The sequence below is a fragment of the Streptomyces roseolus genome, assembly GCF_014649855.1.
Classification (GTDB): domain Bacteria; phylum Actinomycetota; class Actinomycetes; order Streptomycetales; family Streptomycetaceae; genus Streptomyces; species Streptomyces roseolus.
In genome coordinates, this window is record NZ_BMTV01000002.1 from 54,003 (window position 1) to 109,277 (window position 55,275).

A 55,275-nucleotide genomic window follows, 5' to 3' on the forward strand; every position below is an offset into this window, starting at 1 on the left:
TCGTGAGTCACGTCACGCCCATCAAGACCCTCGTCCGGCTGGCGCTCGGCGCCCCGCCCCCGTCCCTGTTCAAGTTCGAACTGTCGGCCGCGTCCCTCTCCGCCGTCGCCTACTACGCCGACGGCAACGCCTCCGTACGCCTCCTCAACGACACCTCCCACCTCCGCCGGTAGCGGCCGGCGCGCAATTCCCTGGCGCCGTCGGCCGTCCCCCCGTCACCATCCGGGTATGAGCTGGCACTTCACCACCGACCCCGCCGCGTTCCTGGCCGCCGCGGGCCCGCACCTCGCCGCCGAACCGGCCCGCAACACCGCCGTGCTGACCACGATGGACACGGCGGGACTCCTCGGCTGGTGGACCGGCCCCGACGGCACCACCGCGACCGGCGTCCTCGTCGCCTCCCCGTCCGCCGAGCTCACCTTCGGCGTGCTGCCCGTGGCGGCGGCCACCGCGCTGGTCCTGCCGGACGGCGCGGGACCGGCCACGCTGCGCGGGGAGACGGCGCCGGTGGAGGCGTACGCCGCCGCCACCGGCCGTCCCTGGGAGCCCGTCATGGGCATCCGGCTCTTCCGCCTCGGCGAGCTCACCCCGCGGGACCCGGCACCGGCCGGCCGCGGCCGGCCCGCCCGCACGGCGGACCTTCCGCTGCTCGGCGACTGGACCGCCGACTTCGCCGCCGTCCACGGCTACGCGCCCCAGGACGACTACACGGACTTCCTCACCGAGCGGATCACCGAGGGCCGCCTGCACGTCTGGGAGGCCCCCGACGGCCGTCCCGTGGCGATGGCCGCCCGCTCGCGCACGGTCGCGGGCCAGTCGCGCGTCCACCTCGTCTACACCGCGCCCGCCGAGCGCGGCCGCGGCTACGCCGCCGGCGTCACCGCCGCCGTCAGCCGCGCGGCGGCCGCCTCCGGCGCGGCGGAGGTCGTCCTCTTCACGGACCTCGCCAACCCCACCAGCAACGCCCTGTACCGGCGCCTCGGCTACCGCCCGGTCGCCGACCACCTGGGCATCCGCTTCACGAACGGCTAGGCCGCCTCACGAACGGCCGGAGAGCCCCGCCGCCTCCCGCGCCAGGGCCTCCACCCGGTCCCAGTCGCGGGCGGCGAGGGCGTCCGGCGGCAGCATCCAGGTGCCGCCGACGCAGGCGACGTTGGGGAGGGCGAGGTAGCCGGGCGCCGAGGCGGCCGAGACGCCGCCGGTCGGGCAGAAACGGGCCTGCGGCAGCGGGCCCGCGAGGGACTTCAGGTACGGGACGCCGCCCGCCGCCTCCGCCGGGAAGAACTTCAGCTCCGTGACGCCCTCCTCCAGGAGCGCCAGCACCTCGGAGGCGGTCGAGACGCCCGGCAGGAACGGCACGCCCGACTCCCGCAGCGCCCCGAGCAGCCGCCCCGAGCACCCCGGGCTCACCAGGAACCGCGCCCCGGCCCGTACCGCCCCGGCCGCGCCGGCCGCCGAGACCACCGTCCCCGCGCCGACCACCGCGCCCGGCACCTCGGCCGCGACCGCCCGCACCGCGTCGAGCGCGGCGGGGGTGCGCAGGGTGATCTCGATCAGCGGCAGCCCGCCGGCCACCAGGGCCCGCGCCAGCGGTACGGCGTCGGCGGCGTCCTCCACGACGACGACCGGGACGACGGGGGCGTGCGGGGCGAGCGCGAAGAGACCGGGGGTGCGGGACATGGCCTCATCCTGACCGGCGGCGTCACCCCGCGCAACGGTCGTTGCGGAGAATGCAACGACCTCAGTGGATCTCGTCCACCAGCACGTCCAGGGTCCCCGCCTTGGCCCCCGTCTCCACCACGTACCCCAGCTCCCGCAGCGCCTCCACCAGCTCGTCCGGCGTGCCCGGCGCCGCGCCCGACTCCAGCAGGCCGCGGACGATCCGGCCCTTGGTCGCCTTGTTGAAGTGGCTGACGACCTTCCGGGTCGGCGCGTGCAGCACCCGTACCGTCGCGGTCCGCGCCGCCACCTCGCCCTTCGGCTTCCACGCCGACGCGTACGCCGACGAGCGCAGGTCGAGCACGAGACCGTCCCCGGCCGCCTCCGGCAGCACCGAGGCCATCGCGCCCCGCCAGTGCGCCCCCAGCGCGCCGAGCCCCGGCAGCTTCACCCCCATCGAGCAGCGGTACGACGGGATCCGGTCCGTCACCCGCACCGCGCCCCACAGCCCGGAGAAGACGAGCAGCGCGTCCCCGGCCCGCTTCCGGGCCGCCGCGTCCAGCGTCGCCAGGCCCAGCGCGTCGTACAGGACGCCGGTGTACACCTCCCCGGCCGGACGGGCGCCCGCCGTGCGCAGCTCGACGTTCTTCGCGACCTCGCCCCGCAGCCCCTCGCTCAGGCCGAGCACCTCGCGCGCCTTCTCCTCGTCGGCGGCGCACAGCTCGACCAGCTCGTCCAGGACCGCCGCCCGCGCCTCCGCGAGTCCCGGCAGGGACAGCGACTCCGGCTTGAGCGGCGCCCCGGACCCGGAGGGTGCCTTGCCTTCGGAAGGCGGCAGCAGCACGAGCACGGTGGTTCTCCTTCACGTACGACACGAACGGGGATGCGGCCCCGACAAGCCAGCGTACGAGGTGCCGGGCCCCCTCCCGCCCCCTACGCTCGGTGGCATGCCCCGACGCCACATCCACGTGACCGGCGCGGCGGAGGCTCCGCTGCGGGCCGCGCTGCGCGCCCTCCGCACCGAGCTCGGGGTGCCGGCGGGGTTCCCGGCCGACGTGCTCGCCGAGGCCGAGGCCGCCGCGAAGGCCCCCCGCCTCCCCGCGTACGACGCCACCGACCTGCCGTTCCTCACCATCGACCCGCCCGCCTCCACCGACCTCGACCAGGCCATGCACCTGGCGCGGCGGGCCGACGGCGGCTACCGCGTGCACTACGCGATCGCCGACGTCGCCGCCTTCGTCGCCCCCGGCGGGGCGATCGACGCCGAGGCGCACCGGCGGGTCCTCACCCTCTACTTCCCCGACGGCAAGGTCCCCCTCCACCCGCCGGTCCTCTCCGAGGGCGCCGCCAGCCTGCTGCCCGGCGAACCCCGGCCCGCGCTCCTCTGGCGCATCGACCTCGACGCCGAGGGCCGCCGGGTCGCCACCGACCTCCGCCGGGCCCTCGTCCGCAGCCGCGCCAAGCTCGACTACGCCACCGCGCAGCGGCGGATCGACTCCGGCACCGCCGAGGAACCCCTCGCCCTGCTCCGCGACATCGGCCGGCTCCGCGAGGAGCGCGAGATCGAGCGCGGCGGGATCTCCCTCGACGTCCCCGAACAGGAGATCGTCGAGCTCCCCGGCGACCACGCCTACACGCTCGCCTACCGGGCGCCGCTGCCGGCCGAGAGCTGGAACGCGCAGATCTCCCTGCTCACCGGCATGGCCGCCGCCGACCTGATGACCGCCGCCGGCACCGGCGTCCTGCGCACCCTGCCGGTCGCCCCCGACGGGGCCGTCGCCCGGCTGCGCCGCTCCGCCGAGGCGCTCGGCGTCGACTGGCCGCACCACGTGCCGTACGCGGAGGTGGTCAGGAACGCCGATCCCACCGATCCCCGCCAGGCCGCCTTCCTCCAGGAGTGCACCACCCTGCTGCGCGGCGCCGGCTACACCGTCTTCACCGACGGCCGGCTGCCCGACCCGGCCGTGCACGCGGCCGTCGCCGACGAGTACACCCACTGCACCGCCCCGCTGCGCCGGCTCGTCGACCGGTACGCCTCCGAACTGTGCGTCGCCGCGGTCGCCGGCACCGAGCCGCCCGCGTGGGTGCGGGCCGCGCTGCCCGGCCTGCCCGACACCATGGCCGCCGGCTCGCGCCGCGCCAACACGGTGGAGCGGGAGTCGGTCGACATCGTGGAGGCGGCGCTGCTCGGCGACCGGGTCGGCGAGCTCTTCGACGCGTACGTGATCGACGTCAAGGAGCGCGAGCCGTCCGTCGGCACCGTCCACCTCGACGACCCGGCCGTCGTGGCCCGCGTCGAGGGCGGCGCGGCCCCGCTGCCGCTGGGCCGGTGGCTGCGGGTCAGACTGTCGGAAGCGGATCCCGGCCGGGCGAAGGTCCTGTTCGCCCCGGCGTGACGGCGTCGCGGACGGCCTCGTACAGCGCCCCGGGGTCGTCGGCGTGCAGCCGGACGACGGAGACCTGCCGGACCCCGCCGAGCAGCCCGACCACGTCCACCGGCGCGCTCAGCTCCAGGGTCACGGAGGTCTGCGAGCCGACCGCGAGGTTCAGCTCGCCGTCCGCCTTCTCGTGGGTGAAGCGGTTCTCCCGGCGGACGGCCGCGATCCGCTCCAGCGGCACGTCCACGTCCACGTGGGCCGCCTGCCGGACCCGCAGCCGCCCGCCGCCCAGCACGTGCGGCCGGGTCACGGAGGCGGCGTGCAGACCGAGCACGAAGAGGACCGTGTAGACGTCGAGGACGAGCACGACCGCGTGCACCACCGGCAGCCCGGCCAGCAGCCACGACATGCCGACGGTCTCCACGAGGCAGACGAAGGCGAAGCCGTACATGAGCGCGGCCTGGTCCCGCGCGTGCGGGAAGACGCCCTCCGCGCCCGCCGTCCCGTGCGGCCGCCGCGCCACCCACCGCCCCAGGGCCGCCATCAGCGCCAGCTCGTGCCCGATCAGCCGCAGCACCCGCTCCGGTACGAGCTCCGCCAGCGCCTCCCGCCGCGTCAGCCCCCGCCGCCGCAGCCGCACCCACACGACCGCCTCGGCGGCGAGCAGCACGACCATCACCAGCTCCGCCCCGCCGAGCACGGCCCCCGGCATCCGCACCCCGCCGAGCAGCAGCACGAAGACCACCAGCTCGGCGGGGAGCGCGGCGTACGCGACCGCGCGCAGCACCCGCAGCACGGGCCCCCGCTCACTCCCCGCCATGCTCGCCACCTCCCTCGAAACGTTCCGCCACCAGGGCGATCCCCCGGCGCACGGCGGCCGCCTGCGCGGGCGCCAGATCGGCGAAGAAGACGTCGGCGAGCCCGCCGGACCCCTCCGCCGGCAGCTCGAAGCGGCCGATCCCGTCCGGCAGCGCCCCGGCGAGCGCCCGCGCGGCCTCCTCGACCCGCGGATCGTCCACGGCGGCGTCCGCCAGCGCGTCGAGCAGCCCGTACACCTCCGCGGCGCTCCCGGAGACCTCGTGCATCAGCCCCATCAGCCGCGCCCGCTCCTCCGCCGGCACGACCGTGTCGAGCAGGGCGAGGATCTCCCGGTCCTTCACCGCCATCGGCGACTCCGGCAGCTCGCCGACCCCGGCGAGCAGCGCGGCCAGTTCCGGCGACACCGGCCCCTCGGCGGTCAGCCGCCCGGCCCGCGCCTGCGCGAGGAGCCCGGCGAGCCGCGCCCGCCGCTCCCGGATGACGTCCTCCTGCCGGGCGAGGTCGGCGTCGAGCTCCTCCAGGACCTCCACGACCTCCCGGCCCGCGTCGTCGGCGAGCACGTCCCGCACCTCGTCGAGCCCGAGCCCCAGCTCGGTCAGCCGCCGCACCCGCGCCAGCAGCACGGCGTCCCGGACGCCGTACTCCCGGTAGCCGTTCGGCAGCCGGGCGGGCTCGGGCAGCAGCCCCAGACGGTGGTAGTGCCGCACCGCCCGGGGCGTGACCCCGACGAGCGCGGCGAGTTCGCCGATACGCATGCCCCCCAGTAGAAACCCTGACGCTACGACAAGGTCAAGCGCCGTCCGTTCCGGCGGGTAGCATGGTCGGCACGGCAGACGAGCCGGGCGGGCGGCCGCGTGGAGATCCCTGGATCTCCCCGAGGAACGTCCGGGCTCCACAGAGCAGGGTGGTGGCTAACGGCCACCCGGGGTGACCCGCGGGACAGTGCCACAGAGAACAGACCGCCGGGAGCTTCGGCCCTCGGTAAGGGTGAAACGGTGGTGTAAGAGACCACCAGCGCCTGAGGTGACTCAGGCGGCTAGGTAAACCCCACCCGGAGCAAGGTCAAGAGGGGACACCCCGGTGTCCCTGCGCGAATGATCGAGGGCTGCTCGCCCGAGTTCGCGGGTAGACCGCACGAGGCCGGTGGCGACGCCGGCCCTAGATGGATGGCCGTCGCCCCGACGACCGCGAGGTTCCGGGGTACAGAACCCGGCGTACAGCCCGACTCGTCTGCCCCTTCCCAGGGCCCCCGCGGGGCCCTCCTCCCTGTCGCGGGTCCCCTCCCTGTCGCGGGTCCTCAGAGCAGGACCTCCACCGTCCAGTGCGGGGCGCGGTCGTCGGTGCGGATGACGATGGGCTTCGGAGCCGGGGAGGGGTCCTCGAAGAGGTCGCGGCCGAGGGCGAGGCCGCCCCTGGAGAGGACGTACGTGCCCGTGACGAGGGTGGCGAGGCCGGTGACCGTGACCGCGCCCTCGGGGGTGACGCGCTGGAGGCGGAGGACCGAGGCGGGGGAGTCGTCGGGGCGGACCAGGACGGGGGCGCGGTCGGTGCCGGGGGCGGTCACGCGGTCCTCGGTGCCCTTGACGGTGAGGCGGAAGCCGCCGTCGGCCTCGCCGAGCGCCCACTCGGCGGTGCGGTGCTCGTCGACCGGGAAGGCGACCAGCCTCCCGTCCAGGACCCCGACCGGGGCCCCCTTCGCGTACAGCTTGACGATCCGGTCGTGCTCCGACATCGCTCCTCCAGCGGGAAGGCGGGCTTGGGGTCCCCCCGATACTGCCCGGGGCGCGCCCCCGGCCGCCGGAGGCTGCCGGGGGGCTCGCCCGACTGGCCCATCCCCGGCGCGGGAGCGGGGCGCGTCGCCGTCCGGCGGGTACGGGTGGGGCATGGACATTCCCGTGGACCGGCTCACCGAGCCCGCCGTGCGCGCCTTCGTCACCGCGCTGAACGCCAACGACCGTGCCGCCTTCGACGCCGCCCTCGTGCCCGGCGCGACCATGGCCGACGACGGGACCGAGCGGGACCTGCGGGAGTGGACCGAGCGGGAGGTGTTCTCCTCGAACGGCCGCATGGTGGTGGAGAGCGAGGACGACGACGGCCTCTTCCTCGTCGCCACCTACAGCAACGACACCTGGGGCGCCATGCGCACCGCCTGGCGGTTCACCGTCGAGGACGGGAAGGTGGCCCGCTTCGAGACCGGTCAGGTCCCCGTGGAGTGAGCCGTCAGCCGCGGCCGATGTAGGGCATCGTGGTGGCCATGACCGTGGCGAACTGGACGTTCGCCTCCAGCGGCAGGGCCGCCATGTGGACGACCGTCGCGGCCACGTCCGCCGCGTCCATGACCGGTTCCACCGCCAGTTCGCCGTCGGCCTGGAGGATGCCGGTCCGCATGCGGGCCGTCATCTCCGTGGCCGCGTTGCCGATGTCGATCTGGCCGCAGGCGATCCGGTACGGGCGGCCGTCGAGCGACAGCGACTTCGTCAGGCCCGTCATCGCGTGCTTCGTCGCCGTGTACGCGATCGAGTGCGGGCGCGGCACGTGCGCGGAGATCGAACCGTTGTTGATGATGCGGCCGCCCTGCGGGGACTGCTCCTTCATCGCCCGGAAGGCGGCCTGCGCGCAGAGGAACGCGCCCGTCAGGTTGACGTCGACCACCGACCGCCAGGTGTCGTAGGACAGCTCCTCCACCGGCGTGCCGCCGCCCGCGAACGTCCCCGCGTTGTTGAAGAGCAGGTCGACGCGGCCGAAGCGGTCCCGCACCGCGTCGAAGAGCTCCGCCACCGCCTCCGGTGAGGTCACGTCCGTCGGGACGACGAGGGTACGGCCCTCCGCGAGCCCCCGCGCCGTCTCCTCCAGGGGCGCGGCCCGGCGGCCCGCCAGCGCCACCGACCAGCCCGCCTCCGCGAGGGCCCGCGCCACTTCCCGGCCGATGCCCGAACCCGCTCCCGTCACCACCGCGACGCCCATGCCGAACCGCCTTCCCAGCCTCGTGTCGCTCCCGGCCGGGCAGCGTACGCCAGACGCGTGCCCCATGAACTCATCCGTCCGACACGTGGATGACCTGTCCCCGACAAGGGGATGTCGCCCCGCCCCCCTCGAATACCGACGGACACCAACCGTCAGGGGAGGGGCACATGACACCCGCACCGAGCAGCACACCGGCCCACGGCGAGGAACTCCGCGCCGCCGCGCGCCACTTCGGCCGCCGCCGGTTCCTCACCACGGCCGGCGCCGCCGCCGCGCTCGCCTTCGCCACCCAGCTGCCCGCCGCCGGCACGGCCGCCGCCGCCGAGCTGGACGGGCGCCGGATCACCGAGGACCCGTTCACCCTCGGCGTCGCCTCCGGCGACCCCCTGCCCGGCTCCGTCCTGCTGTGGACCCGGCTCGCCCCGCGCCCCTTCGAGCCCGGCGGCGGCCTCCCGGCCGAACGCGTCTCCGTCCACTGGGAGCTCGCCCGCGACGAGCGCTTCACCCGCACCGTCCGGCGCGGACGCGCCACCGCGCACCCGGAGTTCTCCCACACGGTGCACGTCGAGGTCGAACACCTGGAGCCGGGCCGGGAGTTCTTCTACCGCTTCCGCGCCGGGGAGTGGGTGAGCCCGGCCGGGCGGACCCGCACCGCGCCCGCGCCCTGGGCCCGGCCCGCGGAGCTGCGGCTCGGCGCCGTCTCCTGCCAGGCGTACCACGACGGCTACTTCACGGCCCACCGGCACCTGGCAGAGGAGGACCTCGACGTCGTCCTCCACCTCGGCGACTACCTCTACGAGTACGCCGTCAACGCCACCGGCGGGGCCCGCGCCCACACCGACCGCACCCTCCCCGCCGTCTTCAACCGCGAGACGGTCACCCTGGAGGACTACCGGCTCCGCTACGGCCTCTACAAGACCGACCCGGACCTGAGGGCCGCGCACGCCGCGCACCCCTTCGTCGTCACCTGGGACGACCACGAGACCGAGAACAACTACGCGGGCGGCACCCCCGAGAACTCCGTCCCGCCGGAGGAGTTCCTGCTCCGCCGCGCCGCCGCCTACCGCGCCTACTGGGAGCACCAGCCGCTGCGCCGCCCCCAGCTCCCCGAGGGCCCGGACATGAGGCTGTACCGGCGCCTGGACTTCGGACGGCTCGCGCGGTTCGACATCCTCGACACCCGCCAGTACCGCTCCGACCAGGCGTACGGCGACGGCTGGCAGGTCCCTGGCCCGCTCTCCGAGGACCCGGCCCGCACCATGACCGGCGCCGCCCAGGAGCGGTGGCTCCTGGACGGCTGGCGCGCCTCCGACGCCCGCTGGAACGTCCTGCCCCAGCAGGTCGTCTTCGCCGAGCGCCGCGACCGCCCCACCGCCGACTTCAAGGTGTCCATGGACTCCTGGGACGGTTACCCGGCCTCCCGGCGGCGGATCCTCGCGGGCGCCGAGTCCGCCGGGGTGGAGAACCTGATGGTCCTCACCGGCGACGTCCACGTCGGCTACGGCTTCGACCTCAAGGCCGACTTCCGCGACCCCGGCTCGCGGACCGTCGGCACCGAGATCGTCGCCACCTCGATCTCCAGCGGCAAGGACGGCGCCGACCGCCCCGCCAACTACGACAAGCTCATGCAGGCCAACCCGCACCTGAAGTTCTTCAACGGCCGGCGCGGCTACGTCACCGTGACCCTCGGGGAGGAGAGCGCCCGCGCCGACTTCCGTACGGTCCCGTACGTGACGACGCCGGGCGCCCCGGTCACCACCGCCGCCTCCTTCGTCACGGAGGCCGGCCGGCCGGGCCTCACACCCGCGTGAGCTCGGCCTCCTGCGGATAGCGGACGCCGACGCGGTCCCGCACCGCGTCGAGCGTCCGCATCACGGCGAGCGTGCCGTCCAGCGGGACGAGCGGCGACTCGGTCTCCCCGGCCCGCAGGCAGCGCATCACCTCGGCGGCCTCGTGCCGCAGCGAGTGCGGGTCGTCGGCGTTGGTGAACTCCTCGGGCTCGGCGCCCTCCCGGTACAGGGTGAACCGCTCGGGGAAGAAGAAGCCGCGCGGCACCTCGATGCGGCCCTTCGTGCCGGTCACGGCGGCGGTCAGCGGGGTGTCCGCCTCCAGCGAGCAGGACAGCAGCGCCGAGGCGCCCGAGTCCGACCAGCCGAGCAGCATGCCCGTGTTCAGGTCCACGCCCTCCGGGGAGATCCGCGCGTGCGCCTGCACCGCGTCCGGCTCGCCGAGCAGCAGCTGGGCGAAGGAGACCGGGTAGACGCCGAGGTCGAGCAGGGCGCCGCCGCCGACGGCCGGGTCCCGCAGCCGGTGGCCGGGGCCGAAGGAGCCCGCGAGGCCGAAGTCCGCCTGCACGGTCCGCACGTCCCCGATCGCGCCGTCCCGGACCAGCCCGGCGAGCCGCCGGATCAGCGGGTTGCAGTACATCCACATGGCCTCCATGAGGAAGAGGCCCCGGTCCCGGGCGAGGGCGACCAGCTCCTCCGCCTCCCGGGCGTTCAGCGTGAAGGCCTTCTCGCACAGGACCGCCTTGCCCGCCTCCAGGGCGCGGCCGGCCGCCTCCCGGTGGGCGTGGTGCGGGGTCGCCACGTACACCACGTCCACCTCGGGATCGGCGAAGAGGCCGTCCCAGTCGCCGTACGCCCGCCCGATCCCGAACCGGTCGGCGAAGGCCCGAGCCGACGCCTCCGTGCGGGACGCCACCGCCACCACCTCGGCGCCTTCGAGCTCCGCCAGGTCCGTCACGAACCGTTCGGCTATGCCGCCGGTCGCGAGCACGCCCCACCGCACCACGTCGTTCACGTCGTCCACGTCCGTCCACCCCATGGGTCTCGATCGGCCCCGCCGAGCTGAGAGCATAGGCAAGGTTTCAACGAAAGGGAGCAGTCGATGCCGGAGAGCGGCCAGAAGGCAACACGAGAGCACATAACCGGAACCCCGGTGGCCGTTCCCGCAGCCCGGCGGGCGAGCCTGCTCGTCACCCTCGTCCTCGGCGGGCTCACCGCGCTCCCGCCGCTCTCCATGGACATGTACCTGCCGGCCCTGCCGGAGGTCACCCGCTCGCTGACCGCCCCCGCCGCCACCGTCCAGCTCACCCTCACCGCCTGCCTCGCCGGCATGGCCCTCGGGCAGCTCGTCGTCGGCCCCATGAGCGACAAGTGGGGCCGCCGCCGGCCGCTGCTCGCCGGCATGGTCGTCTACGTCCTCGCCACCGCCGTCTGCGCCTTCGCGCCCAGCGCCGAGCTCCTCATCGCCTTCCGGCTCCTCCAGGGCCTCGCCGGCGCCGCCGGCATCGTCATCGCCCGGGCCGTCGTCCGCGACCTCTACGACGGCGTCGAGATGGCCCGCTTCTTCTCCACCCTCATGCTGATCTCCGGCGTCGCGCCGGTCATCGCGCCGGTCATCGGCGGACAGATCCTGCGGATCACCGACTGGCGGGGCGTCTTCCACGTCCTCGCCGTCATCGGCGTCCTCCTCACCCTCGTCGTCTGGCGCTTCCTCCACGAGACGCTGCCGCCGGAACGGCGCCAGGAGGGCGGCGTCGGCCAGGCCCTGCGCACCATGCGCGGCCTTCTCGCCGACCGCGTCTTCACCGGCTACATGCTGGCCGGCGGCCTCGCCTTCGCCGCCCTCTTCGCCTACATCTCCGCCTCCCCGTTCGTCGTCCAGGAGATCTACGGCGCCTCCCCGCAGACCTTCAGCCTCCTCTTCGGACTCAACTCCATCGGCCTCGTCGCCGTCGGCCAGATCAACGGCAAGCTCCTCGTCGGCCGGGTCAGCCTCGACAAGGCCCTCGGCTTCGGCCTCTCCGTCATCCTGCTCGCCGCGACGGCGCTGCTCCTGATGACCACCGGCGTCTTCGGCGAGGTCGGCCTCGTCCCGGTCGCCGCCGGCCTCTTCGTCCTCATGTCCGCGATGGGCCTGGCGATGCCGAACACCAACGCGCAGGCGCTGATGCGGACGCCGCACGCCGCCGGGTCCGCGTCCGCGCTCCTCGGCACCTCCTCGTTCCTGATCGGCGCGATCGCGTCCCCCCTCGTCGGCATCGCGGGCGAGCGGACGGCCGTCCCCATGGCCGTCGTCCAGCTCGCCTGCGCGGCCGCGTCCCTCACCTGCTTCCTCCTCCTCTGCCGCCCCTGGCGCCCCACGCCCTGACGCCGCGGCGCCCCGGCGGAGACCGGGCCGCCGCGGCGGCGCCTAGACTGGGTCGGTGAATGTGTCTGTCGCTTCCGCCGAGTCCCTGCGTACCGCCCTCGCCGGGGTGCTGGGCGGACTCCCGCCCTCGCAGGCCGCGAAGTCCGTCGAGCGGCTGATCGCCCACTACCGGGGGACGACCCCGACCGACGCCCCCGTGCTCCGGGACCGTGCGGACGTCGTCGCGTACGCCGCGTACCGGATGCCCGCGACGTTCGAGGCCGCCCGGGGAGCCCTCGACGCGCTGCGGGACGCCGCGCCGGAGTGGGTGCCGGGCACGCACACCGACATCGGCGGCGGGACGGGCGCCGCGAGCTGGGCCGTCGCCGACGCGTGGGACGGGCGGCCGCCGCGCAGCACCGTCCTCGACTGGGCCGAGCCCGCCCTCGCCCTCGGCCGCGAGCTGGCCGGCGGCGTCCTCGACGCCGAGTGGCGGCGCGAGCGGATCGGCACCGCGCTGCGCCTCGACGAGACCGACCTGGTCACCGTCTCGTACGTGCTCAAGGAGCTCACCGAGGGGGACAGGGCCGCGCTCGTCGCCGAGGCGGCCCGGGCCGCGACCGGCGCCGTCGTCATCGTGGAGCCCGGCACCCCGGACGGCTACGAGCGGATCATCGCCGCCCGCTCCGTCCTGATCGACGCCGGCCTCACCGTCGCCGCGCCCTGCCCGCACAGCGGTGCCTGCCCGATCGAGCCGGGCACCGACTGGTGCCACTTCTCGGCGCGGGTCAGCCGCTCCTCGCTGCACCGGCAGGTGAAGGGCGGTTCGCTGCCGTACGAGGACGAGAAGTACGCGTACGTCGCCGCCACCAGGTTCCCGGCGACCCCCGCGCCCGCCCGCGTCATCCGCAGGCCGCAGACCCGCAAGGGGCTCGTGCTGCTGGACCTCTGCGCCCCCGGGGGGCTGGAGCGGGCGACCGTCACCAAGCGTCACGGGCCCCTGTACAAGCAGGCCCGCGACGCCGAGTGGGGCGACCCCTGGCCCCCGGCCGAGGAAGCCTAGGGACGCAGCTCCTGGGTGCAGCACTTCACGCTGCCGCCGCCCTTGAGGAGTTCGCTCAGGTCCATGCCGACGGGGTGGAAGCCCCGGGCCCTGAGCGGTTCGAAGAGTCCGGTCGCCGTCTGCGGGAGCAGCACGTGCCGGCCGTCGCTGACCGCGTTGAGCCCGAACGCCGCCGCGTCCTCGGCGCCGACCCTCAGCGCGTCGGGGAAGAGGCGGGCGAGGACGGCCCGGCTGCCGGGGGAGAAGGCCTCGGGGTGGTACATGACCTCGTCGGCGGCCTCGTCGAGGACGCAGAGCGCGGTGTCCAGGTGGTAGTAGCGGGGGTCCACCAGTTCCAGGCCGATCACCGGCCGGCCGAAGAACTCCTGGGCCTCGCCGTGGGAGAGCGGGCTGGAGCGGAAGCCGGTGCCGGCGAGGATCCAGGAGGCGGTGACGGCGAAGTCGCCCTCGCCCTCGTTGATGTGCTCCGGCTCGCGCAGGTCGGTCTCGGCCCAGCCGTTGCGGCGGAACCAGGCGAGGTGCGCCTCGGCCTCGGCGGTCCGCTCGGGGTGGGCGAAGCGGGCGCCGAGCACCCGGCCGCCGACGACGGTCGCGCCGTTCGCCGCGAAGACCATGTCCGGCAGCCCGGGGTCGGGGTCGAGGAGTTCGACGGTGTGTCCGAGGGCGAGGTAGCGGTCCCGGAGGTCCTCCCACTGGGCGAGGGCGAGCGGCAGGTCGACGGGCTTCGTCGGGTCCATCCACGGGTTGATGGAGTACGTCACCTTGAAGTGCGCGGGTGGGCACATCAGGTAGCGGCGGGGCGAGGACTCGCGCGGAGTGGAGCGCAATCGGGCCTCCTCACGGACGGTCGGCCCGCCGGTGGCGGGCCGTGGATCGGTGGAGCCATGGTCCGCTCTCGGGGCCCCGTGCGCAGTGGACCGTTCGGGTGGTTCGCTGTCCGTACACGGGATCGACATCCGGTCGGCGGCGGCCGGACGGCCTCCCCTCGCGCCACGCCACCCGGCGAGACGAGTCGTCTCGTCGGGTGGTAGATTCGGCGCATGCCCGAGACCAAGGCCCCCGACGCCTCCCGCCGCAGCGAGCGCTCCCGGCGCGCCATCTTCGACGCCGCCCTCGCCCTCGTCTCCGAGACCGGCTACGCGAAGACCACCGTCGAGGGCATCGCCGCCCGCGCAGGCGTCGGCAAGCAGACCATCTACCGGTGGTGGCCCTCCAAGGCGGCCGTGCTCCTCGACGCCTTCCTCGACCTCGCCGCGCGCGCCGCCGAGGAGGCCGGCGCCGACCCCGGGCAGACCGAGCTGCCCGACACCGGCGACCTCGCCGCCGACCTCCGGCTCGTGCTGCGGGCCACCGTCGACGAGCTCAACGACCCCCGGTACGACGCCCCCACCCGGGCCCTCGCCGCCGAGGGCTCCACCGACCCCGCGCTCGGCGCCCGCTTCACCGAAGTGCTCCTCGAACCCCAGCTCCAGGTCTTCGCCCGGCGCATCGAGGCCGCCCGGGCCGCCGGGCAGATCGACCCGGCCGTCGACGCCCGGCTCGCCACCGAACTCCTCGTCGGCCCGCTCCACCACCGCTGGCTGCACCGCACCGGCCCCCTCACCCACGCCTACGCCGACGCCCTCGTCGACCACGCGCTGCGCGGCCTCACGCCCCGGCCGTGACGAGCGTGAGCGTCGTCACCGGCCCCTGGTTCCCCACTCCGGTCACCCGGGGAGCAGGATGGTGGGACCATGGGCAGAGCCGAACGGGCGAGCATGAGGTGTGAGGGGATAGATGGGCGACGGCATCGGCCGCTACCGCGGCACGGAGAGCAAACTCGCACAGTGGCTGCGCAGGCGCCCCAAACGGGCCGCGGCCGACGACGGGAACACCCGCGAGACGCAGCTCCTGGCCATCGCCGCCGCCGGCCTTCCCCTGGCCCCCGCCGCCTACCCCGTCGGCTACAGCTGTTCCTGTGAGCGGATCGGCTGTCCCACCCCCGCCCGCCACCCGGTCTCCTTCGCCTGGCAGACCCAGTCGACCACCGACCGCGCGCAGATCGAGCGCTGGGTACGGAACGAGCCCGCGGCGAACTTCGTCACCGCCACCGGCATGGTCCACGACGTCCTCGACGTGCCGCTGGCCGCCGGCCGGGCCGCCCTCGACCGGCTCCTCGCCGATGGCGTCGAGGTGGGACCGGTCGCCGAGTCCCCCGACAGCGCGGGCGACGGCGGCCGGATGCTCTTCTTCACCGCCACCCGCGGCACCCCCGAGGACGAGGACGAGTGGTGGCCCTGCGAGCTGGACTGCCATCCCGAGACCATGGACGAGCATCCGGGCCTGCGCTGGCATTGCCGCGGCAGCTACGTCCTCGTCCCGCCCGCCCGCCTCCCCGGCGACGAGGCCGACCACCCCGTCGTCGGCTGGGTCCGCGGCCCCGAGCACGCGCTGCCCGACCCGCTGAACCTCCTGGAGGCCCTCACCGACGCCTGCGCCCGGCACGCCGCCGCGCGGGAGGCCGAGGGCGAGGATCACCACCCCCACGACGTCGCCTGGCCCCTCACCCGCTGACCCGCCGACGGGGCCGCGTCACGAGCCCTCGACCGCGACCACGCCCTGGAGCCGGCCCGCGAAGACGACCGCGTCCTTCGCCGTGCCCGCCGGCTTCACCAGGACGACCTGGCTCGACACCCACTCCTTCGTCACCGTGTTCACGATCTCGCCCTTCATCAGGGCCTTCAGCTCCGGGCCCACCTTCGGACGGTAGCCCTTCGCGGTCGTCTGGCGCTCGAAGTGACGGCTGGCGAAGAAGACCAGCGCCCCGCCGTCCTCCGTCGCGAGCGCCAGCGGCGCGAAGTCGCCCGAGTCGGCGGCGCGGTCGATCCACTGGGTCGCCACGCCCGGCCGCGAGGCCGTACGGGCCCGCCGCTCACGCCACTCGGTGGTGTGCGCGCCCGCCGCGAAGGGACTCGTACCGCCGTCCTTGAGGTACGCGGCGTACCGCTCGCTCAGCTCGCCGGGGGCGACCGCCACGGCGTCCGAGCCGGCGGCGACCGCCACCTCGTCGCCCTCCTCCTCGGCGAACCCGGGCACCTCGTCCCGGCCGAGGATCACCAGGTGGGCGGCCTTCCACGGCTGCTCGGGGCCGTTCTTGACGAAGGCCACCAGCCAGCGGTTGTCCGCCTGCTTCGTGCCGTCGTCGCGGTTGGAGTCGGTGTCGGCGACGAACCAGCGCGGCCAGCCCGCCTTCCTGGGGACCAGGAAGCGGGGGTCGCGCAGCTCCAGCGGCTCGTGGTCCGGATTGCCCTCCGGCCGGGTCACCGACTTCGACTTCAGGCCGGCCTGGTTGATCGCGCCCAGCGCACCGGTCACCTGACCGGCGTCGAGCGCCGGGTCGTTGGCCTTGTCGGCACGGTTGAACGCGGTGACGAAACCGGCGAGCGCCGCCGAGGCCTCCTCGGGCGTCGCCCCCGGCACGACCGCGGTCTCGCCGTGGACGGTCACACAGCCGCTCGCGGCCAGCGCCACGACGGTCGCCGCGGCGACGGACGCCAGGGCCCGGGAGGGCCGCCGTCCCCGCCGCACCTCGGACCGCCGGGTCCCCCGCTCCAGCCTCAGCCTTCTCATCGGTCGCCTTCTGCTTCTCCACGCGCACGGACGGACCCGACCCTATCGGGGCGGGGAAGAGCGCGAGCGCCGGGACCGGATACAGCGCCCACACCGTGACCTGAGGGGCCGTCGGGCCGGGCGGGCCGTCGAGGACGCCCCGGAGGAGGGTGCCGTACCGGCCGTCGGGCGGGGCCGCGGGGAGGGACACGCCGAGGTACGGCCCTGCCGCACGCCCCTGGATGGTTCAATTCCGCCATGAACACGACTGGCGAGGCCGGCACCGGAACCGGCACCGAGATCGACGTCCTGCGGGTCTTCTGCGCGGGCGACGGGAGCCACGGCAACGCCCTCGGGGTCGTCCGCGAAGGACGCGTCCACCCCGACGAGGCGTCCCGGCAGGCGCTCGCCAAGGAACTCGGCTTCAGCGAGACCGTGTTCGTCGACGACCCCGAGCGCGGCATCGTCGACATCTACGCCCCGGGGCTGCGGCTCCCCTTCGCCGGGCACCCGCTCGTCGGCGCCGCCTGGCTGCTCGACCTGGAGGTGATCTGCCCGCCCGCCGGAGAGGTGTGGGTGCGCGGCGACGGCGAGTTCACCTGGATCGAGGCCCGCGCCGCGTGGGTCCCGCCGCGCACCCTGCGGCAGTACGCCTCCGCCGCCGAGGTGGACGCCCTGGAGGTGCCCGAGCCCGGAGAGTGGATCTACGCCTGGGCGTGGGAGGAGGAGGCCGCGGGACGGATCCGGGCGCGCGCCTTCCCCGGCCGCGGGGACGGCATCGACGAGGACGAGGCCACCGGTGCGGCGGCCCTGCTGCTCACCGAACGCCTCGGCCGGGCCCTGAACATCAGGCAGGGCCGGGGGTCGCAGCTGCTGACCGCCCCCGGCCCCGACGGCATCGTGGAGTTGGGCGGACGGGTCCGCCTGGAAAGAACGCTGATGCGCTAGAAGCGCGGCGCTTACGCGCTGAGCGGGAACTCGCCGCCCAGCTCGCGGAAGACGGCCGTGTTGAAGGCGAAGGCCCGCTTGCACTCGTCCACGATCCGCTGCTTCTCCAGGTCGTCCGCGTTCACCCCGTCGAGGAGTTCGCGGTAGGAGCGCTTGAACGCGGCCGGGTTCCCGATCGCGTCGAAGACGTAGAACCGCACGCCGTCGCCCTTGCGGTCGAAGCCCCAGGTCCGCTCGGCCTTGTCGCGGATGATCTGACCGCCCGACAGATCGCCCAGGTAACGGGTGTAGTGGTGGGCGACGTAGCCGGCCGGCCAGCTGCGGGCGCACTCGGCGACCCGCGCCGCGTACGCCTCGGTGGCCGGCAGCGCGGAGAGCCCGGCACGCCAGTCCGGGCCGCGCAGATGGGCGAGGTCCGCCTCCAGGGCCTCCGTGCGGAAGAGCTCGGGCTGTATGAAGGGCCCGGCGACCGGGTCCTCGCGCAGCGCCTCCGCACCCTCCTCCAGGGCCCGGTACACGAACCAGAGCTGCTCCGTGTAACGGGCGTACGCGTCCACGCCCAGCCGTCCGCCCAGGAGGTCGCCCATGAAGGACGAGGTCTCCGCCTCCGTGTGCTGCTCGTGCGAGGCCGTGCGGATGAGGGTGGAGAAGGGCGTGTCCAAGGCGTGCCTCCGAGACCGATGGGGCGGGAACCAGTCGACCCGATTTTGTAAAGTTAGGCTTACCTTAGTCAACTGGTTTCCCGACGACCTGTCGGTAAAGGTTGTACCCCCGAGGGGGGTCAGGGCAACGTAAGGATGTCCGCTCCCGTCTCGGTCACCACGAGGGTGTGCTCGAACTGCGCGGTCCGCTTGCGGTCCTTGGTCACCACGGTCCACCCGTCGTCCCACATGTCGTACTCGTGGGTGCCCAGCGTCAGCATCGGCTCGATCGTGAAGGTCATGCCGGGCTGGATGACGGTGGTGTGGTGGGGCGAGTCGTAGTGCGGCACGATCAGGCCGGAGTGGAACGACGTGTTGATGCCGTGACCGGTGAAGTCCCGCACCACGCCGTAGCCGAAGCGCTTGGCGTACGACTCGATGACCCGGCCGATGATGTTGATCTGCCGGCCCGGCTTCACCGCCTTGATCGCGCGGTTCAGCGACTCCCGGGTGCGCTCGACCAGCAGCCGCGACTCCTCGTCGACGTCGCCGCACAGGTAGGTCGCGTTGTTGTCGCCGTGGACGCCGCCGATGTACGCCGTGACGTCCAGGTTCACGATGTCGCCGTCGCGCAGCACCGTGGAGTCCGGGATGCCGTGGCAGATGACCTCGTTGACCGAGGCGCACAGCGACTTGGGGAAGCCCCGGTAGCCGAGGGTCGAGGGGTAGGCGCCGTGGTCGCACATGTACTCATGGGCGACCCGGTCGAGTTCGTCGGTGGTGACGCCCGGGGCGATGAGCTTGGCGGCCTCCTCCATCGCCTGCGCGGCGATGCGGCCGGCGATCCGCATCCGTTCGATCGTGTCGGAGTCCTGCACCTCCGGCCCGGTGTAGGGGGTGGGGGCGGACTTCCCGACGTACTCGGGGCGACGGATCGAGCCCGGGACGGAGCGGGTGGGGGAGAGCTCCCCCGGTACGAGAAGCGACTGGCCAGACATGCCAGCGAGTCTAACGACCGCGTCTGGGGCAGCATGGTCCCGAAGGAAGGAGCCGACGACCATGGCCCTGTTCAAGAAGCGCACGGCCGGAAAGCCGGGCGAGTGGTACTACTGCCTGGAACACAAGAAGGTCGAGGAGGGGCCCGACTGCCCGGCGAAGAACCGATTCGGCCCCTACGCCACCCGTGAGGAGGCCTCGCACGCCATGGAGACCGCCCGTGAGCGGAACCTGGAGTGGGAGACCGACCCGCGCTGGCACGACGCGCCGGGCCCGGCGGAGGACAAGGACTGACGGCCGGGACGGCGTGACCGGACCCCGGCCACGCCGTCCCGGTCCGGGCCCGGCCCCCGGTCCGGGCCCGGTCACACCGCTGCGGTCCGGGCCCGCTCACATCGCCGGGGCCCGGGCCCGGGTCACGCCGCCGGGTCCGGGCCCTGTCACGCCGCCGGGTCCGGGCCCCGGTCACACGGTCCCGGCCGCCGTCGCCGTCGCCTCCTGCTGGGCCTTCCGCCGCAGCGCGTCCTCGTCGGTGCCGGAGTCGTAGCGGAGCAGCTTCGGCAGGACCAGGCAGAGCAGGCCGACCGAGGCCACGCAGGCGACGCCGCCCGCCCAGACGGCGGTACGCGTGCCGGTCCAGCCCGCCATCACGCCCGCCCGCACCTGGCCGAGCTGCGGTCCCACGCTGTACGACAGCACCTCGATGCCCGCGAGCCGGCCGCGCAGCTCCTCCGGGATCGTCTGGTTCCAGATCGTCGACCGCCCGAGTCCGCTCAGCATGTCGCCGGCGCCCGCGAACGCCAGGCACAGCAGGACCAGCCACACGTCCCCGAACCACCCCGCGCCCGCGATCGCGAGCCCCCAGGCCGCGGCACCGCCGGCCACGAGCAGCCCGTGCCGCCGCACCCGGGAGGTCCAGCCGCTGGTCAGCCCGAGGACCAGCGAGCCGACGGAGCCGGCCGCGTACATGAGCCCCAGGGACCAGGGGGCGTCCAGCTCGTCCGCGAGGAAGGGGAAGACCGCGTTCGGGAAGGCGAAGACCATGGCGGCCAGGTCGATCCCGTACGTGCCCAGCAGCACCGGCCGCGACCAGGCGTACCGGGCGCCCTCCGCGATCGAGCGCAGCGACGGCTTCTCCGCGTCGTGCGCGGGCGGCGCGGGGGAGAGGCGCCGGCACATCAGCACCGACACGGCGAAGCCGGCGAGCGTCACCGCGTACGCCGGGGCGTGGCCCGCGTAGGCCACCACCACGCCCGCGACCGACGGGCCCGCGATGGCCCCCATCTGCCACCGCAGCGAGTTCAGCGCGGCCGCCGCCGTCTGCTGCTCGTGCGGCACGATCCGCGCCAGCAGCGAGTCGAGGGCGGGCCGCTGGAGGCCCGCGAGCGCGGACACGCCCGCCGCGACCACGTACAGCGGCCACAGCAGCGGCTCGCCGAGCAGCGAGTTCAGCAGCAACAGCAGGGCGAGCAGCCCGAGTCCCGCCTCCGTCGCGACGATCACCCGCCGCCGGTCCACCGCGTCCGCCAGCGCCCCGCCGTACAGCCCGAACACCACCAGCGGCACCAGCTCCACGGCCCCCATCGCGCCCACGGCGAGCGGCGAGTCCGTCAGCTCCTTGATCTGCAGCGGCAGCGCCACCATCGCCATGGCACTGGCGAAGTACGTGACCAGCCCCTGCCCCCACAGCAGCCGGAAGTCACGCGAGGAGCGCCACGGGGAGGTGTCGGGCAGCACGGCCACGAGCCGCGCACGCAAGGAAGGAGCCACGAGACCCCATGCTCACCCGCCCCCACCCCCCGATCAACCGATTTCCGCCCGCCCCGGGGCCGCGCCGGCGGAACGCCCGCCCGCGACGGAGCGGCGGGTCACCAGCGGGGCGGGGGCGGGGAGGTCAGGTGGTCGGCCAGACGGGCCAGGCGGTCGCGGAAACGGCGCCCCCGCGGCGACGGCAGCCGGTTCTCACCCGCCGCCGCGCTGACGAGGTGCTGGACCGTGTCCAGGTCCAGGCCCGCCTCCTCCGTCACCGACAGCGCCTCGTGCGCCAGGCCCCGCACCTCCGCGTCGCCCCCGTCGAGCGACAGCACCGTCGCCCCCGCCCGGCGCGCGTCGTGCACCCGCTGAAGCAGCTCCCCCTCCGGGCGGGCCGGCGCGACGACGAGGAGCGCGGTGCCCCGGCCCGCCGCCTCCAGGCGCCCCAGGCCCACCGACAGGTGCGGCGGGTCGCCGGGCCTGGCCCGGTGGCGCACCAGCGTGGGGGCCAGCTCCGGCAGGCCCGACCAGGCCGCCTCGTCCACCAGGTGCGCCGCCAGGTGCCACGGCTCGTACGCCTCCGTGCCCACGAGCAGCAGCGCGCCCCGGCGCGGCGCCACCGACGCCCGCAGCGCCCCGGCGAAGCGGCGCGCGGCCGCCGGCCACTCCGTCCCGGCGAGCACTTCCCGCAGCAACGCGACCCGTACGGCATCCATGGCGCCGCATCCTGCCCCAGCCGCCCGCCCGCCCGCCGCCGGTGACCGCCGATCCACCCGAACGGGTCCCGAACCGGTGGGTAGGGTCGGCCCATGACTGACTCGACCCCCGCAACCGCACCCACGACGGCCCCCGCGTCCCCCAAGGACCCCTGGGCCCTGCCCGACGTCTCCGGGCTCGTCGTCGGCGTCCTCGGCGGCACCGGCGACCAGGGCCGCGGCCTCGCCTACCGCCTCGCCGCCGCCGGCCAGCAGGTGATCATCGGCTCCCGCGCCGCCGACCGCGCCGTGGCCGTCGCCGCGGAGATCGGCCACGGCGTCGAGGGCGCCGACAACGCCGAGTGCGCCCGCCGCAGCGACGTCGTCATCGTCGCCGTGCCGTGGGACGGCCACGCCAAGACCCTGGAGTCGCTGCGCGCGGAGCTCGCCGGCAAGCTCGTCGTCGACTGCGTCAACCCGCTCGGCTTCGACAAGAAGGGCGCCTACGCCCTCAAGCCCGAGGAGGGCTCCGCCGCCGAGCAGGCCGCCGCGCTGCTCCCGGACTCCCGGGTCGCCGCCGCCTTCCACCACCTCTCCGCCGTCCTCCTCAAGGACACCTCGATCGCCGAGATCGACACCGACGTGATGGTCCTCGGCGAGGAGCGCGCCGACGTCGAGATCGTGCAGGCGCTGGCGGGCCGCGTCCCCGGCATGCGCGGCGTCTTCGCGGGCCGGCTGCGCAACGCCCACCAGGTCGAGTCCCTCGTCGCCAACCTGATCTCGGTGAACCGCCGCTACAAGGCCCACGCGGGCGTCCGGATCACCGACATCTGAGCCGGCCGCCGAGCCGGCCACCGGAGCCGGGCCGGCCACGGGGGCGGAGCCGGAGAACGGACGCTTCGGGGCATGGGGGACACTGGTCGGGCACCGTCAGCCGTACCCGACAGGAGCCGACCCCCATGCCCCGTCTCGCCCTCTACGCCCTCGTGGTCTGCGCCCTGGCCGTCGCCGCGGCCGTGATCTCCTTCGTCAACGGCAGCTTCATCGGCATCGTCTGGGTCCTCCTCGCCGGCCTCTCCTCCAACATGGCCTGGTACTACCTCCGCCGCGCGAAGGCGGAGAAGGCCGCGGAGGCCGTCTAGACCGGGCAGTACGACGGGGCGGTCTCCCAGAAGCGGAAGAGCGCCGAGCCGCAGACGCGGTCGGGGCCGCCGACGCCCAGTGCCCGCATCAGCGCGTCGACCGCGTCGAAGAAGGCGCCGTTGACGACCGGCACGAAGAGCAGCGCGATCACGACGAAGAAGCCGTACGGCGCGTACGGCTCGATCCGCCGCTTCAGCCGGTACGACAGCCAGGGCTCCAGGATCCCGTAGCCGTCGAGCCCCGGCACCGGCAGCAGGTTCAGGAGCGCCGCCGTCACCTGGAGGAACGCCAGGAACGCCAGCGCGTACCGGAAGGCCGCCGGCACCCCGTCGAGCGCGCCCAGCCAGAACGGCGCCGTGCACACCACGGCGAACAGCACGTTCGCCAGCGGGCCCGCCGCCGAGATCAGACTGTGCTTCCAGCGGCCCTTGATCCGGCCCTGCTCGATGAAGACCGCCCCGCCGGGCAGGCCGATCCCGCCCAGGATCACGAAGAGCACGGGCAGGACCACGCTGAGGACGGCGTGGGTGTACGCGAACGGGTTCAGGCTCAGATAGCCCTTGGCGCCCACCGTGACGTCCCCGCCGTGCAGGGCCGTGCGGGCGTGCGCGTACTCGTGCAGACAGAGCGAGACGATCCACGCCGAGGTCACGAAGAGGAAGACCGCCACCCCGGGCAGCGCGGCGAAGTCCGTCCACACCGCCCAGCCGGTGACCGCCATGACGGCGAGCACCGCCAGGAAGACGGGACTGATCCGCCGCTCCTCGCGGCGGACGGCGGCCGAACTCATCACGGGCTCCCCCGATCCGGAACTGGCTGTGGTGGTGCGAGAACGTACCGCTCCCGCCGCCGGTTCCCCGCCGGTCCCCCCGCCGCCCGGCGCCCGCGGGGCGCTCGCGGAGAATGGGGGAGTGCGTTACTGCCTCCTGGGACCGACCCGCGTGCTGAGCGCCGACGGCGGCGAGCTGCCCGTCGGCGGGCCGCGCGTCCGCGCCCTGCTCACCGCCCTCGCCCTCCGGCCCGGCCGCGTCGTCCCGGTGACCGTGCTCGTCGACGAGGTCTGGCACGGCGACGAGCCGCCCGCCGACGCCGTCGCCGCGCTCCAGGCGTTGGCCGGCCGGCTCAGGAAGGCGCTCGGGAAGGACCGGGTCCCGTCCGCGGACGGCGGCGGCTACCGGCTCGGCGCGGCCCGCGAGGACGTCGACCTCTACCGCTTCGAACGGCTCGCCGCCGACGGCTCCGCCGCGCTCGCCGCCGGGGACCCGGCCCGGGCCGCCGCCCTCCTCGACGAGGCCCTGGGGCTCTGGTCCGGGCCCGCCCTCGCCGACCTGCCCGACCGGCACGCCGAGGCCGCCCGCTGGGAGGCCCGCCGCCTGGACGCCCGGCGCGGCCGGCTCGACGCGGCGCTCGCCCTCGGCCGGGCCGCCGACGCCCTCCCCGAGCTCACCGCCCTCTGCGCCGACCGTCCGCTCGACGAACCCCTGCAGGCCCTGCGGATCCGCGCCCTGCGCGACACCGGCCGGGCCGCCGAGGCCCTCGCCGCGTACGAGGAGGTCCGCCGGACGCTCGCCGACCGGCTCGGTGCCGACCCGGGGCCCGGCCTGCGGGCCCTCCACGAGCGGCTGCTCGCCGCCGGGGCGCCGGCCCCGGCCCCGGCCCCGGTTTCCGCACCGGCCCCCGCGCCCGTCCACCAGGCGGCCCCCGCCCCCGGCAACCTGCGGGCCCGGCTCACCTCCTTCGTCGGGCGCGACGAGGAGATCGCCGCCCTGCGCCAGGACCTGGACGCCGCCCGCCTGGTCACCCTGCTCGGGCCCGGCGGCGCCGGCAAGACCCGGCTCTCCCAGGAGGCGGCCGAGCGGGCCGCCGGCGCCTGGCCCGACGGCGTCTGGGTCGCCGAACTCGCCCCGGTCCGCGACCCGGAGGCCGTCCCCGAGGCCGTCCTCGCCGCCCTCGGCGCCCGCGAGACCGTGCTGCGCGGCGCCGGCGCCGAGGAGCTCCGCACCGGCGGCGACCCGCTGCACCGCCTCGTGGAGCACTGCGCGGGGCGGCGGATGCTGCTGCTCCTGGACAACTGCGAGCACCTGGTGGACGCGGCGGCCCGGCTCGCGGAGACGGTCCTCGCCCGCTGTTCCGGCGTACGGGTCCTGGCGACCAGCCGGGAGCCGCTGGGCGTGCCGGGGGAGCGGCTGCGGCCGCTCGGCCCGCTGCCGGAGGAGACGGCGCTGCGCCTGCTCGCCGAGCGGGGCGCGGCGGCCCGGCCCGGTTTCGACGTGGCCGGGGACCCGGAGGCGGCGGAGGAGATCGTGCGGCGGCTCGACGGGCTGCCGCTGGCGATCGAGCTGGCGGCTGCGCGGCTGCGGCTGCTGTCGCCCCGGCAGATCGCGGACCGGCTCGACGACCGCTTCCGGCTGCTGACCTCGGGCGCGCGGACGGTGCTGCCCCGCCAGCAGACCCTGCGGGCGGTGGTGGACTGGTCGTGGGAGCTGCTGGAAGGGCCGGAGCGTGCGGTGCTGCGGCGGCTCGCCGTCTTCACCGGCGGCTGCGACCTGGAGGCGGCGGAGGCCGTCTGCGCCGGTCCGGAGGGGGCCGACGTGCTGTCCGTGCTCGGCGCGCTGGTCGACAAGTCGCTGGTGGTGGCGGCGCCGGAGGAGTCCGGGACGCGGTTCCGGCTCCTGGAGACGGTGGCGGAGTACGCGGGGGAGCGGCTGGACGAGGCGGGGGAGAGGGCGGAGGCCGAACGGGCCCACCTCACGTACTACCGCGAGCTCGCCCGCACCACCGACCCCGGGCTGCGCGGGTCGGGGCAGCTCGCCGCCATGGTCCGGCTCGACGCCGAGTACGGCAACCTCCGCACCGCGCTCGCCCGGGCCGTCGCCGCCCGCGACGAGGACGAGGCCCTCGTCCTCGTCCACGCCCTGCTCTGGTACTGGCAGCTGCGCGACCTGCGCTCCGACGCCCTCCAGGGGGTCCGGGCCGTCGCCGCCCTGGGGCCCGACCCGTTCGCCCCGCCCGCCGCGCCGCTCGTCCCCCTCCACGAACCGTGCACGGCGGCCCCGCCGCCGCTCTCCGAGGAGCAGCGCTGGGAGGCCCGGCGCGGGGTGCGGCTCGTCGAGCTGGTCAACATGGACCACGAGACCGCCCGCTGGACGAGCCCCGAGGGCAAGGACCGGCTCCGCGAGATCACCGCCGTCTACCGGCCCGGGCTGCCGCAGACCTGCCGTCTCCCCGGCTCCTTCGCCGTCTTCGCCGTGCTCATCATGGGCGAGCCGGAGCGGCTGCACGAACTCCTCGACGTCACCGTGGAGGCGTGCCGCCGGCACGGGTACGCGTGGGAGCTCGCCCACGTCCTGCACATGCGCGCCAACATGCGGGCCAACCGCGGCGAGTGGGCCGAGACGGCGATCGCGGACGCCGACGAGAGCCTGGCGCTCTTCGAACGGCTCGGGGACGCCTGGGGCGCGGCCGAGGCGCTCTCCGCCCGCGGCGAGGCCCACGAGCGGCTGCTCGCCTACGACGCGGCCGCCCGGGACTTCTCCGCCGCCATCGGCTACGCGGAGAGGATCGGCGCCCCCTCGCAGCAGGAGCTGCTGCGGGCCCGGTACGCCGACACCCTCATCGAGGCGGGCCGGATCGAGGAGGGCGAGGCGATCCTGCGGAGGATCCTGGACGACCGTTCCACGGGTCACGAACCGCAGCTCGGCGCGCGCCTCTTCCTCGCGCTGGCCCTCGGCAGGACCGGGAGGACCGCCGAGGCCCGGGAGCACCTGACCTCCCTCCTGGACGAGTTCAGCAGCGAGACCCTCGCCGTCTTCGAGGGGTTCACCCTCGGCAGCCTGGCCTGGATCGACGTCCTGGAGGAGCGGTACGCCGACGCCCTCGCGCGCATCGCGCAGGCGTACGAGCGGTCCCTGGGGCCGTTGTCGATGATGGTGGTGCCGCAGATGCCCGGCGTCCATCTGGTCGTCGGGGCCTGGGCGCTCGCCGGGATCGGCGGCGGGGCGGCCCGGACGGCGGCCCTGCTCCTCGGGGCGAGGGACGCCCTCGTGCCCGACGGGCACCGGGAGCCGGGTCTCGAACGGGAGAACCTGGCGCGGGCCACCGAGCTGGCCCGCGCGGCGCTCGGTGCGGACGCCTTCGCCGCCGCGCACGCCGAGGGCGGCGGCCTCTCCGCAGAGGAGGCCGCCGCCCTGCTCGGCCGCGCCGCCGACGCGATCAGTGAGCGCGCCGAGTCCTGAGCCCCCGTCGGCGGGGGCGCCGCTCAGGTCTTCTTGCGGAACTTGGAGACCGCGAGCGGCGCCGTGACGACGGTGATGGCCAGCGCCCAGCCGAGCGTCATCCACACGGAGTGGGCGACCGGACCGCCGTTGATGAGGTTCCGGGCGGCGTCGGCGAGGTTCGACAGCGGGTTGTAGTCCGTGAAGGTCTCCAGCCAGCCGGGCATCGTCGCCGTCGGCGCGAAGATCGAGGAGCCGAACTGGAGCGGCATCAGGACCATCATCGCCATGCCCTGGACCGCCTGCGCGGTCTTCACGGTCAGACCGATCAGGATGAAGATCCACATCAGCGAGGCGCCGAAGACCATCGACAGGCCGATGGCGGCGAACAGGTGGAGCACCGAGGTGTGGATCGTCAGCCCGAGCAGGAAGCTCATGCCGAGCAGGATCGCGGTGGCGACCAGCATCCGGCCGACCTCGACGACGATCTTGGCGATGAGGACCGAGGAGCGGGCGATCGGCATCGTCCGGAACCGGTCCATCACCCCCTTCTTGAAGTCGTCGTTGATGCCGACGCCCACGGCCATGGCGATGTTCATGCCCATCATCGCCATCAGGCCGGGCGCCACGTAGTTCACGTAGGCGTCGTTGTTGCCCTTGCCGGAGATCGCGCCGCCGAAGACGTACACGAAGAGCAGGATGAAGATGATCGGCATGAACACGGCGTCGAACATCGACTCCGGGTCCTGCTTGATCTGGAGGGCGTTGCGCCGGGCGAGCGCGCCGATGTGGCGGAGGTTGGCCCGCAGGCCGATGCGGCCCTCGGCGTCGGCGCGGTGGGGACGTGCCGGCGTCGGGTCCGGGGTGCCGACGGGGGACTTGGTGACCGTGGTCGTGCTCACGCGGCGACCTCCTCGGTGAACTCGTCGGAGTCGGCGGTCTTCTGGCCGGTGATGGCCAGGAACACCTCGTCCAGGCTGGGCAGATGGGTACCGATGTGGGCGATGCCGAAGCCGCGCGCGCCGAGCAGCGCGACCACGGCCGTCAGCTGCTCGTCGGCGAGGATCGGCACGTACAGCGCGCCCTCGTCGGGCACCACGGTCGCGCCGGCGACGCCGTCGAGACCGGTCTCGCGGAGCGCGGCCGCCATCGCGGGCAGCTGCTCCGGGTCGACCGGACGGACCTTCAGGGTGCGGCCGCCGACCTTCGCCTTCAGCTCGTCGACCTCGCCCCGGGCGATGACCTTGCCCCGGTCGACGACGGTCAGCTCGCTCGCGAGCTGCTCCGCCTCCTCCATGTACTGGGTGGTGAGGAGGACGGTGACGCCCTCGGAGACCATCCGCTTCACCTCGTCCCACACCTCGTTGCGGGTGCGGGGATCGAGGCCGGTGGTCGGCTCGTCCAGGTAGAGCACGGCCGGCTGCCCGATCATGGAGGCGGCGAGGTCGAGGCGGCGCCGCATGCCGCCGGAGTAGTTCATCGCCGGGCGCTTGGCGGCCTCGGTGAGGGAGAAGCGCTCCAGCATCTCGTCGGCGCGGCGGCGGGCGTCCGCGCGGGACAGGTCGAGCAGCCGCCCGATCATGTACAGGTTCTCGAAGCCGGAGAGCTTCTCGTCGACGGAGGCGTACTGGCCGGTGAGGCCGATGGTGCGGCGCAGCTGCCGGGGCTGGCGCACCACGTCGTAGCCGGCGACGGTGGCGGTCCCGGCGTCCGGGACGAGGAGGGTGGAGAGGCAGCGGACGAGGGTGGTCTTCCCGGCGCCGTTGGGCCCGAGGACCCCGAGGACGGTGCCCTCGCGGACGTCCAGGTCGACCCCGTCCAGGGCCTTGGTCTCGCCGAAGTGCTTCACGAGGCCCCGGACCTCGACGGCGTTGGTCTGTGATCGCGTCATGCCCCCATGGAACAGGGCGCCGCTGACAGCCCTCCGACAAACGGCCTACAGACGGGCGACAGCCCGCCGATGGGGGAAGTCGGCGGGCTGTCGGTGGTGCCGGAGGTGGCCTAGTGGAAGGTGTGCTCCTCGGCGGGGAAGGCCCCGCCGGCCACGTCCTCGGCGAAGGCGCGGGCGGCGTCGCCGAGCGTCTCGCGGAGGTTGGCGTACTGCTTGCTGAAGCGCGGCACCTTGCCGCCGGTGAGCCCGGCCATGTCGGTCCAGACGAGGACCTGGGCGTCGGTGTCGGGGCCCGCGCCGATGCCGATGACCGGGATGTCGAGGGAGCGGGTGACCTCGGCGGCCAGCTCGGCCGGGACCAGCTCCAGGACGAGCGCGAAGGCGCCCGCGTCCTGGGCGGCCTTGGCGTCGCGCAGCAGGCCGTGCGCGGCCTCGTCGGAGCGGCCCTGCACCCGGTAGCCCATGGTGTTCACGGACTGCGGGGTGAGGCCCAGGTGCGACATGACGGGGATGCCGGCCTGGACGAGCATCTCGGTCTGGGGCAGCGACCGCTCGCCGCCCTCCAGCTTCACGGCCTGGACGCCCGCGTCCTTGACCAGCCGGGTGGCGCTGCGCAGGGCCTGGACGGGCCCTTCCTGGTACGAGCCGAAGGGCAGGTCGCCGACGACGAGGGCGCGCTTGGTGCCCCGGACGACGGCGGCGGAGAGGAGGGCCATCTCGTCCATCGTGACGGGCACGGTGGTCTCGTAGCCGAGGTGACAGTTGCCCATCGAGTCGCCGACGAGGATCACCGGGATGCCGGCCTCGTCGAAGACGGAGGCGGTCATGGCGTCGTAGGCGGTGAGCATGGGCCACTTCTCGCCGCGGGTCTTGGCGGCGGCGATGTCGTGGACGGTGAGACGGCGCGAGCCCTTGCCCCCGTACAGCGTCTTCGTGCTGTCGGCGGGCGGTTTCTGGGCAGCCTGAAGCGTCATGGTGAACGGCTCCTTGTGTCATCTCGAGGCGCCCTGACGGCGTCCCCGGACCACATCCATGGTGGCACTTCGCCGGGCGGGCGGGGAAGTGGGCCGGAGTGGCGCTGTTCACACTCCCGCCCTTTCCGACACGAGACGGGCCCGTATCGAAACGGCCCTGGAGCGGACCATGCCAGAGCCGTCCCTGTTCCCGCCCCGCTCCCCGTCCCCCGCGTCCGTGCCCGAGGAGACCCGTGGCGACGGCATCCCGGTGTGCTCGGCCCGCTCGGACGGGACGCCGGGGGGCGGGCGCTCGGACGGAACCCCGGGGGGGGGCAAGCGTGAGTGGCGGACGCCATCCTCGACGGGGTCCGGCCGAGGGACTGACCCCGCCGCGACCCGCACGAATGTGCGCGTTCTGTCACAGCCCGTTCGAACCGGCCCGCTCCCGGAACCCCGTCACACGCCGTGGCCGTCCTTGGGGGAGTGCGCGGGGCCCCGTATCGCCTAGGGTCGAGCCCGGGTCCCGGAGCACGGACGGCACGAACAGCACGGCAAGACGAGCGAGGGCAGCGATGGCGCGGGTGGACATGACGGGGACGGAGCACGGCGGAACGGGAGGTACCCGTTCCGGGTCCCGCGACCGGTTCCGTTCCGCGCTCGGCCGTCTCCGCCGCGACCCTGGCATCTGGCGCCGCGGCATCGTGCTGGCGCTCTGCGCCCTCGTCCTCACGCTCCTGATGGCCTTCCACGCCCAGATCCCCAACCGCGTCGGCAACCTCGGCAGCCTCACCGAGACCTTCCTGCCCTGGCTCGGCCTCTTCGTGCCGGTCCTGCTCCTCCTCGCCCTGCTCCGCCGCTCCGCCACCGCGCTGCTCGCGCTGCTGCTCCCCGCGGTCGTCTGGCTCAACCTCTTCGGCGGTCTCGTCGCCGACAAGTCGGCCCCCGGCGGCGACCTCACCGTCGCCACCCACAACGTCAACGCCGACAACCCCGACCCCGCCGGCACCGCCCGCCTGCTCGCCGGCTCCGGTGCCGACGTGCTGGCCCTGGAGGAGCTGAAGGCCGACGTGGTGCCGGTCTACGAGCGGGAGCTGGCGGAGGAGTACCCGTACCACTCCGTCCAGGGAACCGTCGGCCTGTGGAGCCGGCTGCCGCTGCGCGACCCCCGCCCGGTCGACATCCACATGGGCTGGACCCGCGCCATGCAGGCCACCGTCGTCGCCCCCCGGGGCGAGCTGCGGGTGTACGTCGCCCACCTGCCGTCCGTGCGGGTCAAGCTGAACGCCGGCTTCACCGCAAACCAGCGCGACACCAGCGCCGACGCCCTCGGCCAGGCCATCGCGAACGACCGCGCGCCGCGGATCGTCCTCCTCGGCGACCTCAACGGCACGATGAACGACCGCGCCCTCAACGCCGTCACCTCCCAGCTGCGCTCCACCCAGGGCGCGGCCGGCGACGGCTTCGGCTTCTCCTGGCCGGCCTCCTTCCCGATGGCCCGCATCGACCAGATCCTGGTCCGCGGCGTCGAGCCGGTCTCCTCCTGGGCCCTGCCGGAGACCGAGAGCGACCACCTCCCCCTCGCGGCCCGCGTCACCTTCTGAGGCGCCTCCGCGGCCCGCCGCGAGCCACGCGTACGCCGGGGCCTCCAGGATCTGCGACAATTTGTTTCGGAAGAAAACAAACCCCTGGATCCGGAAAGGGTCTCCCACCCATGCCCGTGGCCCTGATAGCCCTGGCCATCTCCGCTTTCGGCATCGGCACCACCGAGTTCGTGATGATGGGCCTGCTGCCCAACGTCGCCGGCGACCTCGGCACCACCGTCCCCACCGCGGGCCACCTCGTCTCCGCCTACGCCCTCGGCGTCGTCGTCGGCGCCCCGCTGCTCACCGCCCTCGGCTCCCGCCTCCCGCGCAAGCGGATGCTGCTCCTGCTGATGGCCCTCTTCACCGTCGGCAACCTCGCCTCCGCCCTCGCCCCCGGCTACGGCTGGCTGCTCGCCGGCCGGGTCCTCGCCGGCCTCCCGCACGGCGCCTTCTTCGGCGTCGGCGCCGTCGTCGCCGCCCGGCTCGTCCGCCCCGACCGGCAGGCCCGCGCGGTCGCCACCATGTTCCTCGGCCTCACCGTCGCCAACATCCTCGGCGTCCCCGCCGCCACCCTGCTCGGCCAGCACCTCGGCTGGCGCGCCACCTTCGTCGTCGTCACCGCCATCGGCCTGGCCGCGCTCGCCGCCCTCGCCCGGCTCGTCCCCGACCTCCCCGTCGACGGGCGCCAGGGCCTCGGCCGCGAACTGCGCGCCCTCGGCCGCCCGCAGGTGCTGCTCGGCCTGCTCACCGCCGTCCTCGGCTTCGCCGGCGTCTTCGCCGTCTACTCCTACCTGGCCTCCATGACCACCGAGGTGATGGGCTTCGGCGAGTCCACCGTCACGATCGTCCTCGCCCTCTTCGGGATCGGCATGACGGCCGGCGCCCTCGCCGCGGGACCGCTCACCGACCGGGCCCCGCGCCCCACCCTGTACGGCTCCCTGGCCGCCCTCGCCGTGACCCTGGTCGCCTTCCGCTTCACCGTCCACGTGCCGTGGCTCGCCCTGGTCACCGTGGTGGTGCTCGGCGCCGTCGGCTTCATGACCACCACCCCGCTCCAGATGCTGGTCATGGAGAAGGCGAAGGACGCCCCGACCCTCGCCTCCGCCTCCAACCACTCCGCCTTCAACCTCGCCAACGCGGGCGGCGCCTGGGCCGGCGGCGCCGCCGTCGCCGCCGGCTGGGGCTGGACCTCCCCGGCCCTGGTCGGCGCGGCCCTCGCCGCCGTCGGCCTCGCCGTCGCCGTGCTCGCCGGCCTCCTCGACCGCAGGGACGGGAACGCGGAGGGGGCCTCGCACGTCGTCGCGCGAAGCCCCCTCGCCGCCGAGGAGCCGGTCAGGACGCCGGTGTCTCCCGCCAGCGGTTCGTGATCGGCAGCCGCCGGTCCTTGCCGAAGCCCTTCGCCGAGATCTTGGTGCCCGGCGGGTACTGGCGCCGCTTGTACTCCGCCGCGTCCACCATCCGCAGCGTCCGCGCCACCAGCTCCGCGTCGAAGCCGGCCGCCACGATCGCGTCCGTCCCCCGGTCCTGGTCCACGTACAGGGCGAGGATCCGGTCGAGCACCCCGTAGTCCGGCAGCGAGTCCGTGTCCACCTGGCCCGGGCGCAGCTCGGCGCTGGGCGGCTTCACGATCGAGTTCTCCGGGATCGGCGGGGTCTGGCCCCGCTCCTCGGCCGCCCGGTTGCGCCAGCGGGCCAGCCGGAAGACGTCCGACTTGTAGACGTCCTTGATGGGCCCGTAGGCGCCGACGGAGTCGCCGTAGAGGGTCGAGTAGCCCACCGCCAGCTCGGACTTGTTGCCGGGCGCGAGGACGAGGTGGCCCTCCTGGTTGGAGATCGCCATCAGGGTGGTGCCGCGCAGCCGGGACTGGAGGTTCTCCTCCGCGAGCCCGGTGAGCTCCAGCGAGGCCGTGTACGCGTCGAACATCGGCCCGATCGGGACCGTGCGGAAGTGCAGCCCCGTCCGGCGGGCCAGTTCGGCCGCGTCGTCCCGGGAGTGCTCGGAGGAGTACTTCGAGGGCATCGACACCCCGTGCACCCGGTCCGCGCCCAGCGCGTCGCAGGCGATCGCGGCGACCAGCGCCGAGTCGATGCCGCCGGAGAGGCCGATCACCACCGAGCTGAAACCGTTCTTCGCGACGTACGCGCGCAGTCCGATGACGAGCGCCGAGTAGACCTCCTCGTCGTCGTCGAGCCGCTGCGCGTAACCGCCCGTCAGCTCCGCCTCGGTCAGCGGGAGCGGCTCCCCGGCCGGCCCCTCCAGGACCGCCCGGTCGATCCGCAGCCCGTCGTCCACGACCGTGCCCGGCGCCGGGGCGTCCGGGTCGGCGGCCGGCAGGTCCAGGTCGAGGATCACGCTGCCCTCGGTGAACTGCGGGGCCCGCGCGACGACCTCGCCCGCCGCGTCCACCACGATCGAGTCGCCGTCGAAGACCAGCTCGTCCTGCCCGCCGGTCGAGGCCAGGTAGGCGGTGGTGCAGCCGGCCTCCTGGGCCCGCTTGCGGACCAGTTCGAGCCGCGTGTCGTCCTTGTCCCGCTCGTACGGCGAGGCGTTCACCGACAGCAGCAGCCCGGCGCGGGCGCTGCGCGCCGCCGGCACCCGGCCGCCCTCCTGCCACAGGTCCTCGCAGATCGCGAGGGCCACGTCGACCCCGCGGACCCGCAGCACCGGCAGGGTGTCGCCCTGCACGAAGTAGCGGAACTCGTCGAAGACGCCGTAGTTGGGCAGGTGGTGCTTGGCGAAGCGGAGCGCGGCCCGGCCGCGGTGCAGCACCGCCGCCGCGTTCTCCGGCGAGCCGGCCGGGCGGCCGAGCCGGGGCACCGCCCGCTCGGTGCGGTCCAGGTAGCCGACGACCACCGGCACCTCGCCGAAGCCCTCGTCGGCGAGCCGCTCCGCGAGCGCGAGCAGCGCCGCGCGGGAGGCCTCGACGAAGGACGGCCGCAGGGCCAGGTCCTCGACGGGATAGCCGGTCAGCGCCATCTCGGGGAAGGCCACGAGATGCGCGCCCTGCCCGACGGCGTGCCGCGTCCAGTGGACGATCGCCTCGGAGTTCCCGGCGATGTCCCCGACGGTGGAGTCGATCTGATTCAGCGCGAGGCGTAGTCGATGCACGCCCCCCAGTGTAATCGTCAAACCGACGCTATGTCCTGGGAACCGCGCCCGCCGCTGCCCGGAGGAACCGTTTCACCCCGACATGCGAAGAAGACCCGCCCCGTTGGTCATGGGCCCATGACGACCACTGGCGATCCGGCGGAGCCGGCCCGACCCCCCCCGCGACCGAGGGCCCGGCGGTCCTCCAGGGCGACGGCACCAGGCGCCGGTTCATCTCCTGGCTGACGCTCGCCTTCATGACCACGGCGTCCGTCGCCTCCCTCCGGCCCGCGCCCACCATGGCCCTCTACGGCCTGGCCGCGATCTTCCTCTGCCTCCTCGTCGTCGCCGGCCTCCTCGTCCCCGCCGCCCTCCTCGGGTTCCGCAAGCCCGCACGGGTCCGCCCCGGCCACCGGGAACCTTCCGGCACTCCCTGACGTCTGACCCCGTATGCCCGGAAAGGTCACGCGCGCGTCCGCCGTCCTGCTGCTCCTGGGGGCGCTCGCGTACACCGCCTGGGTCCTCGAAGCCGTCGTGCGGACCGGTCTCGACCCGGTCCGCACGTACGTCTCCGAGCTCGCCGCCGCCGACCAGCCGCTCGGCGGCCTCTTCCGCGCCACCGACCTCGCCGCCGGCCTCCTCGTCCTCGCCGGCGCCCTCCTCGCCCTCCGCGCCGCCCGCGCCCCCGAAGGCCCCGCCCCCGGCGTCCCCGGCTGGGCCCGCACCGACCCCGGACCCACCGCCCGCCGGCCCTGGCTCCGCGCCGGCTGGGCCGCCCTCGCCCTCTTCGGCGCCGCCACCGCCGTCGACTCCCGCCTCCCCCTGAGCTGCGCCGCCACCGCCGACCCCGCGTGCGCCGCCCACGAGACCGCCGGACTCGTCCCCGCCACCCACACGGCCCACGCCGTCAGCTCCGGACTCGCCATGACCGGCGCCCTCCTCGCCATGGCCGCCCTCACCCTCGCCGCCCGCAGGTACGGCCTCTGGCCGCTCCTGGCCCGCACCGGCCCGGCCCTCCTCGGCCTCACCCTCGCCGCCACCGCCTGGACCCTCGCCGCCGTCGCCTCCTTCGAGTCCGGCGGGGGCCACGGCGCCCTCGGCGCCGCCCAGCGCCTCCAGGTCCTCCTCGTCGCCGGGTGGATCGCGGTCCTCGCCGTCTCGACGGCACGCGAGGCCGGGCGAGCGGCCCGCACCGGAACCGGGGGAGGCGCCCGGACCGGAGAAGGCGCCCGGACCGGGGGAGGCGCCCGGTCCGGGGAGGGCACCCGCCCATGACCTTCGTCCGCCTCGGGGGCCTCGCCCACCACGTCGCCGTCGACGGCGACGGACCCGTCTGCGTGCTCTCCGCCGGCCTCGGCCTCGGCTGGTTCGACTGGGACCCGGTCGTCCCGCTGCTCGCCCCGCACCGCACCGTCGTCCGCTTCGACCGCCCCGGCCACGGCCTCACCCAGGAGGGCACCGCGCCCCCCACCCTCGCCGGCGAGGCCGACCGGATCGCCGCCCTCCTCGACGCCCTCGCCCCGCCCGGCCCCGTCACCGTCGTCGGCCACTCGATCGCCGGCCTCCACGCCGAGGGCTTCGCCCGCCTCCACCCGGAGCGCACCGCCGCCCTCGTCCTCGTCGACTCCTCCGTCGAGGACCGTCCCCGCCCGGGCGGCCCGGCCCTCGCCGCCGCCGCGGCGGCCGCCGGGACCGCACTCACCGCCCTCGGTCTGCCCGCCGCCGTCGGCCCCGCGCTGCGCCGCCTCGCCGTCCGCCCCGACCCCGCACCGCCCGCCGACGTCCGCCGCGTCTACCGCGCCTCACGCGTCTGGCGCGGCGCCCTCCGCGAGAACGCCTCCTACGGTTCCGTCGCCGCCGAACTCCTCGCCCTGCGCCGCGCCCGCCCGCTGCCGCCCGGCGCCCCCGTCACCGTCCTCGCCGCCCCCGACGGCTCCGCCCGCTGGGAACACCGCCAGCGCACGCTGGCCCGAGTGCTCGGCGCCCGCTACGAGGCGGCCGAACCCTCGGGCCATCTGGTCATGCGGGACGCCCCGGACACGGTGGCCCGGGTCGTCCTGGAGGCGGGTCAGGAAGGCGCGTAGACGCTCTCGCAGAACGCCTTCAGCTGGTCGTCCGAGAGCTGCCGGGCCAGGTCGGCCTCGCTGATCATGCCGACCAGCCGCTTGTTCTCGATCACCGGCAGGCGCCGGATCTGGTGGCTCTGCATCTCCTCCAGCACCGCGCCGACGTCGGCACCCGCGTCGATCCAGCGCGGCGTGCCCTGGACGATCGCGCCGCAGGTCACCTTCGCCGGGTCGTGGCCCATCGCCACACAGCGGACCACGATGTCGCGGTCGGTCACGATGCCGCAGAGCCGTTCGTTCTCGTCGGCGACGGGAAGCGCCCCCACGTTCAGATCGCGCATGCGCTGCGCCGCGCGGTCGAGCGTCTCGTGTTCCGGGATCCACTCGGCTCCCGGGTGCATGATGTCCTTCGCCGTGGTCATGGGGTGCGTACCTTTCGTCGGACGTCGTCGTACGGTCCCCGAGCGCCTCTCATTCTCGTGGCACGCCCCGGCCCCCGCGACCGCAGCGGGTCACGGGGGCCGGGGCCCTGCCGGTCCGGGTCAGGCGGTGGCGCCGCGCTCGCGGAGCATGTCCGCCATCAGCGCGATCTCCGACTCCTGGGCGTCGACCATGCCCTGGGCGAGGTCCCGCTGGACGTCCACCGAGCACTTCTGCACACAGCCCTGGGCCATGTGCACCCCGCCCTTGTGGTGGGCGGTCATCAGCCGCAGGTACAGGACCTCGGCGTCCTTGCCGGACGCCTTCCGCAGCGCGTCGAGCTGCGTGTCCGTCGCCATGCCGGGCATCAGCGCGCCATCCTTCGAGGCCGCGTCGCCGGTGACGGGCATGCCCATCCAGCTCATCGGCGCGGTGCCCGACTCGACCTTCGGCAGACCCCACACGTCGAGCCAGCCCAGCATCATGCCGCGCTGGTTGGCCTGGGTGTTGGCGATGTCGTACGCGAGCCGGCGCACCGACTCGTCGGTCGTCCGGTCCCGGACGACGAAGGACATCTCGACGGCCTGCTGGTGATGGACCGACATGTCCCGGGCGAAACCGGCGTCCGCCGAGGCGGTGTCCGGCGTACGGGGCGCCTCCTCGCGCTCGGCCGAGGCGACCGTGACGGCGCCCGCGGCGAACAGCACCGACAGGGCGACCGCGGTGATCGCCGCGTACCGGGTGCGACGGGGGGTCACTGGCCCATCCCGGCGCCGCCCAGGCCGTCGGCGCCGACGCCGCCGGTGCAGGCCGCGCCCGGCTCCGGCGTCTGCTTGCCCTGCACGTACTTGGTGAAGAAGGCGTCGATCCGCGGGTCGTTCGCGCTGTCCACGGTGACCTGCTTGCCCCAGGCGGAGAGCATGATCGCGCCGGTCTGGTCGTCGACCGGGCTCATCAGCGTGTACGGGGTGTCCGAGACCTTGTCCTTCAGCTTCTTCACGTCGGCCTCGGCGGCCTTCTTGTTGTACGTCACCCACACGGCGCCGTGCTCCAGGGAGTGCACGGCGTGCACCTCGGGGACGGCCTTGTCGTAGACGTCGCCGTCGCAGTTCAGCCACGCCGGGTGGTGGTCGCCGCCGACCGGCGGCTTGGTGTCGTACGTGACGGCGGTCTCGACGTGGTTGCGGCCCAGCTTCGCCGCGTCCCAGGACTTCTCGCCGGCGATGGGGGCCTTGGCGGCGGCCTCCTTGGCCTCCTCCTCGTCGGCCTTCTTCATCAGCACGAAGGTGCCGAAGCCGACGAGGCTCAGCACGACGACGGCGGAGATGCCGAGGGTGAGGAAGCGGTTGCGGCGCTCCCGGGCCTGCTCGGCGCGGCGCATCTCCTCTATTCGGGCGCGGCGGTCGGCGGTGGTGGAGCGGTTGGCGGCCATGGTGATGTCGTCCTTCTGGGAAAGATAAAAAGGGGGAAGTCGTCGTTCGTGGGGAGGGCGGGGCCGCCCTAGGTCCGGAGAACTTGAAGGACGTGCAGGTCCGGGGCGCGCGGCCGCACCCCGGGATCCCGCCCCGCGCCCTCGCCGGCGAGCGCGTCGACGCGCGGCAGCCGGTCCTCGGTGTGCAGCGGCGGATCGAGGGGCGGGGCGCTCAGCACCGCGGGGGAGAGGGCCGGGAAGAGGGAGCAGTCGCCCCGGTCGTACGGGCAGACGTACGCGGCCCGGCCGGTGCCGGGGACGGCGGTGGCGGCGGGCCCGGAGGACACCCCCGGGGCGGCGGGTCCGACGGTCGTCGCGGCCGCGGCCCGCTCGTGCCCCGGATGGCCGCCCGGCCCCGGCGGGCCGCTCCCCAGACAGACGAAGAGCGCGGCGAGGAGCGTCGCCACGGCACTCACCAGTGCCATGGGACGCGCGTGCCGGTACGGGCGTTCGAGCCGTAGGGCCCCCATGGGCGCAGATCGTAGTGGGAGAGGGCGCTCCGTGGGCCGAACGGGGTAGGACTTCCCCGGGTCCTCGGTTACCTGTGTCACACCCGAACAGGCAGTATGGGTGTGCAACGTGCGCGAAACCATGTGGTGGGATGCTCAGGTGCCCCCCGATGTGCCCGAGGCGGTGGGAGCAGGCGGCCTGACCAGCGAGGATGGGTGTGGAAATGGACAAGCAGCAGGAATTTGTGCTCCGTACGCTCGAAGAGCGCGACATCCGCTTCGTGCGCCTGTGGTTCACCGACGTGCTCGGCTTCCTCAAGTCGGTCGCCGTCGCCCCCGCCGAGCTGGAACAGGCCTTCGACGAGGGCATCGGCTTCGACGGCTCCGCGATCGAGGGCTTCGCCCGCGTCTACGAGTCCGACATGATCGCCAAGCCGGACCCGGGCACCTTCCAGATCCTGCCCTGGCGGGCCGAGGCCCCCGGCACCGCCCGGATGTTCTGCGACATCCTCATGCCGGACGGCTCGCCGTCCTTCGCGGACCCGCGCTTCGTCCTCAAGCGGGCCCTCGCCAAGGCGTCCGACCTCGGCTTCACCTTCTACACCCATCCCGAGATCGAGTTCTTCCTGCTGAAGGACAAGCCGCTCGACGGCTCGCGCCCCACCCCGGCCGACAACTCCGGCTACTTCGACCACACCCCGCAGAACGTCGGCATGGACTTCCGCCGCCAGGCCATCACCATGCTGGAGTCGATGGGCATCTCGGTCGAGTTCTCCCACCACGAGGGAGCCCCGGGCCAGCAGGAGATCGACCTCCGCTACGCCGACGCGCTCTCCACCGCCGACAACATCATGACCTTCCGCCTGGTCATGAAGCAGGTGGCGCTGGAGCAGGGCGTGCAGGCGACCTTCATGCCGAAGCCGTTCTCGGACTACCCCGGCTCGGGCATGCACACCCACCTCTCCCTCTTCGAGGGCGACCGGAACGCCTTCTACGAGTCGGGCGCCGAGTACCAGCTCTCCAAGGTGGGCCGCTCCTTCATCGCGGGCCTCCTCAAGCACGCGGGCGAGATCTCCGCCGTCACCAACCAGTGGGTCAACTCGTACAAGCGCATCTGGGGCGGCTCCTCCCGCACCGCCGGCTCGGGCGGCGAAGCCCCCTCGTACATCTGCTGGGGCCACAACAACCGCTCCGCCCTCATCCGCGTCCCCATGTACAAGCCCGGCAAGACCGGCTCCTCCCGCGTCGAGGTCCGCTCCATCGACTCCGGCGCCAACCCGTACCTGACGTACGCGGTCCTCCTCGCCGCCGGCCTCAAGGGCATCGAGGAGGGCTACGAACTCCCCGCCGGCGCCGACGACGACGTCTGGGCCCTCTCCGACTCCGAGCGCCGCGCCATGGGCATCGAGCCCCTCCCGCAGAACCTCGGCGAGGCCATCGCCCTCATGGAGAAGTCCGAACTGGTCGCCGAGACCCTCGGCGAGCACGTCTTCGACTTCTTCCTGCGCAACAAGAAGCAGGAGTGGGAGGAGTACCGCTCCGAGGTCACCGCCTTCGAGCTGCGCAAGAACCTGCCGGTGCTGTAGCCCCTGGCGGGTGGGCGGCGGGAAAGGTGTTGCCGCGGGGGGCGGGGGTGTCCAGACTGCCCGGGTGAAGATCGAATCCGTCGCCACCGCGCGGCTGCTCCTGCACCCCCTGACCGTCGCCGAGGGCGAGCGGGTCGTCGCGCGCGAGCCCCTGCCGGGGGAGCGGTGGGCGGAGGGGTATCCGGGAGCGGGGGACCTCGCCTCGGTCGGCGCGTTCCTGCGGAGGTGCGCCGAGGAGGGGGATCCGGGGGCGTTCCGCACGTATCGGGTACGGGTCGCGGAGAGCGGGCTCGTCGTGGGCGGGATCGGGTTCCACGGGCCGCCCGGGCCGGACGGGGCCGTGACCGTGGGGTACGGGATCGTGCCGGGGGAGCGGGGGAAGGGGTACGCCTCCGAGGCGCTCGCCGCGGTGATCGGCATCGCCCGGTCGGCCGGGGCCGCGGTGCTGCGGGGCGACGCCGATCCCGCCAACGCCGCCTCCCACCGCGTCATGGAGCGGGCCGGGATGCGGCGCGTGGCGGAGGAGGGCGGGCTCGTGCGGTTCCTCGTGGAGCTGGAGCCGTAGGAGCGCCGTCGTTCAGCGCTCGGTGAGGTCCGAGGGGGCCTCCTGGACCACCCAGCCGTTGCCGTCGGGGTCCTCGAAGGTGAGGAAGGAGTTCCAGGTGCCGCCCTTGCCCTCCTCCCAGCCCGTCGCCCCGACGTGCATCACGGGGGAGACGTCGACGCCCCTCCCGGCGAGCGCGTCCCGGGCCGCCTCGATGTCGGTGACGCACAGCTGGAGGCCGTGCAGGCTGCCGGGGGTCATGCTCTTCGTGCCGGGCATCGGCGGCATGCCGGAGATCAGGGCGACGGAGCAGCGCGAGCCCGGCGGGGTCGCCTGGATGATCCGCGTCCCGGGGGCGACCTCGTCGTCCAGGTCGATGACGAAGCCGCACGCGTCGGCGTAGAACTCCTTGGCCCGGTCCATGTCGGTGACGGGGACCGGGACGACTTCCAGTGTCCAGTGCATGGGACCACCGTCCCGCACCCGGCCCCGTCGCGCACGCCCTCCACGCGGGCGACTTGACGGGGCGACTTGACGGAAAATCACCTTGCCTTCGGTCGACTGACCTGATCCTTTCGCTCAAAGGGTGAGAAGGATCGGGAACGACCGCTTCGGCGTCGTCCAACCTCCCTATAGTGACCACGCGTTGGCCGCCACCGCAGGAGACAGGACAGATGACGCCCTCCCCCACCGCCGGGCCCGCCTCCGACGCCGTACCTCCGCCCGGATGCCCCGCGGCCGTCCCGCTCTCCGGGCCCGGCTTCCACACCGACCCCCAGGCCCTCTACCGGTCCATGCGCCGCGACCACGGCCCCGTCGTCCCCGTCGAACTCCCCGGCGGCCTCCCCGCCTGGCTGGTCATCGGCTACCGCGAGGTCCACCAGGTCACCAGCGACCCCGAACTCTTCCCCCGGGACGTCGGCCTGTGGAACCAGTGGCCGCACGTCCCCGCCGACTGGCCGCTGCTCCCGATGGTCGGACAGCCCCTCCCCTCCGTCTACTTCACCGCGGGCGAGGAGCACCGGCGGCACGTCCGGATGGTCGTCCCCGCCCTGGAGGCCGCCGACCCCTTCGAGATCCGCGGCCACTGCGAGCAGCTGGCCGACCGGCTCGTCGACGCCTTCTGCTCCCGCGGCACCGCCGACCTGGTCGCCGCCTTCTGCGAACCCCTCCCGGTCCTCGTCCTCGCACGTCTCGTCGGCTTCCCCGACGACGAGGGCGCCGACATCGCCCGGGTCCTGAAGGAGCTCGCCGACGGCGGCCCCGAGGCGCAGGGCGCCCACCGGCGGTTCGGCGCGCACATGGCCCGCCTCGTCGCCGCCAAGCGCGCCGAGCCCGGCGACGACGTGACCTCCCGGATGCTCGCCCACCCGGAGGAGTTCACGGACGAGGAGTACATGCTCGACCTGATGGCGATCACCGCCGCCGGGCACCTCACCACCGCCGACTGGATCGGCAGCTCCCTCCGACTGATGCTCACCGAGGACGAGTTCGCCGACTCCATGGCGGGCGGCCGCCGCAGCGTCGCCGACGCCATGACCGAGGTGCTGTGGGAGGAGGGCCCCACCCAGATCCTCGCCGGCCGCTGGCCGTCCCGCGACACCCGCCTCGGCGACCGGCGGATCAAGGCCGGCGACCTGCTGCTGCTCGGCCTCGGCGCCGCCAACACCGACCCGGTGATCCGGCAGGGCGTCCCCGGCGGCGCCCCCTCCGAACGCGGCGGCGGCGGTGCCCACCTCGCCTTCAGCCACGGCGAGTACCGCTGCCCCTTCCCCGCCCAGGAGATCGCCGAGACCATCGCCAGGACCGGCATCGAGGTCCTCCTCGACCGGCTGCCCGACCTCGAACTCGCCGTCCCCGTGGGGGAACTGGTCCGCCGCCCCTCCGCCTTCCTGCGCGGCACCACCGCCCTGCCCGTCCGGTTCACCCCCGTACCCACCACTGGAGGCCCCTCGTGACCTGCCCGTACGCAGCCGCCCGGGACGCCGCTCCCGTCGTCGTCGACCCGATGGTCCGGGACCTCGACGGCGAGACCGACCGGATCCGCGCCGCCGGCCCGCTCGCCCGCATCGACCTGCTCGGCGTGCCCGCCTGGGCCGTCACCCGGCACGCCGACGCCCGCCGGCTGCTCGTCGACCCCCGGCTCGTGAAGGACATGGCCGCCTGGGACCTGTGGACCAGCGGGGCCGTCACCCACGCCTGGCCGCTCATCGGGATGATCGACGCCGGCCGCTCCATGTTCACCGTCGACGGCGAGGAGCACCGCAGGCTGCGCGCCAAGACCTCCCAGGCGCTGACCCCGCGCCGCCTGGAGGCCATCCGCCCCGACATAGAGAAGTTCACCGCCGAACTCCTCGACGCCCTGGAGGAGGCCGGCCGGGACGGCGCCGTCGTCGACCTCAAGTCCGTCTTCGCGCAGCCGCTGCCCATGCGGGTCGTCGGCATGCTGATGGGCGTCGACCCGCAGGCGAACGCGATGCTCACCCGGCAGTACAAGAAGTTCTTCTCGATGCTCACCCCGCAGGAGGAGCGGCTCGCCCTCCTCGCCGAGCTCGACGTCTTCTACACGGAGCTGGTCCGCGCGAAGACCGCCCTGCCCACCGACGACCTGACCTCGGCGCTCATCCTCGCCGCGGACGGCGGCGAGCCGCTGACCGAGGAGGAGGTCGTCGGCAACCTCAAGGCGATGGTCGCCGCGGGCCACGAGACCACCATCGGCCTCGTCCTCAACGCCGTCCGCGCCCTGCTCGCCCACCCCGAGCAGCTGCGGACGGTCCTGGCCGGCGAGGTCTCCTGGGAGGCGGTCGTCGAGGAGACCCTGCGCTGGGACACCCCCACCACCCACCTCCTGATGCGCTTCGCCACCGAGGACATCGAGGTCGGCGACGCCGTGATCCCGAAGGGCGAGGGCGTGGTCATCTCCTACCGCGCGATCGGCCGCGACCCCGAGCAGCACGGCCCGGACGCCGACGCCTTCGACATCACCCGGCCGGCGCCGAACCGGCACATGACCTTCGGCCACGGCCCGCACATCTGCCCCGGCGCGGCGCTCTCCCGCGTCGAGGCGGGCATCGCCCTCCCGGCGCTCTTCGCCCGCTTCCCCCGGCTGCGCCTCGCCGTCCCGGACGAGGAACTGCGCAACCTCCCGGTGATGACCCAGAACGACCTGGAGTCCTTCCCGGTCCTCCTCGACGCCTGACCCCCGCCCCGGGCCGGCGCGTTCCGCTGACGGCGCGCCCCGACCGGAGTGGCCCCGAACGGCAGGCGCCTGCCGTCAGCGGGGTGCCGGGACCCAGTGCAGGCGGCCGTCCTGGCCCAGGGCGGCCACCCCGCCCGGGCCCGCCGCCGGAGCGCCCGCGAGCGGGAAGCCGGAGAGGCGCCAGGCGCCGCCGTCCGTCAGCGGGGCCACGGCCAGGCGGCCGGTCCTGGAGCGGGCGGCGACCAGGCCGTCCGCCGCGCTCACCGGGCCGAAGCCGGCGACACCGCCGGACGGCGGGGCGACCGGGGCGAGCCGGGCGGTGCCCTCGAAGTCGGCGGCCCGCGGCGCGCCGGTGCCCGGCTCGCGGGACCAGAGCCGGACGCCGCCGCCCGCCGGCGAGGGGCCCGCGCTCAGCGCGAGCGTGGTCGCCGGCAGGCCGGTCGGCCGGGGCCCGGCGATCCGGCCGCCGCCGGGTGCGCCCGTCCACATCAGGACCGAGGTCCGGGTGCCCGCGAAGACGTACGGGCGTCCGGCGGCGTCCGTCGCCGCCACCGGGTCGCCGTGCAGTCCGGTCCCGCCGAGGGGGCGCCACGGGCCCCAGCCGCCGCCGGGCGTCCGCTCCCGTCCGGCGAGCCGGTGGTCGCCGTCGCGCAGGAAGAGCGAGACGCGCCCCGAGCCGTCCACGGTCACCGCGGGCGCGCTGATGTCCGGCGTCCGGTCGGCCTCGTCCCGCTTCCCGGGCGTGCCGAGCGGCCGCCAGGCCCCGAACCGCCCGCCGGGCTCGGTCTGTTCGACGGTGACGACCTCGCGCCGGTAGCCGGCCGGGCCCGCGAACGTGGTCCGGGTGGCGAAGACCGCGATCCGCCCGTCCGGCAGCCGTACGGTGTCGACGCCGCCGTCGAGCCCGCCGCCGGGCAGCAGCTCCGGGCCCTTCCAGGCGTCGCCGCCCGGCGCCCGGCGCCAGGTCGCGAGCCGCCCGTCCTGGACGCCGAAGGCGCGCAGCCCGCCGTCCGCGTCCGCCTGGAGCCACCCGGTCGAGGCGCCCCGCGCGTGCCGCACGGTGCCCGTCCAGCCGCGGCCCTGCGGCCGGTCCGCCATCTTCAGGTCGCCGCACCCCGCCGGGCTGCCGCAGTGGTCGGTCCCGTCCAGCCAGGCGTACGTCCGCAGGCTGCGCAGCTTCTCCTCGGCGGTGCGGCCGTCGAGGGCCTGCGGCAGCTCGGTGTTCGGGTAGCCCAGGTAGCTCTGCACGCCGACCCGCGGATGCCCGGGCCGCTGCGCGTACCGGGCCAGTGCCGCCTGCGCGAACCGCGCCCCGTAGGCGTGGTCCTGGTGGTCCCGCAGCCGTCCCGTCGCCGCGTCCGTGCCGGGCGTCGGGTCCAGGGTGCGGACGTAGGTGGGCCGGAAGCGGTCCAGCAGCCCCGTCAGGGTGGCCACGACCTGCTCCTTCGAGTACGCGAAGTCGTCGGTGACCGGCGTCCCCGAGGAGCGCAGCGAGCCGAGCGCGGGGATCCGGCCGTGCCACAGGCCGCGCAGGCTGTGCGGACGGTCGCCGTACGGCGAACCGGCCTCGCGGAGCTGGAGCCAGACCAGCCGCACCCCGGGCCGGGCCCGCAGGGTGTCCAGCTCGGCCGCGCCCCCGCCGGCCGTGCGGATCGCCGTCCGGTCCCAGGGGCTGGTGCGGTCGCCGGTGACGAGCTCGGCGTACGCGGCGCGGATGCCGTTCTGCCGGGCCTCGGCGTACGCGGGTTTGTCCGGCGCCGTCGCGGCGGCACGCGCGGCGCGGGCGTTGACGCCGTTCGCCTCGCCCGCCGTCAGGTACACGGTGGTCAGCGGGATCCGGTCGGCGAGCGACTGCGCGGTGTCCGGGTTCATGAAGTACAGGTCGTCGTCCGGGTGCGACACGAACTGCACCACGGAGACCGGCGCGGCCCCCGCCGCCCCGGGTGCCGCCGATGCCGGCGACGCCGGCCCGCCGGCCGCCGGTTCCTCCTGCGCCGCCGTCGCCGTGAGCACGCCCGCGAGGGTGCCCCCGGCCAGCAGGGTCGCCATCCCGGCGACCACGGCGGACCGCCGGTGACGGAAGGGGCGTATGAGGCGGGTGAGACGGCGAACGGACATGGGCGCGGGTGGGCTCTCTGCTGGGGCGGGGGGCCGCTGCTGACGGCACGGCCGGGGCGGCACTGGGCCGAACGGCTTACACGGGTGTACAGGGCGGGACCCGCCCCGGGGTTCCCCAGAACCCCTGATGTGCCCCACATCACGTGTGATCCTCACCGGCCCCGGGAGGACCGGTCCGGTGACGACCGCCCCGGCCGGACCGCCTCGGACGGTCGTCCCGGACGGTCGCCCCGGCCGGCCGCCTCAGGCGGTCGCCTCCGCCGGGGCCGCGTCCCGGAGGCCCCGTCGGACCAGGGGGCGGCGGCGGGAGGGCAGGCCGCCCGTCGGGTGGGCGACGCCCCAGGCGGCGCCCTTGCAGATGAGCTCCTTGTAGAGGACGGCGGCGCGGCCGGTGAGGGCCTTCTCCTTGGCCCGGTCGTCAGCGGTGACGAACTGGATCAGACCGTCCTCGCGGCCGAGCGAGACGCACTGCTGGAAGTAGCGGAGGGAGACGGCGGGCACCTCGACGCCGGTGAGCCGGGCGGCGAGGGCGTCGGCCGCCTGCCAGGCCATCGGGACGCCCGAGGCACAGGACATGCGCAGCGGCTTGCCTCCCGGGCCGAGGGCGAGGGCCGCGTCGCCGACCGCGTAGACGTCGGGGTGGGAGACCGAGCGCATGGTGGAGTCGACCCTGATCCGGCCGTCCTCGGCGAGCTCCAGGCCGGTGGCCTCGGCGATCGGGTGGACGGCGAAGCCGGTGGTCCAGACGGTGACGTCGGCGGGGAGGGCGGTGCCGTCGGCGGTGGTCACCCGGTCCGCGGCCACGGCGGCGATCGCCGTGTGCTCGTGGACGGTGATGCCGAGCCGCCGGGCGACCTTCCACAGGTGGCCGCGGCCCTTCTCGGAGAGCCAGTCGCCGAGCGCGCCGCGGGCGACCAGGGCCACGTCGAGATCGGGGCGGGACTCGGCGATCTCGGTCGCGGCCTCCAGGCCGGTCAGGCCGCCGCCGACCACCACCACGGGCCGGCCGGCCTCCAGGGCGGCGAGCCGCTCGCGGAGCCGGAGGGCGCCGGGGCGGGAGGCCAGCTCGTGGGCGTGGTCGGCGACCCCGGGGACCCCGCCGTGGTTCCAGCCGCTGCCCAGGGCGTAGACGAGGCTGTCGTAGCCGAGCTCCTCCCGTCCGGCGGCGCCGTCCACCCGGACCGTCCTGCGGTCGACGTCGACGGCGGCGACCCTGCCGAGCCTCAGCTCGACGCCGGTGCCGGCGAACAGTTCCGCGAAGGGGCGGGGGGTGAGGTCCTGGCCGGCCGCGAGCTGGTGCAGCCGGACCCGCTCGACGAAGTCGGGCTCGGCGTTGACGAGGGTGAGGGTGACGTCCTCGCGGCGCAGCCGGCGGGCGAGGCGGCCGGCGGTGACGGCGCCGGTGTAGCCGGCTCCGAGGACGACGATGCGGTGCTGCATGACCGTGCTCCTGTCTGCGCGGGGTCCGCGCCGTTTCTCCGGCGTGGTTCGCACCTTGAACCGGACGGCCCCGCGTTTCCTGACAGGATCGGAAGGTGACCTGCGTCACGCGCCTGGGGAGGGGTGTCAGAAGGCGAAGAGCGGGGCCTCCTCGTGCCCCTCGGCGGCCCACCGCCGGGTGGCCCGGGCCAGCTTGTCCGGGTTGACCTGGCTGCGGACGGCGACGATGCCGTCCGGGGTGACCTCCAGGCAGGTGACGCCGATGACCCGGCCGTCGACGACGGCGACGATCGCGGGCTCGCCGTTGGCGGTGGAGGCGTAGAAGGAGGGCGAGCCGCCGACCAGGGCCCGCTTGGCGTCGCTCGGCTTGAAGAGGCCGCGCAGGAAGGCGGCGACCGCGCGGGCGCCCTCGAAGGCGCTCGCCCGGGCGGGCACCTTGCCGCCGCCGTCGCCCAGGGCGGCGGCGTCCTGGGTGAGCAGCCGGACGAGGGGTTCGGTACGGCCGCTGGTGGCGGCCGCCAGGAACTCCTCGACGATCCTGCGGGCGGCGGCCTCGTCGATCTCGGTGCGGACCCGGCCGTCCGCGAGGTGCTTCTTGGCGCGGTGGAAGAGCTGCTGGGCGGCGGCCTCGCCGATGTCGAGGATCTCCGCGATCTCCCGGTGCGCGTAGCCGAAGGCCTCCCGCAGCACGTACACGGCCCGCTCGTTCGGGGTCAGCCGCTCCAGGAGGACGAGGACGGCGTACGAGACGGATTCGCGCTGCTCGGCGGTGTCGGCGGGGCCGAGCATCGGGTCGCCGGCGAGCAGCGGCTCGGGGAGCCACTGGCCGACGTAGGTCTCGCGGCGGGCGCGGGCGGAGGTGAGCTGGTTGAGGCAGTAGTTGGTGAGGACCTTGGTGAGCCAGGCCTCGGGCACCTCGATGCGCCCGGTGTCGGCGGCCTGCCAGCGCAGATAGGTCTCCTGCACCGCGTCCTCGGCCTCGCCCGACGAGCCGAGCATCCGGTAGGCGATGGCCTCCAGGCGGGGGCGCGCCCTCTCGAACCGGTCCACGTCACTCATGAGCAGGGCCATGCCGGGATCGTAACGGCCGGACGGGCCCCGCGGCACGGCGGTCCCGGCCCAACGGTCAGGAGCCGTAGAAGAGTTCGTCGACGACGGCGCGGGCGCGGCGGGTGGTGCGACGGTAGTCGTCGACCAGCTCGCCGACGTGACCGGGGGCGTACCCCAGGTAGCGGCCCACGGCGGCCAGTTCGCGCGGCTCGCCCGGGAAGGTGTCGCCGGGGCGGCCGCGGACGAGCATGACCGCGTTGCGCACCCGGGTGGCGAGCACCCAGGCCTCGTCGAGGGTCTGCGCCTCCTCGGTGGGGATCAGCCCGGCGTCGTGGGCGGCCGAGAGCGCGACCCGGGTGCGGGTGGTGCGCAGCCCCGGCACGGCCCAGCCGTGCCGCATCTGGAGGAGCTGGACGGTCCACTCGACGTCGCTGAGGCCGCCGCGGCCCAGTTTGGCGTGGAGGGTGGGGTCGGCGCCGCGCGGCAGCCGTTCGGACTCCATGCGGGCCTTGAGCCGGCGGATCTCGCGGACGGCGTCCTCGCCGAGGCCGTCGGCGGGGAAGCGGAGGGGGTCGATCAGCTCGATGAAGCGCCGGCCGAGGTCGGCGTCGCCGGCCATCGGCGCGGCGCGGAGCAGCGCCTGCGCCTCCCAGACGAGCGACCAGCGGCGGTAGTACGCCTCGTAGGAGGCGAGGGTGCGGACCATGGGGCCGCTCCTGCCCTCCGGGCGCAGATCGGCGTCGATCAGCAACGGCGGGTCCGTGGTGGGAAGTTGGAGCAGCCGCCGCATCTCGGTGACGACCCGGTTGGCGGCCCTGGCGGCCTCCTGCTCGTCGACGCCCTCGCGCGGCTCGTGGACGAAGAGGACGTCGGCGTCGGAGCCGTACCCCAGCTCGTGGCCGCCGAAGCGGCCCATGCCGATGACCGCGAAACGGGTGGGGAGTTGGTCGCCCCACTCGGCGCGGACGGCGGCGCGCAGGGCACCGGCGAGGGTGGCGGCGTTGAGGTCGGTGACGGCCTCGCCGACCCGGTCGACGAGGGCGCCCGGGTCGGAGGTGCGGGGGCTGTCCTCGGTGCCGTACGAGTCGATGAGGTCGGCGGCGGCGGTGCGGAACAGCTCGCGGCGGCGCACCCCGCGGGCGGCGGCGACGGCCTGCTCGGCGTCGTCCGCGCGGTTCACGGCGGCCAGGACCTCCTGCTCCAGGTGGGCCCGGCCGCGCGGTGCGAGGCCCTCGGGGTCGCCGAGTATGGCGACCGCCTCGGGGGCGCGCAGCAGCAGGTCGGGGGCGAGGCGGCCGGCGGACAGGACCCGGGCGAGGTTCTCCGCGGCGGCGCCCTCGTCGCGCAGCAGCCGCAGGTACCAGGGGGTCTTGCCGAGGGCGTCGGAGACCTTCCGGAAGCCCAGCAGACCGGCGTCCGGGTCGGCCGAGTCCGCGAACCAGCCGAGCAGCACCGGCAGCAGCGTCCGCTGGATGGCCGCCTTGCGGCTGACGCCGGAGGCCAGCGCCTCCAGGTGCCGCAGGGCGGCGACCGGGTCCGCGTACCCGAGGGCTTCGAGGCGCTGGCCCGCCGCCTCGGGACTGAGCCGGATCTCGCCGGGGGCGAGCTGGGCGACGGCGTCGAGCAGCGGCCGGTAGAAGAGCTTCTCGTGGAGGCGGCGGACGACGGAGGCGTGCCGCTTCCACTCCTTGTTCAGCGCGGCGACCGGGTCGGTGCGCAGGCCGAGCGAGCGGCCGAGGCGGCGCAGGTCCTCCTCGCCCTCCGGGACGAGGTGGGTGCGGCGCAGCCGGTACAGCTGGATGCGGTGCTCCATCGCCCGCAGGAAGCGGTACGCCTCGTCCAGCTGGGCCGCGTCGGCGCGGCCCACGTAGCCGCCGGCGGCGAGGGCGGCGAGCGCGTCGAGGGTGGAGCCGCCGCGCAGGGTGGCGTCGCTGCGGCCGTGCACCAGCTGGAGCAGCTGGACGGCGAACTCGACGTCCCGCAGGCCGCCGGGGCCGAGCTTCAGCTCGCGGTCGATCCGGTCGACCGGGATGTTCTCGACGACGCGGCGGCGCATGGCCTGCACGTCGGTGACGAAGTTCTCCCGCTCGGCGGCCTGCCAGACCATCGGGGAGAGGGCGTCGACGTACGCGCTCCCCAGCTCCGCGTCGCCGGCCACCGGGCGCGCCTTGAGCAGGGCCTGGAACTCCCAGGTCTTGGCCCAGCGCTGGTAGTAGGCGACGTGGGAGGAGAGGGTGCGCACCAGCGGGCCGTTGCGGCCCTCGGGGCGGAGGTTGGCGTCGACCGGCCAGATGGCGCCCTCGACGGTGGTCTCGGAGCAGATCCGCATGAGGTGGGAGGCGAGCCGGGTGGCGGCCTGGAGCGCCTTGGCCTCGTCCGCGCCCTCCACCGGCTCCCCGACGAAGATCACGTCGACGTCGGAGACGTAGTTCAGCTCGTGGCCGCCGCACTTGCCCATGGCGATCACCGCGAGCCGGCACCGGGCCGCGTCGGCGGGTTCGGCCGCCCGGGCGAGGGCGAGCGCGGCCCGCAGGGTGGCGGTGGCCAGGTCGGCCAGCTCGGCGGCGGTCTGGGCGACGTCGGTGGTGCCGCAGACGTCCCGGGCCGCTATCCCGAGGAGGCAGCGGCGGTAGGCGACCCGCAGGGCGACCGGATCCACCGCCCCGGCGAGCCCCCGCTCGAACTCGGTGACCCCCGGGTGCAGGTCGGCCGCCTCGTAGGTGACCAGGGTCTCCCAGTCCCCGGGGTGCCGGGCCAGGTGGTCGGCGAGCGCCTCGGACGCGCCGAGCACCCCGAGGAGCCGGTCCCGGAAGGGCTTGGCGGAGAGCAGCGTGGTGGTGAGGGTCTGCCGCTCGGTCTCGGGCTGCGCCTCGACCAGCCGGACGAGCCCGCGCAGCGCGAGGTCGGGGTCGGCGGTGGCGCCCAGCGCGTCGAGGAGGACCGGGTCCCCGCGGAGCGCGGCGAGCTCGGGCAGGTCGAGCAGCCGCTCGGCCCCGGACGGATCGGTGAACCCGTGCCGCAGCAGCCGTGAGAACGTACTGCTCCTGCGCCCCGGCACCGTCATCTCCGCCGCTCCCTCCGATCCGCGCACCCGACGGATCGAGCGTCTCCGATCAGCTTAGCGATCCCCCGCGGACCGGCGGGTCCGGCACGGGCGGCGACCCCTTGGGCAGGGAGGCGTGGGCGCGGGGCGGGGAGGCGGGAACCCCGCCCGTCTTCACAGCCGGTCGCCGGTGCCGGCCGGTTCCGGGCGAGAACCAGCGGGGCCGACGGGACGGCGGCGAGCGTCGGCCGGGGAACACGGGGACGGCCTCCGCCGACGAGCGAGGGCACGGACCCCCGCGCGCTCACGAGCCTCCCTCCCGGGGACCCGCGCGCCGTATGTGCAGATGGCCGTCGAGGGGGAAGGCGGGGGGAGCCGCGGGCAGGACCCGGTCGAACGCGTAACCGGTCTTCTGCGCGACGCGGCACGACGCCGGATTGTCCTCCTGGTGGAGGAGCTCAAGACGTCCGAGCCCTTCCGCGCCGAAGGCGGCGAAGGCCCAGTCGGTGAGGGCCCCGAGGGCCCGCGGGGCCACGCTCCGCCCTCGCGCGTGAGCCGCCGTCCAGTAGCCCACCTCGGCAGAGGGCCTGCCGGACGCGACCTCCTTGAGGACCACGTTTCCCGCCAACCGGCCGTGCGGGGCTTCGGGCCGCACCTCCAGGACGGCGAACCCGAACCGGTTCCCCGCTTCCCAGCCCTGCTGCTGGGCCCGTACCCACCGCGCCCCGTCGGCCTCGTCCCTCACCGGCGCGCCCGCCCAGTGGCGCAGGGCGGGGTCGTGGAACGCCTCGACCAGTGCGGCTACGTCCTCCGCGCGCCAGGGCCGCAGGACGAGGGCGGGGGCGGAGGGCGTGGGGCCCGCGTGGAGCGTGGTGGTGGAGTTCACGGGCTGATCGTATGCAAGGGCGTTCCCCGGCGGCAGGGAACGTGCCCCGCCGCCGGGGAACGGCCGGGGCCCCCGCCGTGGAGAACGGCGGGGGCCCCGGCCCGGCTCACGAGCGGCGGCGGGTCATCTGCCGGAGCCGACCCGCTCCTCCCGGTCCGCGGCCTCCGGCGCGTCCGTGCCCGCGGTCGTCCCCCGCGCCGGCGTGGACGCCGCCGGTGCCGTGGCCGTCAGGGGCTCCACCTGCTTCGAGAGGCGGTGCGGCCAGGTGCCGTACCAGAAGTAGGCGACGAGGAAGCCGAAGGCGAGGCAGATCCAGCCGCCGACCGCGTCCAGCCAGAAGTGGTTGGCGGTCGCGACGATCACGACCAGGGTCACCGCCGGGTAGAGCAGGCCCAGGATGCGGGCCCAGGGCGCCTTCGCCAGGAAGAAGATCGTCAGGCCGCACCACGTCGACCAGCCGATGTGCATCGACGGCATCGCCGCGTACTGGTTCGACATGTGCTTGAGGTCGCCCGAGGCCATCGAGCCCCAGGTGTGGTGCACCAGGACCGTGTCGACGAAGTCCTTGCTCTCCATCAGCCGCGGCGGCGCCAGCGGATACAGGTAGTAGCCGACCAGGGCCACGGCGGTGGTGGCGAAGAGGACGGTCCGGAACGCGGCGTAACGGCCCGGCTGCCATCGGTACAGCCACACGAGCACACCGATGGTGACGATGAAGTGCAGCGTCGCGTAGTAGTAGTTCATCCCCACGATGACCCACGTCACCGAGTTCACGGCGTGGTTGACGGCGTGCTCGAAGGCGAGGCCGAGGGACTCCTCGGTCCGCCAGATCCAGTCCGCGTTCCTCAGCGCCTCGGCCTTCTGCTCCGGCACCGCGTTGCGGATCAGCGAGTACACCCAGTAGCTGAGACCGATCAGCAGCAGTTCGAACCAGATCCGGGGACGCCGGGGCGTGCGCGCACGCAGCCACGCCCACCGCCCGTCGGCCACGATGGGTGACGACGGGGTCGTCCGGTCGTCCAAACTCTTCACGGTCGTTTCACCCATGGGCAGAGAGTTTGCCAGATCCACGCCCCCCGACCGATCATCCCCCAGTCGGGTGTACGCCGCACCCTCTCCCCCTCAGGGACTAGGGCGCCGGAGGGGCCGAGGCCGTCGAGCCGCGGACGACCAGCTCCGGCATGAAGACGAACTCCGAGTGCGGGGCCGGGGTGCCGCCGACCTCCTCCAGGAGGGCGCGGACCGCCGCCTGCCCCATCGCCTGCACCGGCTGCCGGATGGTGGTGAGCGGCGGATCGGTGAAGGCTATGAGGGGCGAGTCGTCGAAGCCGACGACGGAGACGTCCCGCGGCACCTGCAGCCCCTGCTGGCGGGCGGCGCGGATGGCGCCGAGCGCCATCATGTCGGAGGCGCAGACCACCGCCGTGCACCCCTTGGCGATGAGCGCCGCCGTGGCCGCCTGGCCGCCTTCGAGGGTGTACAGGGAGTGCTGGATCAGTTCCTCGGACTCCTCCGGGGTGAGGCCGAGGCGGTCCCGCATCCCCTTCTGGAAGCCCTCTATCTTGCGGAGCACCGGCACGAAGCGCTTCGGTCCGACGGCGAGCCCGATCCGGGTGTGGCCGAGGGCGGCGAGGTGGGTGACCGCCAGCTGCATCGCGGCGCGGTCGTCGGGGGAGACGAAGGGCGCCTGCACCTTGGGGGAGAAGCCGTTGATGAGGACGTAGGGCACGCCCTTGCCGCGCAGCTGGTCGTAGCGGGAGGTGTCCGCGGTGGTGTCCGCGTGCAGTCCGGAGACGAAGATGATGCCGGCGACGCCCCGCTCCACCAGCATGTCGGTGAGCTCGTCCTCGGTGGACCCGCCGGGGGTCTGGGTGGCGAGCACCGGGGTGTAGCCCTGGCGGGTCAGGGCCTGCCCGATGACCTGCGCGAGGGCCGGGAAGATGGGGTTGTCCAGTTCGGGGGTGATCAGCCCGACGAGGCCGGCGCTGCGCTGGCGCAGCCGTACCGGTCGCTCGTAGCCGAGCACGTCGAGCGCGGCAAGGACGGATTCGCGGGTGGCGGTGGCCACACCGGGCTTGCCGTTGAGCACGCGGCTGACTGTGGCTTCACTGACCCCCGCCTGGGCTGCGATGTCGGCAAGCCGCGCGGTCATGAGAGTGGACTGTACCGGTCACAGCGCGTATTGCCCACCAGTGGGGGCGTGACCGCCGGGAGCGAGGCGGCCCGCAAGGTCTTGCAGTTCTTGCGGTGCGCCACGGGGGGCGGCGGAGGCGGAACGGACCGTTCCGAAGTCGGCGGAAGGTTCCACCGGGCGGAACATATCGGACGAAGGGGCGGAAGGGGCGCCTCCGCGCCACTGTCAAGCGGCCCTACGGCAACCTTCGGGACACGTCGATGTAACGATCCCCGGTCCTTGCAGAAATTTCACGCAAGGTCTTTCGGCGTCTTTTCATCCCTGTTACGTTCCTGGCAACCCGGAGCGCCGCGAGGGA

General features: G+C 74.6%; 53 protein-coding genes and 1 other RNA gene (1 of these 54 cut by a window edge). 24 read left to right on the forward strand and 30 right to left on the reverse strand.

Translation table 11 applies throughout. From position 1 onward, the window contains the following. On the forward strand, nt 1-173 hold the end of the coding sequence (locus IE245_RS02325; RefSeq protein WP_189944956.1) for a bifunctional RNase H/acid phosphatase. Its footprint begins 1,240 nt before the window's first position; the window shows 173 of its 1,413 coding nt (coding positions 1,241-1,413); the start codon falls outside the window, past its left edge; it ends in the stop codon at nt 171-173. Nucleotides 174-228: 55 nt separating this feature from the next. Continuing rightward, nucleotides 229-1,032, forward strand: coding sequence for a GNAT family N-acetyltransferase (locus IE245_RS02330; RefSeq protein ID WP_189944957.1), 804 nt, complete (start codon nt 229-231; stop codon nt 1,030-1,032). 6 nt (nt 1,033-1,038) lie between these two features. Here IE245_RS02330 and eda read toward each other — a convergent pair whose 3' ends face one another. Together eda and yaaA are read right to left on the reverse strand one after the other, a co-directional pair. After that, nucleotides 1,039-1,680, reverse strand: a complete 642-nt coding sequence (eda, locus tag IE245_RS02335) for a bifunctional 4-hydroxy-2-oxoglutarate aldolase/2-dehydro-3-deoxy-phosphogluconate aldolase (RefSeq protein WP_189944958.1) — start codon at nt 1,678-1,680, stop codon at nt 1,039-1,041. A gap of 61 nt (nt 1,681-1,741) precedes the next feature. After that, on the reverse strand, nt 1,742-2,509 hold the full coding sequence (gene yaaA / locus IE245_RS02340) for a peroxide stress protein YaaA (protein WP_189944960.1): 768 nt from the start codon (nt 2,507-2,509) through the stop codon (nt 1,742-1,744). A gap of 97 nt (nt 2,510-2,606) precedes the next feature. On the opposite strand from yaaA, the gene IE245_RS02345 reads away from it, so the two are divergent. After that, a complete protein-coding gene (locus IE245_RS02345; RefSeq protein WP_189944962.1) occupies nt 2,607-4,055 on the forward strand; it encodes an RNB domain-containing ribonuclease in 1,449 nt (482 codons plus the stop codon). Here the strand turns inward: IE245_RS02345 and IE245_RS02350 are convergent. After that, nucleotides 4,000-4,857 (reverse strand): hypothetical protein, encoded by an 858-nt coding sequence (locus IE245_RS02350; RefSeq protein ID WP_189944964.1) that lies wholly within the window; start codon nt 4,855-4,857, stop codon nt 4,000-4,002. The genes IE245_RS02345 and IE245_RS02350 overlap by 56 nt on opposite strands. Further along, the gene (locus tag IE245_RS02355) at nt 4,844-5,611 is read right to left on the reverse strand and encodes a MerR family transcriptional regulator (protein WP_189944966.1); all 768 of its coding nucleotides are present in this window, start codon (nt 5,609-5,611) and stop codon (nt 4,844-4,846) included. Before IE245_RS02355 ends, IE245_RS02350 begins: the two co-directional genes overlap by 14 nt. 79 nt (nt 5,612-5,690) lie before the next feature. On the opposite strand from IE245_RS02355, the gene rnpB reads away from it, so the two are divergent. Next, nucleotides 5,691-6,089, forward strand: an RNA gene (gene rnpB, locus IE245_RS02360) — RNase P RNA component class A. A 64-nt stretch (nt 6,090-6,153) separates the two neighbouring features. Here the strand turns inward: rnpB and IE245_RS02365 are convergent. Then, nucleotides 6,154-6,588, reverse strand: a complete 435-nt coding sequence (locus tag IE245_RS02365) for a ricin-type beta-trefoil lectin domain protein (RefSeq protein WP_189944967.1) — start codon at nt 6,586-6,588, stop codon at nt 6,154-6,156. A gap of 151 nt (nt 6,589-6,739) precedes the next feature. On the opposite strand from IE245_RS02365, the gene IE245_RS02370 reads away from it, so the two are divergent. Continuing rightward, nucleotides 6,740-7,072 (forward strand): nuclear transport factor 2 family protein, encoded by a 333-nt coding sequence (locus tag IE245_RS02370; RefSeq protein WP_189944970.1) that lies wholly within the window; start codon nt 6,740-6,742, stop codon nt 7,070-7,072. A 4-nt stretch (nt 7,073-7,076) separates the two neighbouring features. Here the strand turns inward: IE245_RS02370 and IE245_RS02375 are convergent, their stop codons facing one another. Beyond that, nucleotides 7,077-7,820 carry an SDR family oxidoreductase gene (locus tag IE245_RS02375; RefSeq protein WP_229851045.1) on the reverse strand — a complete coding sequence of 248 codons (744 nt, stop codon included), beginning with the start codon at nt 7,818-7,820 and terminating at the stop codon, nt 7,077-7,079. 167 nt (nt 7,821-7,987) lie between these two features. Here IE245_RS02375 and IE245_RS02380 point away from each other — a divergent pair, with 167 nt between their 5' ends. Further along, nucleotides 7,988-9,631, forward strand: coding sequence for an alkaline phosphatase D family protein (locus IE245_RS02380; RefSeq protein ID WP_189944974.1), 1,644 nt, complete (start codon nt 7,988-7,990; stop codon nt 9,629-9,631). Here the strand turns inward: IE245_RS02380 and IE245_RS02385 are convergent. Then, complete coding sequence (locus IE245_RS02385) at nt 9,618-10,646, reverse strand: Gfo/Idh/MocA family protein (protein ID WP_189944975.1); 1,029 nt, start codon at nt 10,644-10,646, stop codon at nt 9,618-9,620. The genes IE245_RS02380 and IE245_RS02385 overlap by 14 nt on opposite strands. A gap of 63 nt (nt 10,647-10,709) precedes the next feature. Between IE245_RS02385 and IE245_RS02390 the strand changes: the two genes are divergently transcribed. Together IE245_RS02390 and IE245_RS02395 are read left to right on the forward strand one after the other, a co-directional pair. Next, nucleotides 10,710-11,975, forward strand: a complete 1,266-nt coding sequence (locus IE245_RS02390) for a Bcr/CflA family multidrug efflux MFS transporter (protein ID WP_189944976.1) — start codon at nt 10,710-10,712, stop codon at nt 11,973-11,975. A 55-nt stretch (nt 11,976-12,030) separates the two neighbouring features. Then, on the forward strand, nt 12,031-13,017 hold the full coding sequence (locus IE245_RS02395) for a small ribosomal subunit Rsm22 family protein (RefSeq protein WP_189944977.1): 987 nt from the start codon (nt 12,031-12,033) through the stop codon (nt 13,015-13,017). Here the strand turns inward: IE245_RS02395 and ddaH are convergent. Further along, a complete protein-coding gene (gene ddaH, locus IE245_RS02400) occupies nt 13,014-13,844 on the reverse strand; it encodes a dimethylargininase (RefSeq protein ID WP_373305248.1) in 831 nt (276 codons plus the stop codon). The genes IE245_RS02395 and ddaH overlap by 4 nt on opposite strands. 213 nt (nt 13,845-14,057) lie before the next feature. Between ddaH and IE245_RS02405 the strand changes: the two genes are divergently transcribed. Both IE245_RS02405 and IE245_RS02410 read left to right on the forward strand, forming a co-directional pair. Next, entirely contained in the window at nt 14,058-14,681 is a 624-nt protein-coding gene (locus IE245_RS02405) for a TetR/AcrR family transcriptional regulator (protein ID WP_189944978.1), read from the forward strand. 112 nt (nt 14,682-14,793) lie between these two features. Continuing rightward, nucleotides 14,794-15,570, forward strand: a complete 777-nt coding sequence (locus IE245_RS02410; protein ID WP_189944979.1) for a bifunctional DNA primase/polymerase — start codon at nt 14,794-14,796, stop codon at nt 15,568-15,570. Between the two features lie 18 nt (nt 15,571-15,588). Here IE245_RS02410 and IE245_RS02415 read toward each other — a convergent pair whose 3' ends face one another. After that, nucleotides 15,589-16,626: an SCO2278 family lipoprotein gene (locus IE245_RS02415; RefSeq protein WP_506005168.1), complete on the reverse strand. Its 1,038-nt coding sequence runs from the start codon at nt 16,624-16,626 to the stop codon at nt 15,589-15,591. A gap of 237 nt (nt 16,627-16,863) precedes the next feature. Here IE245_RS02415 and IE245_RS02420 point away from each other — a divergent pair, with 237 nt between their 5' ends. Further along, on the forward strand, nt 16,864-17,553 hold the full coding sequence (locus IE245_RS02420; protein ID WP_189944980.1) for a PhzF family phenazine biosynthesis protein: 690 nt from the start codon (nt 16,864-16,866) through the stop codon (nt 17,551-17,553). An 11-nt stretch (nt 17,554-17,564) separates the two neighbouring features. Here the strand turns inward: IE245_RS02420 and IE245_RS02425 are convergent, their stop codons facing one another. Both IE245_RS02425 and map read right to left on the reverse strand, forming a co-directional pair. Continuing rightward, nucleotides 17,565-18,215, reverse strand: coding sequence for a biliverdin-producing heme oxygenase (locus tag IE245_RS02425; protein WP_189944981.1), 651 nt, complete (start codon nt 18,213-18,215; stop codon nt 17,565-17,567). Nucleotides 18,216-18,334: 119 nt separating this feature from the next. Further along, nucleotides 18,335-19,192, reverse strand: coding sequence for a type I methionyl aminopeptidase (gene map, locus IE245_RS02430; RefSeq protein WP_189944982.1), 858 nt, complete (start codon nt 19,190-19,192; stop codon nt 18,335-18,337). A gap of 61 nt (nt 19,193-19,253) precedes the next feature. Between map and IE245_RS02435 the strand changes: the two genes are divergently transcribed. After that, nucleotides 19,254-19,484, forward strand: a complete 231-nt coding sequence (locus IE245_RS02435) for a hypothetical protein (RefSeq protein ID WP_189944983.1) — start codon at nt 19,254-19,256, stop codon at nt 19,482-19,484. 171 nt (nt 19,485-19,655) lie between these two features. On the opposite strand, the gene IE245_RS02440 is transcribed toward IE245_RS02435, so the two are convergent. Together IE245_RS02440 and IE245_RS02445 are read right to left on the reverse strand one after the other, a co-directional pair. After that, nucleotides 19,656-20,960, reverse strand: coding sequence for an MFS transporter (locus tag IE245_RS02440; RefSeq protein ID WP_373305249.1), 1,305 nt, complete (start codon nt 20,958-20,960; stop codon nt 19,656-19,658). A 98-nt stretch (nt 20,961-21,058) separates the two neighbouring features. Then, the gene (locus tag IE245_RS02445; RefSeq protein ID WP_189944984.1) at nt 21,059-21,658 is read right to left on the reverse strand and encodes a hypothetical protein; all 600 of its coding nucleotides are present in this window, start codon (nt 21,656-21,658) and stop codon (nt 21,059-21,061) included. Nucleotides 21,659-21,751: 93 nt separating this feature from the next. Between IE245_RS02445 and npdG the strand changes: the two genes are divergently transcribed. Both npdG and IE245_RS02455 read left to right on the forward strand, forming a co-directional pair. Continuing rightward, on the forward strand, nt 21,752-22,471 hold the full coding sequence (gene npdG / locus IE245_RS02450; RefSeq protein WP_189944985.1) for an NADPH-dependent F420 reductase: 720 nt from the start codon (nt 21,752-21,754) through the stop codon (nt 22,469-22,471). Between the two features lie 125 nt (nt 22,472-22,596). Continuing rightward, the gene (locus IE245_RS02455; protein ID WP_189944986.1) at nt 22,597-22,779 is read left to right on the forward strand and encodes a hypothetical protein; all 183 of its coding nucleotides are present in this window, start codon (nt 22,597-22,599) and stop codon (nt 22,777-22,779) included. Here the strand turns inward: IE245_RS02455 and IE245_RS02460 are convergent. Beyond that, nucleotides 22,776-23,570: a site-2 protease family protein gene (locus IE245_RS02460; protein ID WP_189944987.1), complete on the reverse strand. Its 795-nt coding sequence runs from the start codon at nt 23,568-23,570 to the stop codon at nt 22,776-22,778. The two genes, IE245_RS02455 and IE245_RS02460, sit on opposite strands and share 4 nt — an antisense overlap. A 121-nt stretch (nt 23,571-23,691) precedes the next feature. Here IE245_RS02460 and IE245_RS02465 point away from each other — a divergent pair, with 121 nt between their 5' ends. Next, on the forward strand, nt 23,692-27,015 hold the full coding sequence (locus tag IE245_RS02465) for an AfsR/SARP family transcriptional regulator (RefSeq protein WP_189944988.1): 3,324 nt from the start codon (nt 23,692-23,694) through the stop codon (nt 27,013-27,015). Nucleotides 27,016-27,038: 23 nt separating this feature from the next. Here the strand turns inward: IE245_RS02465 and IE245_RS02470 are convergent, their stop codons facing one another. The 3 genes from IE245_RS02470 to panB form a co-directional block, all read right to left on the reverse strand. Then, on the reverse strand, nt 27,039-27,896 hold the full coding sequence (locus IE245_RS02470; protein ID WP_189944989.1) for an ABC transporter permease: 858 nt from the start codon (nt 27,894-27,896) through the stop codon (nt 27,039-27,041). Next, nucleotides 27,893-28,885, reverse strand: a complete 993-nt coding sequence (locus IE245_RS02475; RefSeq protein ID WP_189944991.1) for an ATP-binding cassette domain-containing protein — start codon at nt 28,883-28,885, stop codon at nt 27,893-27,895. Before IE245_RS02475 ends, IE245_RS02470 begins: the two co-directional genes overlap by 4 nt. A gap of 110 nt (nt 28,886-28,995) precedes the next feature. After that, nucleotides 28,996-29,859, reverse strand: a complete 864-nt coding sequence (gene panB, locus IE245_RS02480) for a 3-methyl-2-oxobutanoate hydroxymethyltransferase (protein ID WP_189944992.1) — start codon at nt 29,857-29,859, stop codon at nt 28,996-28,998. Nucleotides 29,860-30,428: 569 nt separating this feature from the next. Between panB and IE245_RS02485 the strand changes: the two genes are divergently transcribed. Further along, the gene (locus IE245_RS02485) at nt 30,429-31,442 is read left to right on the forward strand and encodes an endonuclease/exonuclease/phosphatase family protein (protein WP_373305250.1); all 1,014 of its coding nucleotides are present in this window, start codon (nt 30,429-30,431) and stop codon (nt 31,440-31,442) included. Nucleotides 31,443-31,552: 110 nt separating this feature from the next. After that, complete coding sequence (locus IE245_RS02490) at nt 31,553-32,791, forward strand: MFS transporter (protein ID WP_189944994.1); 1,239 nt, start codon at nt 31,553-31,555, stop codon at nt 32,789-32,791. Here the strand turns inward: IE245_RS02490 and IE245_RS02495 are convergent. After that, nucleotides 32,757-34,532, reverse strand: a complete 1,776-nt coding sequence (locus tag IE245_RS02495; protein WP_189944995.1) for an NAD+ synthase — start codon at nt 34,530-34,532, stop codon at nt 32,757-32,759. The genes IE245_RS02490 and IE245_RS02495 overlap by 35 nt on opposite strands. A gap of 236 nt (nt 34,533-34,768) precedes the next feature. Here IE245_RS02495 and IE245_RS02500 point away from each other — a divergent pair, with 236 nt between their 5' ends. From IE245_RS02500 to IE245_RS02510, 3 genes are read left to right on the forward strand one after another with little or no spacing between them, the layout of a single operon-like run. After that, nucleotides 34,769-34,948: a hypothetical protein gene (locus IE245_RS02500; protein ID WP_229851046.1), complete on the forward strand. Its 180-nt coding sequence runs from the start codon at nt 34,769-34,771 to the stop codon at nt 34,946-34,948. Nucleotides 34,949-34,961: 13 nt separating this feature from the next. Beyond that, complete coding sequence (locus IE245_RS02505; protein WP_189944996.1) at nt 34,962-35,786, forward strand: DUF998 domain-containing protein; 825 nt, start codon at nt 34,962-34,964, stop codon at nt 35,784-35,786. Continuing rightward, nucleotides 35,783-36,595 (forward strand): alpha/beta fold hydrolase, encoded by an 813-nt coding sequence (locus tag IE245_RS02510; RefSeq protein WP_189944997.1) that lies wholly within the window; start codon nt 35,783-35,785, stop codon nt 36,593-36,595. The genes IE245_RS02505 and IE245_RS02510 overlap by 4 nt, the downstream gene beginning before the upstream one ends. Here the strand turns inward: IE245_RS02510 and IE245_RS02515 are convergent. From IE245_RS02515 to IE245_RS02530, 4 genes are all read right to left on the reverse strand, one after another. Continuing rightward, on the reverse strand, nt 36,580-36,999 hold the full coding sequence (locus tag IE245_RS02515; RefSeq protein ID WP_189944998.1) for a CBS domain-containing protein: 420 nt from the start codon (nt 36,997-36,999) through the stop codon (nt 36,580-36,582). The two genes, IE245_RS02510 and IE245_RS02515, sit on opposite strands and share 16 nt — an antisense overlap. Before the next feature lie 120 nt (nt 37,000-37,119). Beyond that, complete coding sequence (locus tag IE245_RS02520) at nt 37,120-37,755, reverse strand: DUF305 domain-containing protein (protein ID WP_189945000.1); 636 nt, start codon at nt 37,753-37,755, stop codon at nt 37,120-37,122. Beyond that, a complete protein-coding gene (locus tag IE245_RS02525; RefSeq protein ID WP_189945002.1) occupies nt 37,752-38,429 on the reverse strand; it encodes a thioredoxin-like domain-containing protein in 678 nt (225 codons plus the stop codon). The genes IE245_RS02520 and IE245_RS02525 overlap by 4 nt, the downstream gene beginning before the upstream one ends. Nucleotides 38,430-38,497: 68 nt before the next feature. Further along, a complete protein-coding gene (locus IE245_RS02530) occupies nt 38,498-38,938 on the reverse strand; it encodes a hypothetical protein (RefSeq protein ID WP_189945003.1) in 441 nt (146 codons plus the stop codon). A 203-nt stretch (nt 38,939-39,141) separates the two neighbouring features. On the opposite strand from IE245_RS02530, the gene glnA2 reads away from it, so the two are divergent. Then, complete coding sequence (glnA2, locus tag IE245_RS02535) at nt 39,142-40,503, forward strand: gamma-glutamylpolyamine synthetase GlnA2 (protein ID WP_030755173.1); 1,362 nt, start codon at nt 39,142-39,144, stop codon at nt 40,501-40,503. 64 nt (nt 40,504-40,567) lie between these two features. Next, entirely contained in the window at nt 40,568-41,068 is a 501-nt protein-coding gene (locus tag IE245_RS02540; RefSeq protein WP_189945005.1) for a GNAT family N-acetyltransferase, read from the forward strand. A gap of 12 nt (nt 41,069-41,080) precedes the next feature. On the opposite strand, the gene IE245_RS02545 is transcribed toward IE245_RS02540, so the two are convergent. After that, nucleotides 41,081-41,512, reverse strand: coding sequence for a VOC family protein (locus IE245_RS02545; RefSeq protein ID WP_189945007.1), 432 nt, complete (start codon nt 41,510-41,512; stop codon nt 41,081-41,083). 209 nt (nt 41,513-41,721) lie between these two features. On the opposite strand from IE245_RS02545, the gene IE245_RS02550 reads away from it, so the two are divergent. Beyond that, complete coding sequence (locus tag IE245_RS02550) at nt 41,722-43,005, forward strand: cytochrome P450 family protein (RefSeq protein ID WP_189945009.1); 1,284 nt, start codon at nt 41,722-41,724, stop codon at nt 43,003-43,005. Nucleotides 43,006-43,055: 50 nt separating this feature from the next. Further along, entirely contained in the window at nt 43,056-44,246 is a 1,191-nt protein-coding gene (locus IE245_RS02555; protein WP_189945265.1) for a cytochrome P450 family protein, read from the forward strand. Between the two features lie 75 nt (nt 44,247-44,321). On the opposite strand, the gene IE245_RS02560 is transcribed toward IE245_RS02555, so the two are convergent. From IE245_RS02560 to IE245_RS02590, 7 genes are all read right to left on the reverse strand, one after another. Beyond that, nucleotides 44,322-46,364: a PIG-L family deacetylase gene (locus tag IE245_RS02560; RefSeq protein ID WP_189945011.1), complete on the reverse strand. Its 2,043-nt coding sequence runs from the start codon at nt 46,362-46,364 to the stop codon at nt 44,322-44,324. A gap of 243 nt (nt 46,365-46,607) precedes the next feature. Then, on the reverse strand, nt 46,608-47,804 hold the full coding sequence (locus IE245_RS02565; RefSeq protein ID WP_189945013.1) for an NAD(P)/FAD-dependent oxidoreductase: 1,197 nt from the start codon (nt 47,802-47,804) through the stop codon (nt 46,608-46,610). 126 nt (nt 47,805-47,930) lie between these two features. Next, a complete protein-coding gene (sigJ, locus tag IE245_RS02570; protein WP_189945015.1) occupies nt 47,931-48,875 on the reverse strand; it encodes an RNA polymerase sigma factor SigJ in 945 nt (314 codons plus the stop codon). 55 nt (nt 48,876-48,930) lie between these two features. Beyond that, nucleotides 48,931-51,918, reverse strand: a complete 2,988-nt coding sequence (locus IE245_RS02575; RefSeq protein WP_189945017.1) for a bifunctional [glutamine synthetase] adenylyltransferase/[glutamine synthetase]-adenylyl-L-tyrosine phosphorylase — start codon at nt 51,916-51,918, stop codon at nt 48,931-48,933. 283 nt (nt 51,919-52,201) lie between these two features. Then, complete coding sequence (locus IE245_RS02580; RefSeq protein ID WP_189945019.1) at nt 52,202-52,783, reverse strand: GNAT family N-acetyltransferase; 582 nt, start codon at nt 52,781-52,783, stop codon at nt 52,202-52,204. Between the two features lie 123 nt (nt 52,784-52,906). Further along, nucleotides 52,907-53,830, reverse strand: coding sequence for a phosphatase PAP2 family protein (locus IE245_RS02585; protein ID WP_189945022.1), 924 nt, complete (start codon nt 53,828-53,830; stop codon nt 52,907-52,909). Nucleotides 53,831-53,912: 82 nt separating this feature from the next. After that, nucleotides 53,913-54,935, reverse strand: a complete 1,023-nt coding sequence (locus tag IE245_RS02590) for a LacI family DNA-binding transcriptional regulator (protein ID WP_189945024.1) — start codon at nt 54,933-54,935, stop codon at nt 53,913-53,915. Between the last annotated feature and the right edge of the window lie 340 nt (nt 54,936-55,275).

Coding starts and splice junctions, on each gene's coding strand:
- IE245_RS02330 (WP_189944957.1), top strand. CDS start 229: ATGAGCTGGCACTTCACCACCGACCCCGCCGCGTTCCTGGCCGCCGCG.
- eda (WP_189944958.1), bottom strand. CDS start 1,680: ATGTCCCGCACCCCCGGTCTCTTCGCGCTCGCCCCGCACGCCCCCGTC.
- IE245_RS02345 (WP_189944962.1), top strand. CDS start 2,607: ATGCCCCGACGCCACATCCACGTGACCGGCGCGGCGGAGGCTCCGCTG.
- IE245_RS02350 (WP_189944964.1), bottom strand. CDS start 4,857: ATGGCGGGGAGTGAGCGGGGGCCCGTGCTGCGGGTGCTGCGCGCGGTC.
- IE245_RS02355 (WP_189944966.1), bottom strand. CDS start 5,611: ATGCGTATCGGCGAACTCGCCGCGCTCGTCGGGGTCACGCCCCGGGCG.
- IE245_RS02365 (WP_189944967.1), bottom strand. CDS start 6,588: ATGTCGGAGCACGACCGGATCGTCAAGCTGTACGCGAAGGGGGCCCCG.
- IE245_RS02370 (WP_189944970.1), top strand. CDS start 6,740: ATGGACATTCCCGTGGACCGGCTCACCGAGCCCGCCGTGCGCGCCTTC.
- IE245_RS02375 (WP_229851045.1), bottom strand. CDS start 7,820: ATGGGCGTCGCGGTGGTGACGGGAGCGGGTTCGGGCATCGGCCGGGAA.
- IE245_RS02380 (WP_189944974.1), top strand. CDS start 7,988: ATGACACCCGCACCGAGCAGCACACCGGCCCACGGCGAGGAACTCCGC.
- IE245_RS02385 (WP_189944975.1), bottom strand. CDS start 10,646: ATGGGGTGGACGGACGTGGACGACGTGAACGACGTGGTGCGGTGGGGC.
- IE245_RS02390 (WP_189944976.1), top strand. CDS start 10,710: ATGCCGGAGAGCGGCCAGAAGGCAACACGAGAGCACATAACCGGAACC.
- IE245_RS02405 (WP_189944978.1), top strand. CDS start 14,058: ATGCCCGAGACCAAGGCCCCCGACGCCTCCCGCCGCAGCGAGCGCTCC.
- IE245_RS02410 (WP_189944979.1), top strand. CDS start 14,794: ATGGGCGACGGCATCGGCCGCTACCGCGGCACGGAGAGCAAACTCGCA.
- IE245_RS02415 (WP_506005168.1), bottom strand. CDS start 16,626: ATGAGAAGGCTGAGGCTGGAGCGGGGGACCCGGCGGTCCGAGGTGCGG.
- IE245_RS02420 (WP_189944980.1), top strand. CDS start 16,864: ATGAACACGACTGGCGAGGCCGGCACCGGAACCGGCACCGAGATCGAC.
- map (WP_189944982.1), bottom strand. CDS start 19,192: ATGTCTGGCCAGTCGCTTCTCGTACCGGGGGAGCTCTCCCCCACCCGC.
- IE245_RS02435 (WP_189944983.1), top strand. CDS start 19,254: ATGGCCCTGTTCAAGAAGCGCACGGCCGGAAAGCCGGGCGAGTGGTAC.
- IE245_RS02445 (WP_189944984.1), bottom strand. CDS start 21,658: ATGGATGCCGTACGGGTCGCGTTGCTGCGGGAAGTGCTCGCCGGGACG.
- npdG (WP_189944985.1), top strand. CDS start 21,752: ATGACTGACTCGACCCCCGCAACCGCACCCACGACGGCCCCCGCGTCC.
- IE245_RS02455 (WP_189944986.1), top strand. CDS start 22,597: ATGCCCCGTCTCGCCCTCTACGCCCTCGTGGTCTGCGCCCTGGCCGTC.
- IE245_RS02460 (WP_189944987.1), bottom strand. CDS start 23,570: ATGAGTTCGGCCGCCGTCCGCCGCGAGGAGCGGCGGATCAGTCCCGTC.
- IE245_RS02475 (WP_189944991.1), bottom strand. CDS start 28,885: ATGACGCGATCACAGACCAACGCCGTCGAGGTCCGGGGCCTCGTGAAG.
- panB (WP_189944992.1), bottom strand. CDS start 29,859: ATGACGCTTCAGGCTGCCCAGAAACCGCCCGCCGACAGCACGAAGACG.
- IE245_RS02485 (WP_373305250.1), top strand. CDS start 30,429: ATGACGGGGACGGAGCACGGCGGAACGGGAGGTACCCGTTCCGGGTCC.
- IE245_RS02490 (WP_189944994.1), top strand. CDS start 31,553: ATGCCCGTGGCCCTGATAGCCCTGGCCATCTCCGCTTTCGGCATCGGC.
- IE245_RS02500 (WP_229851046.1), top strand. CDS start 34,769: ATGACCACGGCGTCCGTCGCCTCCCTCCGGCCCGCGCCCACCATGGCC.
- IE245_RS02505 (WP_189944996.1), top strand. CDS start 34,962: ATGCCCGGAAAGGTCACGCGCGCGTCCGCCGTCCTGCTGCTCCTGGGG.
- IE245_RS02510 (WP_189944997.1), top strand. CDS start 35,783: ATGACCTTCGTCCGCCTCGGGGGCCTCGCCCACCACGTCGCCGTCGAC.
- IE245_RS02515 (WP_189944998.1), bottom strand. CDS start 36,999: ATGACCACGGCGAAGGACATCATGCACCCGGGAGCCGAGTGGATCCCG.
- IE245_RS02525 (WP_189945002.1), bottom strand. CDS start 38,429: ATGGCCGCCAACCGCTCCACCACCGCCGACCGCCGCGCCCGAATAGAG.
- IE245_RS02530 (WP_189945003.1), bottom strand. CDS start 38,938: ATGGGGGCCCTACGGCTCGAACGCCCGTACCGGCACGCGCGTCCCATG.
- glnA2 (WP_030755173.1), top strand. CDS start 39,142: ATGGACAAGCAGCAGGAATTTGTGCTCCGTACGCTCGAAGAGCGCGAC.
- IE245_RS02545 (WP_189945007.1), bottom strand. CDS start 41,512: ATGCACTGGACACTGGAAGTCGTCCCGGTCCCCGTCACCGACATGGAC.
- IE245_RS02550 (WP_189945009.1), top strand. CDS start 41,722: ATGACGCCCTCCCCCACCGCCGGGCCCGCCTCCGACGCCGTACCTCCG.
- IE245_RS02555 (WP_189945265.1), top strand. CDS start 43,056: ATGGTCCGGGACCTCGACGGCGAGACCGACCGGATCCGCGCCGCCGGC.
- IE245_RS02560 (WP_189945011.1), bottom strand. CDS start 46,364: ATGTCCGTTCGCCGTCTCACCCGCCTCATACGCCCCTTCCGTCACCGG.
- IE245_RS02565 (WP_189945013.1), bottom strand. CDS start 47,804: ATGCAGCACCGCATCGTCGTCCTCGGAGCCGGCTACACCGGCGCCGTC.
- sigJ (WP_189945015.1), bottom strand. CDS start 48,875: ATGGCCCTGCTCATGAGTGACGTGGACCGGTTCGAGAGGGCGCGCCCC.
- IE245_RS02575 (WP_189945017.1), bottom strand. CDS start 51,918: ATGACGGTGCCGGGGCGCAGGAGCAGTACGTTCTCACGGCTGCTGCGG.
- IE245_RS02585 (WP_189945022.1), bottom strand. CDS start 53,830: ATGGGTGAAACGACCGTGAAGAGTTTGGACGACCGGACGACCCCGTCG.
- IE245_RS02590 (WP_189945024.1), bottom strand. CDS start 54,935: ATGACCGCGCGGCTTGCCGACATCGCAGCCCAGGCGGGGGTCAGTGAA.